Genomic DNA, 41,588 nt, shown 5'->3' on the forward strand with positions numbered 1-41,588 from the left:
GGTAGTTAGCCAACTGTTCCTCTTCTGGGTCCTCATGCCAAAAAAGCTGAAAACCAGTCACTTCTAGCAACTCGGTTTTCAACTTTTGGTTCATGATCGGTTGGATATTGAGCTCTCGACGCTCGGCCATTAACTGCAATATGGTCAAGACCAGCTCTGGCACGCCTTTCTGCTTCTTAGCAGAGCGAAGGGCCCGACTATACTGGTAGGTCTGAAGATCGTAGAGCCATTCATCATGAAGGTATTCTGTCATTAGTCTACGATCAAGGTTTCAAGACCAACTTTCATCATATCAGTGAAAGTATTTTGACGTTCTTCTGCAGTCGTATCCTCATCTGGATTAACCAAGCTATCAGAAATGGTCATGATGGCAAGGGCATCCACATGGTATTGAGCTGCCAAATAGTAAAGAGCCGCTGCTTCCATTTCCACAGCTTTTACGCCCCATTTACCAAGCTCCAAGTTCTTTTCAAAGTAGTTTGAATAGAAGACATCAGAAGACAAGACATTACCAACGTGAGTGGTCATACCAAGGTCTTTGGCAATGTGGTAGGCCTTATCTAGCAAATCAAAGCTTGCGATTTGTGGGAAATCGTATTGAGGCCAGTCGTTACGGATGATGTTTGAGTTGGTTGCGGCAGCTTGCGCCAAGACCAATTCACGGACGTGGACATCGCCATTCAAAGAACCAGCTGTACCCACACGGATCAATTTCTTCACGCCGTAGTCCACGATCAACTCACGCGCATAGATAGAGATGGATGGCATCCCCATTCCAGTCCCCATGACAGACACGCGATGACCCTTGTAAGTACCCGTGTAACCAAACATGTTCCGAACTTCGTTGAAGCAAACAGCGTCTTCTAAAAAGTTCTCAGCTATAAATTTCGCACGAAGAGGATCTCCAGGAAGGAGAATTTTATCAGCAATTTCACCTTGCTTAGCAGCAATATGGATAGACATAATTAAGATACCAAGGGCGTTAAAGAGGCAAAGTAAAAATAGGAAATCCGACAAAGATGCTACGCATCTAGAAGGATTTATCTTTTTTACACAGCCTCTAGCCCGGGTTCAATTCAAACCCGAACTACCCTTCCTTTCATTTTTTGTTTTGAAAAGCTTTCCGCTCGTGTTCAAATCAGAACACATGCTCTACCTTTCTGTGTGTATTTTTTAGAAAGCTTTCTGCTCATGTTCAAATCGCAACACAAACTCTAGCTTTCCGGATTCATCATAGAGGTCCGGCATCAAAAGTGAGGTTTATTCCAGCCCCAACAAGCCTGGTTCCTTTATATGCTTACTTAAATTATACCATAAGAAGATAGGTTTCACCTAGCTTGTAGGGTAAATCCCCTACATAAAAACTACTGAATCTTATCTAGCTGAAGACTCCTTGATTTTTTTCCCCATGAGATGATCCAATCCTTTGGAGAAACCAACAGTTAGAAAAGCTGTCAGCAAGAGATAGGGTAGAACTGTTAACCCTTGTCCCGTAAACCCAAGGACCAAGCCAGTTGCAGATAAGGGGGCCTTTAGAGTCACTGTCAAAAAGCAAACCGAACCTAGGAGAAAGAAAGCTGGAGTATTTCCAACACCAAGTACCAAAGAGATGAGGGCTGCTCCTGCCATTCCCAGTGCAAAGGAAGGCGTCAGAGTCCCTCCATAGGAACCTGCCCAAAAGGTAACCAGAACGACTAGAGCTTTTAGGGTTAATAGAAGAAAGATTGTCTGCCATGTGGCCCCATTGAGGATTTCCTGAGCCATCATCCGCCCATTTCCAAGCAGGTGGGGCTGGAAGCTCGCTAGACCAGCTAGGAAAACAAATGCTAATGGCAAAGTGATAAGAATTCGTTTGTCCTTAATTCGATGATTGGAGGCCTTCTTTGTGAAACGGGCAAAGAGCCAGGCGACTGGAGTCAGGAAGGTAATGAAGATAACCATCTGCCATAAGACTGTAGGTGACCAAGTTATTTCGGGCACTTGATAGAGGGCTCTGTCTGAAATGACCAAACCTGCCGTATAAGCAGCCACATAAGTGGTAATCCCGGCCAAGACAAAGCGTTTCATCGAAAAAGCCAGCCCCAAGGTTTCAAAGATAAAAAAGACACTGGTTAGTGGTACTTGGTAGACTGCTGCCAAGCCTGCACCAGCCCCACAAGCAATCAGAAAGATGCGGTCCTGAAACGATAAGTCTAGTGCTCGTCCAAGCGGAGTCGCCAACAAGGCCCCAATCTCCCGGGGTGCTCCTTCTTTTCCTACTGGTGCACCAGCTCCTACGGCAATGATTTGCCAGGTGGAATGGAGCATCTGCTCCCAGAAATGAAGACGAGGACGTGAAGGCTCCTCCTTCATCTGGCCCTTGATAGAAAGAATGTTTCCCTTTCGCTGGAGGAGATACCAGACCAAGGCTGAGCTGGCACCAACAAGAAACAGACTGAGCCAAATCCGTGAAGGCGCCACTCCATCCGTCAAGAAGCCAGACTGGTGCTCTGAACGACCAACAGCCAATCCTTCCACTAATTCTAATAGGTAATGAAGAAAGATACCCGCTAAACCCGAAATGAGCCCTAGCAGACAAGCTGCTAGGACTAGTCTTCGTTTATAGGGAATTGTTTGAAGAGATCTCACAATTCTTTCCAAGGTTCTTACAATTCAGCAAGAATCGCTTTTAGCAATCCTTTAAAGTCGCCTTTGACGCGCTCTGTCACTTCCACTACTTCTTCGTGGTTGAGCTCTTCTTGGAAACCAGCCGCAAAGTTAGTAATGCATGAAATACCAAGAACTTTCAAACCAGAGTGAGCAGCAACGATAACTTCTGGAACAGTTGACATACCGACAGCATCTGCTCCAAGAGTCTTATATGCACGGATTTCAGCTGGAGTTTCGTATGTAGGACCTGTCACACCGATATAAACGCCATCATCCAACTTAATGCCCAATTTGTCTGCTACTTGATGAGCAGTCTCGCGGTATTCTGGAGTGTAAGCTTTCGACATATCAGGGAAACGTGGACCAAAGTCTTCCAAGTTTTCACCGATCAATGGGTTTTGACCTGTCATGTTGATGTGGTCAGTGATAGCCATCAAGGTACCTGGTCCATATCCAATACCACCAGCAGCGTTGGTGACAAGAACCCCTTCACATCCCAAAACTTTCATGACACGAACTGGGAAAGTCACCACTTCCAATGGGTTTCCTTCGTAGAAGTGGAAACGACCTTGAAGAGCCAAGACTTTACGTCCAGCAAGATCACCATAAACCAATTTACCAGCGTGTCCGACTACTGTAGATTGACCCCAGTTTGGAATGTCAGAGTAGTCTACTACGACGGCATTTTCAATTTCTTCAGCCAATTCTCCAAGACCTGAACCAAGGATCAAACCGAACTCAGGAGCTTCGATTCCTTTGCCCTTCAAAAATGCTGCTGTTTCATTGATTTTTGCTAATAATGTCATTGTGTTCCTCCTATTATTTCTTAAGTAATGTACCGATTTTGTCAAAGGTGTTGGCATTGCGAATAGTCATCTGACGATAGAAAGGCATCTTCATCAGATGTTTGTGGTAGGCCGTTTTAGCATAGCTTGCTTCTGATAATTTCCCCCAGAAAATCGCTAGCTTGCCAAAGTGGAGCACTTCTTCTCCTAAATCTAAAGCAAGCAACTTCTCTTCTACGGATTTCCTATCCAAGCCCTCGGTGTAAAAGAGGACATCCTTACGAGCCATCTCTTCTGTCCACCAGTCCGGTAAGTTCACACATTCCGCTTCATAGTCTTCTCGACACAGGAGAGAAAAGCGCTGTATGAAAGGATAGTAGGTTTCAAAGAAGGTCGACAGCTCCTCCACTAACTGAGTCCGAGGAAGATCCGTCGTAAAGAAGATATTGCCACTATTGATGTAGGTTTCAACCTTTTCCAGCCCCAACTCTGTCAGTTCTTGACGAAGTTGCGCCATGACAACTTTATTTTTCCCACCGACATTAATGCCCCTTACCAGTAAAGCATAGCTCATCATCTTATACCAATTTATCTAAGAAACTTTCCCCAATCATGGCAGTTTCCACACCAAAGTTATCGGCAACAGTCGCCGAGATATCTGCAAAATGTCCAACTGGAATGACACCATTTCCTTTAAAAGCAGGGCTATAAGCCAAGAATGGGATGTATTCACGCGTATGGTCTGTACCAGCGTATGTAGGGTCATTTCCGTGGTCAGCCGTGATCATCAAGAGATCATCTTCTTTCATGGCAGCGATGATTTCTGGCAAGCGCTCGTCAAACTCATGCAAGCAATCGCGGTAACCGTGTGGATCACGACGGTGTCCATAAAGGGCATCGAAGTCTACCAAGTTAGTGAATGAGAAGCCATGTTTAAAGTCTTCTGATTTCATAGCCTTGATCAAGTTGTCAATACCGTGGCTGTTTGATTTGTTGTGGCCCATATCGTGGTTGATACCAGCACCATTGAAAATATCGCTGATCTTACCGACTGAGTAAGTATCGATACCAGCTTCGTTCAATTTGTCCAAAACAGTTGGAGCAAATGGTGAAACAGCCAAGTCACGACGGTTGGCCGTACGTGTGAAGTTTCCTGGCTCCCCTACATAAGGGCGAGCAATGATACGTCCAAGAAGAGCCGGACGTTCCAACGTAATAGAACGAGCGTATTCACAGATACGGTAGAGTTCATCCAAAGGAATGATGTCTTCGTGAGCTGCGATTTGAAGAACTGGGTCAGCTGATGTATAGATGATCAACTCGCCAGTTTCCATTTGGCGTGGTCCGAAGTCATCGATGACCGCTGTACCAGAATAAGGTTTGTTAGCTTCGCGGATGACCTTACGACCTGAGAATTCTTCAATCTTAGTAATAATTTCTTCTGGGAATCCACTCCAGAAAGTATCAAAGGGTTCTGTAATATTAAGGCCCATGATTTCCCAGTGACCTGTCATGGTATCTTTTCCAAGAGAGACTTCTTCTAACTTCGTAGCGTAACCAGTTGGATTGCTCTCAGCCGGAACAGTCTTCAAGGCTTGTTCACGAGGAATATTTCCAAGACCAAGCTTTGCCATGTTTGGTACATTCAAACCAACTGCTTTTGAGATGTGTCCAAGTGTGTCAGATGCGCCATCAGGTACACCGGCATTGACAAAGTTATTAGCATCTGGAGCTGCTCCGATCCCTACTGAATCCAATACAACTAAATGCATACGATTAAATTTTGGCATTTTGAATGTCTCCTTTATAATTTAAACTGAATACAGTATAACACAAATTTTTGAAAATGTAACGCTTTCATATAAAATTTTATAAATAAGTTTCGTATCCTCAGAAAAAAGGACAAAATGCCCTTTTTAAAGTGATTTGCTAATGATTTTTGGACCTTCTGGTGTCCCAACGATGACTTTGGAAACCATTCCTAAGAAAAGACCATGGTCGACAACACCGACAGTCCGGTCCAACTCTTCTGCCAAGGCTTCAGCATCTGGGATCACTTTCAAATCCAAATCAATGATAAAGTTGCCTTGGTCGGTCACAAAGCGCTGGCCATCCTTTTCACGGTAAGCTGGTGAATAGCCCTTCTTCTCAAAATGACGGAAAAGATTCTCTGCTCCGTATTGAACCACTTCTACTGGTAGTTTAAAGGCACCAAGCGTCTCCACTTGTTTAGACTCATCGACAATCCAGATGCAGTCTTTTGAGTTGGTCGCAACGATTTTCTCCATCAAGAGGGCACCGCCCCCACCTTTAATCCCGTTCAAAGCTGGGTCTACTTCATCCGCACCATCTACGGTCAAGTCTACTACTTCTACATCGTCAATGGCTTTGAGAGGAATTCCCAAACCTTCCGCCTGCTCATAAGTCACGCTTGAGGTCGTTACAGCAGTAATCTTCAAGCCTTCTTCCTTGATGCGACGTCCCAATTCAGCCACAAAATAATAAGCAGTTGACCCTGTACCAAGACCGACAATCATGCCGTCAGTAACAAACTCAGCCGCCTTAATGCCTACCTGTTCTTTTAGGTTTACCATCATAGACCTCCATTTCTATTCATATTTAGTATAGCATATTGGCCGACAGATTTCACTACTTAACTGAAAACCTTTTCAACTTCTCCTTCCAAAAGCAATATCTTGCCCCTCTTGCTAGTTTACGATAGAATAGAAGAGAATACACAGGAAAAGAGAAGATACATGATTACTAGAGAATTTGATACTATCGCTGCGATCTCGACTCCGCTCGGTGAAGGGGCTATTGGGATTGTCCGCTTGAGTGGAACAGACAGCTTTAAAATCGCACAAAAGATTTTTAAAGGAAAAGACTTGAATAGCGTGGCTAGCCATACCCTCAACTACGGCCATATCGTAGATCCAGATAAGGATGAGATCCTCGACGAAGTCATGGTCGGAGCCATGCGCTCTCCTAAGACCTTCACTCGAGAAGATATTATCGAGATCAATACCCACGGTGGGATTGCGGTGACCAATGAAATCCTACAATTAGTGATCCGCGAAGGCGCTCGATTAGCTGAACCTGGTGAATTTACCAAGCGGGCCTTCCTCAATGGTCGGGTCGATTTGACCCAGGCTGAGGCGGTCATGGACATTATCCGCGCCAAGACTGACAAGGCTATGAACATCGCTGTCAAACAGTTGGACGGATCCCTCTCTGATCTCATCAACAACACGCGCCAAGAGATCCTCAATACCCTGGCTCAGGTCGAAGTCAACATCGACTATCCTGAGTACGACGATGTAGAGGAAGCAACGACTGAGATCATCCGTGAGAAGACCACTGAGTTTGAAGCCCTCTTGACCAATCTCCTCAAGACAGCTCGTCGTGGTAAGATCCTCCGCGAAGGGATCTCTACTGCTATCATCGGCCGGCCAAACGTCGGTAAGTCTAGCCTTCTCAACAACCTCCTGCGCGAGGAAAAAGCCATCGTTACTGATATTGAAGGGACCACCCGTGACGTCATCGAGGAATACGTCAACATCAACGGGGTGCCTCTCAAGCTGGTCGATACGGCTGGGATCCGCGAGACCGAGGACATCGTCGAACGCATCGGTGTGGAGCGCTCTCGCAAAGCCCTTAAAGAAGCCGACCTGGTCCTTCTGGTCCTCAATGCCAGTGAACCCTTGACCGATCAGGATCGCCAGTTGCTGGAAATTTCTCAAGACAGCAACCGCATCATCCTCCTCAACAAGGTCGATCTCCCGCAGCAAATCGAGTTGGACGAGATTCCTGCCGATCATATCAAAATTTCCGTCCTGAAAAACCAAAATATCAACCAGATCGAAGACCGGATCAATGCCCTCTTCTTCGAAAATGCTGGACTGGTCGAGCAAGATGCTACTTACCTCTCCAATGCCCGCCACATCTCTCTCATTGAGAAAGCCGTTGAAAGCCTCCAAGCAGTCAACGAAGGCCTGGCTATGGGCATGCCAGTAGATCTACTCCAAGTCGACCTGACCCGCACTTGGGAAATCCTTGGAGAGATCACAGGAGACGCTGCTCCAGACGAGCTCATCACCCAACTCTTCAGCCAGTTCTGTCTTGGAAAATAAGATTCAAAAAAATCGTATGTTGCAAACATACGATTTTTCTATTCTTAATTTCCTTGGTCCAGACTTTGGACAGTGAGGTAGGCTTGGTAGATCAAGAAGAGTCCTACTGCTGTCAAGAATGGAATAGCGAGAGGGAGTTCTGTCTCGATTTGGCCAAATGGTGAATTACCAACAAAGTGAAGGCCAAAACCAGATACAAAATAGAACCAACCCGTCAGCATCAACTCCTTGCGACCTTTTGTCGCTTGAAGGATCAAGTAGAGACCCACCATGAAGAGGGCTGTGTAGACCCAGTGTGATACGACCCCATTCATAATCCGACCTAGAATGCCAGATACTGCGTAAGAGAAACCTTCTGGCATGTCTTGACGGATATAGGCAAAGTCCTCCACAATCTGGAAACCAAGACCAGATGCAATCGCTAAAAGGAAGATGGATTTGATCCGACGTACATTGAACAAGTAGAGGACAAAGAAGATCGGAATCAACTTGAAGGGTTCCTCAAAGAGAGGGCCTGCGATGGCACTCTCATACTGGTTCCAAAAGTCGCTATTAGGCGCTACCGCTTGAATCATCTCGTGGAAATAGGTATTGGCAAAACTAGACAACCAACCTGCGATAAATCCCCCACCTAGAAGAGAAAAAAGAACCGGAATCCAAGACAACTTCCACTTCTTGGCGAAATGAAAGAGAGCCCAAACAGCAGGAATCGCATAAACTAGGAGCAAGAGGACAGAGATACCAATGATTCCATACTGGCTGCCTGTCATCCAACCAGCTGTGATAGACTGCGTCTCATAGGCCAGACCAATCGAGAGCAAAAATAAAAATAGAAACAAAATCGATTTGCGTTTCATAAAAAACCTTTCTTTAAAACAATTAAAAAGGCTGGAAGACCAGTCTTTTTGTCTATATGGATATTGTAACAATAAAAGCTTAAAAAAACAATAAATGGCTACGGGTAATAGAGACTGCTAGTGACTGCAAATTATTGAAGGCATTTTGGGACCATTCGAAACAACACAGCTTTAAAACGGTGATGTTTGGATGGATTGGATGTGTATTGTTTTGGGACCATTCGAAACAACACAGCTCTAAAACTCACTCAACCTCCTCAACTTCCATTCCCTCGCATTCAGTTGTACAGTTACTTAAATCTTGAGAGTACAAAAACTCTTAGCCATTATTCCGCTACCACTGCAGGGTTGTACAGTTACTTAAATCTTGAGAGTACAAAAACCTCAAATTCGTCAATTTTGGTTTTTGTAGCTCAAAACCATTATAAAGTCTTAGACATAACTCGTCAATACTATTCTTCTAAATACTTCAATAACATTGGGTTGACTGGTTCAATATGGAATTTTATTTTCATTTCATACTGGTACAAATTGTTTAATATTCTCAATGCTACTTGATCCTCAATTGATAAACTCATATGAAGAATGTCAGAACTAAATAAATAAGGTCCAATCTTCCTTAAAGATGATAAAAACTCTTGTTTATTAGGTATTTGATTTATTGGATATTGATTAGTAAAACGATCATACATAAATTCTAAAGAATAAAAATGTTTTAGCTGTTTTCGCATACTCGACAATTATCTTCTTTTGTTCCTCACTCAATTTCTTGGTTTCTGTTGGAACTGTTAAATTATTTAAATCATTTAGTAAGTTAAACTCTTGAGCAGTATAGGAAGCTTTTGAAGCACGATATTCATCAGGATAAAATGTACATTTACCAATTAAAATACCAAAAATATTATCTAGGGTAGTTCCATCTGTTCTATAACGTCCATAATCGGTTCGTGATTTTTCATTCCCTGGACCATGGTAGTATTTTCATTTTCCCGTTAGTATTGTTAAATAGTCTTCTATAAACTCATCTGTAATCTTATTATTGAATTCTTGCTGTTTTCTAAGAATTCTTTCTGCTTCTTTTCTATAAGCAGATATTGAAAAAACATTGATCAATCGGCGTTTTCACCATTTTCTACTACAGTGAAATCCCCTCTAAGCTGACCATATTTTTCGAAACGATCTAGTTGAATTTGACCAGGTGTTTTTTCAGCAAGTAATTTTCTATTTTCTTCAACTGCTTTACCGTAATCAGACGATACTGTACCGCCATCCTCAGAAGCATCATCCAAATAGCTAATACCACGTCTCTTAACAATATTCTTTAAAGCGATAAACAACTCTTCATTAGTTAATTGATCATCCAACCCTTGTACACGAAGTTGATAAGGATTTAGATTAATTGACACCTTAGAGAAATCAGTTAACAAACCAAAGTCTTCAAATAAATCATGAAGACGAACACTACGATGTTTTTTCCGACGATTTAATCGTCTAGCCTGTCTACTAGTCCTTCTCTCAACATTATTGTCAGCTGTTGCAGCTGGGAAAAGACGAGAATTTGCATGAATAATTTCACCAGTATCTTTCTTTAGAATACCTACACCAACTGAAGCAACACCTATGTCTAAGCCCAAAACTAAACCATTCACAATCAAACCTCCTATTGATTATTATATTAATACAATTTTACCCCTTCCCTCCTAAAAAATCAATTCATTATATGGAGGTATTCAATTTTTTTGACTTTAAATTTAAACACAAAAAGGAACTCGCATGCACGAGTTCCTTTAAAAGGTGGATAAACTATTTTTATATAAATTTTTCTGTAAGGAAAGTCTCGAAAAAAAGAATCTCTATTCAAATAGAAAATCCCTCATCGTCATAAATTTATGTCCCCTGCCGGAATCGAACCAGCAACTACTCCTTAGGAGGGAGTTGTTATATCCATTGAACTAAGGGGACCTATAAAAAAGAAGCGAGATCACTCCCGCCTCCTTGTTCGTCTTAACGACGGATTTCTTTAATACGAGCTGCTTTACCTTGCAATGCACGAAGGTAGTACAATTTCGCACGACGTACTTTACCGTAACGTACAACTTCAATCTTTTCTACACGTGGAGTGTGTACTGGGAATGTACGTTCAACACCGACACCGTTAGAGATTTTACGAACAGTGTACATTTCAGTGTGTCCTTGACCTTTACGAGCGATAACAACGCCTTCAAAGATCTGGATACGTTCACGAGATCCTTCGACAACTTTCGCGTGTACACGAACAGTGTCACCAGGACGGAATGCAGGGATATCAGTACGAAGTTGACCTTCAGTCAAGCTTTGGATTAATGGATTCATTTTATTCTCCTATCTTCGTCAATCTTGAGGGCTACTCCCCCAGCGGATAAACTGTATTTTTGTGCTTCCATTACGCACAAAGTTTATAATACCAAAAGAATGTCCGTTTGTAAAGGATTATTGCAACTTTTTCGCAACTTTTTGCCCACCATAGATAGACAATGATGGTAAGAGATGCGTAGCGACCAGACAGCCTAGGAGAAAAGCCGGCCAATGCTGGAAGCCAAAGACCTCACACCCGATCAAGATGGGGCCAATCGTCGTCGAGGTTGCCCCTGCAAAGACTGCAGCATAGCCCAAGGCCGCTACTAGATAAACCGGAAGTCCAAAGAAAGGAGCTAGCCAGACACCTAGACTTGCCCCAATAGAAAAGAGCGGGGTCACTTCTCCTCCCTTATAGCCTGCCGCTATGGTCGTCACCGTAAAGAGGAGCTTAAGGATCCAGTCTGCTCCAGTGATCAAGCTCTTCCCATCAGCTCCCGCAAAACTTTGGGAGATCAAATTGGTCCCCAGTCCTGTATAGCGACCTGTCCCTATCAGATACAAGAGGACACTCAGTCCTAGACCGACCACTCCAATCCGCATATAGGGATTGGCAAAGGTCTTGGCAAAGCTAATTTTTAACTGCCCCAAAAGATAGGCAAAGAGCTTACCTGTCAGACCAAAGATGACTCCTAAGACCAGCAACTTCAAGATCACTTGAGGCGATAAGGAAAGCTTGTCTGAAATGACCTGGGTGAACTTCTCTAGCCCCAAGGTATGAGAGGTCCAATTAGCGACAAAGGCTGCAATGGTCGCAGGATAGAGAGCCCGCCACTCCAGTCTTCCAACCACTAAGACCTCCATAGCAAAGAAAATGGCGGCTAGAGGCGTCTGAAAGAGCCCACCAAAACCAGCAGCCATCCCAGTGACCAAATAGATCCGTGAAGCATCTGGGCCAAGTCCATCTCTTCGTAGAGCATGGGCCACTGTCCCACCGAGCTGGACCGCCACTCCTTCGCGACCAGCGGATCCACCAAAGAGATGCGTCATCCAAGTGGAGAGGATGGTCAAGGGGATCAAGCGCTTGGGAATGTTTTTCTCCCTTCCCTCACCCACTTCAAAGAGAAGTTCCATCCCTTTTTGACTCTTGCCACCATAGGTGCGATTGAGATAGGTGATCAAGATACCTGCTAGAGCCAGAAAGGGCAAGAGATATAGGAGATAGTCTGTACGAACTTCTCCAATCCCGATCAAGACACGGCCAAAAAGGGTATCAATCACCCCAACGATCGCTCCGATCATGAGGGCATCTAGGGTATACACTAAGGTTCTTTTACTCATCGTCATCTCAGCACCTAGTCCGCATCTAATTGATCGGCTTGGTAGCCTCTGGAGCGCTTCATCAAATCCCGATAAGTGGAAAGGATGGTCTCTTCATAGCGTTTTTCTTGTACCAAGCTGGCTACATTGGCTAAGACCTCATCTTCTCTAGCCCGGTCCAAGACTGGGTTTTGATGGGTTTCTTTGTAGCGAATGACACCTTCCACACAGTGCATCCGGCGTTCTAACAGACGGACCAATTCTTTATCAATGCTATCAATCTCTTGGCGAATCTTCTCTAGTTCCATACACTGGCCTCCTTACTTTTTGCTACCCATTTTATCAAATATCGGGCAATCTTACTAGCCCTATTCAGCTATTGAAGGATTTCAACCATAAAAAAGTGCCTGCAACATGCAAACACCTTTCTTAGCTATGGATTAGCCCACTTTTGCTACGACTTCTTCTGCAAAAGCTTCTAATTTTTCAATATCTTCATCTTCAGCTGACAAGTCTACCTTGACGCACTCAGAACCTTTGACCGCACCAGTCGCTGCAAAGACACGATCAAAGTCATCGACTGCCTTACAGAACTCGTCGTAGAAGGTATCACCGGATCCAACAACACCGTAGATCTTACCATTCAAGTCAAGACCCGCTAAGTCTTCATAAAAGTCTACGATTTCATCAGGAAGCTCACCATCACCGTAGGTATAGGTCGCTACGACTGCAATATCAGCTTCAAGAAAGTCCTCTGCGTCTACTGTTGTACATTCGTCGACTTCTACCTCGACACCAAGATCACGAAACTTATCTGCTACGATATCAGCAATCTCTTCGGTATTTCCTGTCATACTTGCAAAAACAATCTTTGCTAATGTCATAATTCCCTCCAAATAATAATCTTATGACATTATACCACTTTCGCGCGCATTTTGCATGGGGAAGTACTGGGAGTCTAGCATTGTTCGGAAATTGTCCACCTGAGGCTAGACAACCTTTTTCTTTTCCAAATGACCTCCTTATGCTAAAATTGAAAGAGAATTAAATGAGGTACTATATGCAGATCACACAGGACATTTTAGAGAAAATCAACCACTACGATACCATTATCCTTCACCGTCATATGAATCCCGATCCGGATGCGATTGGAAGCCAGGTCGGTCTGAAAGAAATCATCCAGACCAACTTTCCAGATAAAAGAGTCCTAGCTACCGGATATAACGAGCCGTCACTTGCTTGGATGGCTAGCATGGATACTGTAACAGATGAGGACTATGCAGGTGCCCTAGTCATTGTCTGCGATACTGCCAACACCCCTCGCATCGATGATAAACGCTACACGAGCAGCGATTTTCTGATCAAAATCGACCACCATCCAAACGACGATGCCTACGGAGATCTCCTCTGGGTAGACACAGATTCAAGCTCTACGAGTGAGCTTATCACCCTCTTTGCTCTTGAACAACAGCTTGAGATCAGTCCAGAAGCAGCCCGTCTCCTCTATGCTGGTATTGTCGGAGACACTGGACGCTTCCTCTATCCTTCGACGACCAGCCGGACTTTCGAGATGGTTGCCCACCTTCGTAGCTTTGACTTTGACTTTGCAGGTCTTTCTCGTCAGATGGACAGCATGAGCTCCAAGATCGCCAAGCTTCAAGGCTATGTCTATGACCATCTCGAAATCGATGAAAATGGAGCTAGTCGCGTAACCCTGACCCAAGAGCTCCTCAAACACTACCAAATCACAGATGCCGAGACCGCTGCGATCGTCTCAGCACCTGGTCGGATCGAAGACGTCAGCGTCTGGGCTATCTTTGTCGAGCAAGCTGATGGTCACTACCGCGTCCGTATGAGAAGTAAGGCTCTGGTGATCAATGAGATTGCAAAACGCCACGATGGTGGAGGCCACCCCCTCGCCAGTGGAGCCAATTCTTATTCCTTAGAAGAGAACGAGCAAATCTATCGGGAACTACAGGAAGTTGCCAAGGCAAAATAGATAGTGAAAATCAAGCAAGCAGGTCAGTTGTTTCTAGTGGAGACGACTGACTTTTTTCATTTTGAACAAAAAACGAATGAATCTTAATAAAATTTAGAAAAATGTGAACAATTTCTTAAAACTCCATTCCAGTTTGAGCTTATTTATGTTATAATAATCACAAAAAAAGGAGACCTATTATGCATAAGCATCGTATTTTTATCATCGTCGCAGCAGCTCTTGCTATTATTTCTAGCTTCTTGCCATGGGGTTCATTTAATGCTGGAGCCTTCGGAAGTTACAGTGTCAGTGGAACACATGGTGGAGATGGATGGTTCATCATCGTCCTATCTATTGGGGCCATCGTCCTAGCTTGCCTTTCAAATATTACTTCACCTATGAACAAAAATTTTTCCATCGGTGTTATCGTTATCGGTGTACTCGAATCCATCTTAACTCTCGTTAATATGATTAATGTCGGAAAATATGCTATTAACTTTGGTGACTATGGTGTTTCTATTGGTTTTGGTTTGATTCTTGCTGTTCTTGCAAGTATCGCTACTGTTATCGCAGGACTCCTTGCCATGTCTGGTGGTAAAATCACTAAAGGAACATTCCAAGAACTTGCATCAACAGGTAAAGGTTTTGTTCAGTCTGTTGCATCATCTGTCCAATCACCTCAACAACCAGGTCAACCTGGACAACAACAATGGCAACAACCACAACAAGGGTTTGGACATCCTGCTCCAGGACAAGGGTTCCAACAAGCGCCTCAACAACCTCAACAGCCGCAACAACCACAACCAGGGTTCCAACAAGCGCCTCAACAACCGCAACAAGGATTCCAACAAGCACCTCAACAACCTCAACAAGGGTTCCAACAAGCACCTCAACAACCGCAACAAGGGTTCCAACAAGCGCCGCAACAGCCGCAACAGGGGTTCCAACAAGCGCCTCGACAGCCGCAACAAGGATTCCAACAAGCACCGCAACAACCTTGGCAACCACAACAACCTTGGCAACCACAACAACCTTGGCAACCACAACAACCAGAACAGCCAACTACTGAACCTGGTCAAGAATAAACAGATTTCTATTGATCTTACATGTCTAATATTTCCTTTCTAGGACTGTTAGACAGAGTGGGAAAAGCTTACCTAATTGGATAAGCTTCTCTCACTTTTTTCTTTATAAAATGCGAAAAATTTGGTAAAAATCCTTGCCAAACTCTTTTGTTTTTGATAAACTAGCTTAGTAACAATCTATGGCTCGGAAAGAGACCATGGCAGAAAGGAATTATTGCAAAATGAAAAAAGATATCCATCCAGAATATCGCCCTGTTGTCTTCATGGACACTACTACTGGTTATAAGTTCCTTAGTGGTTCAACTAAGTACTCTAACGAGACTGTTGAATTCGAAGGTGAAACTTACCCATTGATCCGTGTTGAAATTTCATCAGACTCACACCCATTCTACACTGGACGTCAAAAGTTCACTCAAGCAGATGGACGTGTGGATCGTTTCAACAAAAAATACGGTCTCAAATAAGAAACGTATCAAAACCACTTCCACTTGGCAGTGGTTTTTTCTTGTCCTTCTCAGCACTAAAATACCGCCCCTTCAGGCTTTCTGAAAGAGCGGTATTCTTATTATTCGTAATCGCCACCGGTAAAGTTGAAGTATTCTTCTAGGCTTTTTCCTGAAGCTGCGACATCTTTTGCATCTTCTCCGATATAGCGAAGGTGCCAGCTTTCAGGCATGTAACCTGTGCTCGCTTCTTTTCCTTCTTGATAACGGACGATAAAGCCATACTTAGCAGCATTCTTGAGCAACCATTTACTTGCGCCTGCTTCTTGGACCAGATTGCCACTAGTATCGATGAGGTCAAATGCTAGACCTGTCTGGTGCTCACTATAGCCAGGACGAGCTGAGTAGCGATCTGCTGCAGCTGCACCGTCTTGATTGACATAGCTTTGGTAGAGATCAACCTGGGTTTCATAACTGCGGAAACCACTGTACTGATCGCTAATAGCATAGCCTTCAGCCTGCATGGCAGCAATCAACTCGTGCAAGGCCGCAACAGCTGTTGGATCCTCACCTGGATTGTAGTCTGCAGCTAAGGGATAGTGCTTGTTGGCGATGACGATATCTCCAGACTTCCCTTGGACACTGTAATAAGAACCATTGAAGGAAACACCTTTGTCTACTGTGACTTCACCAGCCTTCTTCGTTGACTTTTCGTTATCATCAGACGAACTTGCTTCAGATGATCTTCTTTCTTTTCTAGTGGATGACTGATCGACTTGCTTACTGGAAGCAGGCTCATTTTGTACCGAGTTCTTTGAATCGTTCTGTTGGCCACAAGCTCCCAGACTCAATATGAGAAGACCTGCAAGCGTCAATTTTTTCATGCTTAATTTCATCATTAATCTCCTAATTGCCAGCTGTGACCGTAATAGCCGTAATCACGTAGGTATCCCCTACTGGTTTTAGAGTATAGGTCTTGTCCTTGCTACTCTGGCTATCTTTTCGGCTGGTCACATAGTGTACAGTATATTCTTCATGGGTTTTCACGATAATGGATCCGTTCTCTTCAGTAACACTAAGAACATTAAAAACACCTGGTGTATAGTAGTCAATTTCAGCCTTCTTGACTCCTCCACCTGTTGTCCACTCCACCATTTCCTTGTAGGCGTCACTTGAAGTGTCATAGTACTTGGAGTAGTTGTTGGATCTACTTGAGACAGATGAGAAGACATCTGTGCGGTAGTCTTGAAGGAAGGAGGTTACAGAGGCCTTTTTCTCTTCAGCCTTCTTAGCTTCTTCTTCCTTAGCTTTACGTGCAGTCTCAGCATCCTTCAATCGTTTAATAACATCTTTAGAAAGTTTCAAAGTGATGACTTCATCATCATCTGAAGTTTCTCCAATAGTGACTTTTGCCTTTTCAGTTGTATAGCTCTCACCATTCAAGTTAAAAACAGCGTGAACTTCTATTTCTTGATGGGCCACTACATCAACTTCAAATAAGGTGCTTGTGCCGACTTCCTTACCATTAACTGCAACCTTAATGTCAGTTGGATTGCTGACTTCTTCCGGGAATTCAACCTCAAGAAGACGTTTCTCCGAATTAAAAGTCAAGTCCAGCTTATTTTTAGAGGCCTGAGCCGGATCTAACTTCACACCACTAGAGATCTTTCCAACTTCGGTCTTCCCATCTAGTTGCATGTCACGTGAAGCAAAGTGAACCTTTCCAAGCTTGGTCGTTTGGTTCTTCTTGAGCACTGTCGACTCTTTTTCGCTGGTCTTAAGCTTGGCATCATCTAGATTCGTGATCGCTGCGACTTCAAGTGGATAAGTCGTAATGCGGTATTCTTGAAAAATACCAAATTTCTTATTCGCTTTCTCAATTCCAATCAGCAGATTCTGTTTTTTATCCTTGACAATCCCTGTTTTTGAAGACTGGGCGATATGATCTAATTCGTAAATGACATCGATCTTCTGAGAAGTCATATAGTCTAGTAAGCTTTGAGCTTCTTCCTTGGTCCACTTATCCTTGTCACTAGAAAGAATGCTAGCTACTTCTCGATAATCCTTATGTTCAATAGCCGTAACCAATTTATCTACTGTAACCTGTGGGCCGGTTGTTGACGAGAAGTAATAACCTAGACCAGACAAAATCAAGACCAATAAAGCAAGTAGACTAAAGAGAAAGACTTTCTTTTTCTTACCCTTTTTCTTGCCTTTCTTAACAGAGTCCTCTTGTTCGAGCGCATTTGCTGTCACCATTGTTTCAACTGGCTGGGGCAGGATTTCTGGTGCCTCTGATGAGCTTGTCACTGGGGCCAAGACATGTGTTGTTTGATTGTCCTCTTCCAACTCAACTGAAGAAGCAGGTACTTCAACGATTTCAAAATTCTGACTTCGTGCAGCTTCAATCTCTTCAGAAACTGGTGATCGTCCATAAAGAGTAACGAAGCGCTCTTCCCAAGCCTGTTGGAGAGGATTTACAACCTCTTCTACCGGTTCCTGGTTTCCTAGTCCTGTAGGTTCCGTTGGTACCTGATCAATCGCCACTCCTGCAATCGATTTGATTGCCTTAAAATCAAAGCCAGTCTCTCTTCCTGCAATAAATTCTTCAGCAGTCGGTTTACGACCGATTACTTTTTCAAATAATTCTACCCATTTCTTTTGCATGAATCTTTTCTCCCTCACTATAAAATAGGGAAAGTGGATCTCCCACCTTCCATTTCATGGTATATCTAGAATCTAAAGTTTGAGAAACTTGGAGTATTTGGAATAAAACCTGCAGCTACTTGTTCTAAAATACGAGCATTCACATAAAGGACAAAGATTGCAATGAGAAACACGATTATAGATGATGCCATCAAAAGCAAAAATCTGTCAGCTTTTAAGCTTGATTTGTTCAAACCTAGGTGAACTACATAGCAAGTCCCAACAAAGAATAATAAGAAAATGAGGTAGTTTACTAATCCATAAAATTCATAAACTTTAATAAGTCCTGTTAAGAAAGCAAGCAGAGCAAGTGGTAAATTGTAGACGGATAAGCGTCCAAACTCTTCAAATGAGCGACCATAACTATATTCCTTGTCTTGAAGAACCACGCGACGGACAAAGAATCCTGTTACTTGGAAAGCATAAATAGTAAAGAACATTGAAATCAATGTTAACATAAAGGCACGGAAGTCCATTCCATATCCGCCTGTAAAACCACTAGCTGTGAAAAAAGTTGCCAAGGTCAAGACAAAAGCTGTCAAGACATATTGCAAAATTCCATTGAGAGCTTTTGTATTATACTCTGCCGACGGACGTTTCAAGGCTGAAAGGAACCAATTCCAATAACCACCAACAGCTATTCCAAATTGACTTGGTTGTGCATAATAGGCTTGACCTGGTTGAGGTTGACCTGGATAAGGTGCTTGTTGGAATCCTTGACCTGGAGCTTGACCTGGAGCTGGTTGACCAAATCCTGGTTGTGGCTGTTGTTGAGGCGCTTGTTGGAAGCTATTTGGTTGAGCACCAAAGGCTGGCGCTTCTGGAGCAGCAGTGAAATGTGGTGCTTCTTGTACTGGTGCTTCTGGGGCAACATTAAACTGTGGCGCTTCTTGTACTGGTGCTTCTGGAGCAGCAGTGTATTGTGGTGCCTCTTGCACTGGTGCTTCTGGTTCAGCAGCGAATTGTGGCGCTTCTTGCACAGGTGCTTCTGGCGCTGCAGCAAATTGTGGCGCTTCTTGCACTGGCGCTTCTGGGGCAGCAGCAAATTGTGGTGCTTCTTGCACTGGTGCTTCTGGGGCAGCAGCGAATTGTGGTGCTGCTGGAGCTGGTGCTGCTGGGGCTGCAACGTACTGTGAAGTCACTTCTTCTGGTGCAGCTGGAGCAGCAACAAAGCCAGCGTTTGTTTGCTCTGGAGCCACTGGAGCACCTACAAATTGTGAAGTTTCTTGGGCTACCTGTTCTTCTTGGAACTCACCTGCAGCCAATGCTTGAGCAATCTCTGCTTCAGTTGCTGAACGACCGTTCACAGCTTCAAAGTAATCAAGCCAATCCTGTTTGATCATAAAATAATCTCCTTATAAAACAAAATACAGATATATTATATAAAAATTTCCACTAGAATTCAATGTTCTACCGGAATCCACAAGCTGCGATCTCGCAACTAGTCAAATGCATCCATGCCACCTTGGACGTTGGTCACGTCATAACCCGCTTCTGCCAAAAATTGGCAGGCGCGAGCCGAGCGTCGACCAGACTTGCAGATGACATAATAGGCTTGCTCCTTGTCTAGTTCTGCGTACCGTTCTGCCAACACTGATAAGGGAAGCAAGGTCACTCCGTCCAGATGGAGGGCATCATATTCCTCCTGCTCACGGACATCGAGGACTTGGATTTCTCCTGCCTGGTACTTTGCTAAAAAGTCATTAAATGGAATTTCTTTCATGATTTCTCCTTTTTGATGCCACTATGGCAAGGTTAGTATTTCATAGTTAAAGTCAATGGACTCTAAAAAGCGGAATAGGTCTTGGGTTTTGATAAAGATGGTCTTTTCATTGGTGTTCGGATGGAAGGTCATGATCTCCTCTGACACAATGTCCTGATCGAAATAGACGAGAATATCTTTTTCTTCATTGTTTAACAAGCCAAATGGAGATACCGTCCCTGCTGGTAATTGCATTTTTTCAGCTAGCGATTCAGCTGAAGCCATTCGGATCCGATTGGCTCCAACTTGCTCTTTGAAATCATCCATGTCCAAGGGTTTCTGGTCATCCATGATGAGCAGATAGTACTGAGTTTTCTTTTTGTTGGTCAAAAACATGGACTTTGTTCGGACACCTTCTAAACCTTCAATATAGGAATCGGCTTGCTCAGTCGTGAAGGCAGGTGGATGCTCCACCACATCAAATTCAATCCCGAGTTCGTCCAATTTGTCTTTGACTTTTTGATATGCATCCATGGCAATACCTCCTATTGTGGTTATCACTCATTATTCTTTTTGAACTCTCTTAAAATCTGCTGAACCCGAGCCTGGAGATCGGGTACTACTTCTGCATCAAACCAGGGGTTCTTGGCCATCCAGATCTGATTGCGAGGAGAAGGATGGACCAGAGGGAAATAATCTGGCAGATAGTCCTTATACCGACGTACCCGCTCTGTCACCTTGCCACTGACCTTCTCATGGAGGTAGTAGGCTTGGGCATACTGGCCAATCAAGAGTGTCAACTCTATATCCGGACACTCCTTGAGGAGTTGAGGGTGCCACTTTTCCGCAAAGCCCTTGCGAGGTGGCAGGTCCCCTGACTTACCATGCCCTGGAAAATAAAAGTCCATGGGAATGACCGCAAATAGACCCGAATGATAGAAGGTTACTTCATCGACTCCTAACCACTCCCTTAGACGGTCTCCACTCTTGTCCTTCCAATAGAGGCCTGCTTCTTGGGTCTTGAGACCAGGAGCCTGACCAATAATATTGATCCGAGCTGTTTTTGGCGCCGCAAATAAGGGCTCGATCCCTTTATCCGTATAGTCTTTGTTTTGTGGATCAGCCATAATGGCCTCTTTGATCCGCTCTAGTTGCTCCATTTCTCCTCCTCTAAGCAAAAACTCAGCCAGCAAGTGCCGACTGAGTAGCGTCTTATTTGATGAGTTCGTAGATGGCTTCTGCGTAGATTGCAGCTGCACGGTAGAGATCTTCTACATCCGCAAATTCATTGGCTTGGTGCATGGTGTTCACATAGTCTGGGAACATGGCACCGAAGGCAACCCCACGTTTCAATAGACGACCAAAGGTTCCGCCACCGATTACTTGCTCATGACCTTTCAGTCCGGTTTGTTTTTCATAGACACGCAAAAGCGTTGAGACCAATTCATCTTCCATTGGAACATAGTGAGGGGTGTGGCCGTGAGCAGACAAGCTGACGGACGCCACTCCTTCTACTTTTTCAAGTCCAGCTTTGATGGTTTCTGGATCTGTTCCTTTAGGGTAACGAATGTTCAAGGCGATGGTGTTATCTGAGCTGTTTTCGTCGAAGTTGAAGACACCCGCATTCATGCTGAGAGCCCCCATCTTCTCATCTGTATGGGCAATGCCGAGCTTCTCACCAGCAAAGTCTTCATGAAGAAGAGATGCTGACACTTTCAAGTATGCTTTGGCATCTCCACCGAAGTCAAACTGGTTCAAGAAGAGAGCCAAATAAGTTGCTCCATTGATTCCAGCTTCTGGAGTAGAGCCATGGGCAGATTTCCCGATAATGGTAACTTTAAATTTACCGTCATCCTCTGTTGCCACTTCATAACGAAGTTGGTGTTCATTGGCAAAGGCCTCCAAGAGACTAGCTAGATCTGGTAATTGGCCAGAAACGACTGCTGTCGCTGACTCTGGTACCATGTTTTCACGAAGGCCACCGGTGAAGCTATGAAGATGCGCTTGACCTGTGTTTTGACCACCGAAGTGAAGGTACTCGGTAATGTTTCCTTTTTCTCCGTTGATGATTGGGAATTCTGCATCTGGAGAGAAGCCAAAGTCTGGATCAGGAAGACCGACATGTTTGAAATAGTAGTCCATATCGCCCCAACCAGATTCTTCATCTGTACCGACCACAAAGCGCACGCGCTTAGATACTGGCAATCCCAGAACCTTGATGATCTTCAAACCGTAGTAACAAGCTACTGTAGGCCCCTTGTCATCTGATGAGCCACGCGCATAGAGCTTGCCATCGATAATCTCAGGTTTGTAAGGGTCTGTATTCCAGCCACTACCTGCAGGTACCACGTCCATGTGAGCAAAGATTCCGAGCTCTTCTTCCCCTTGTCCGAAGGTGAAGTGACCAGCATAGTTGTCCACGTTGGTTGTTTCGTAGCCATCACGCTTAGCAATTTCCAAGAATTTCTCAAGAGCTTTGACGGGTCCAGGTCCGTAAGGGTGAGTCGCATCTGCCTGGCTGTCATCCCGTTCTGAGTTGATTTCCAAGAGGCTGAAAAGGTCAGCCATCATTTCTTCGCGACGTTTTTCTACTTCTGCTTCAAAGTCAATTGTTGTCATGCATTCCTCCGTTATTTCGATTTAAATTGAACACCCCAAAATCCCATCAGCGACTATCTACCAGCCTGCCAAAGGATTCTAGAAAACCGGACTTGTATTGTACGAGACGAGGACCATCCGGTTCTTTCTGTTGTTATTAGCGTTTTTCGATGATTTCGTCTACTGGCAAGCGGTAGCTAGGTTCTACCTTCTCTGCTGCGTAACCAACCGTGATCAAGAGTTCTGGACGGAAACGCTCTTCGATTTCCAAGACTTCGTTGATTTTTGATTTGTCAAAGCCAAGGATGATGTTTGAGCCGATCCCTTGGTCCGTCAAGGCCAATACCAGGTTCATTGCGACCAATCCAGCATTCAATGCCAAGTAATCGCTGATCTGTTGTTCATTGTAGCGAGCATATTCTGCAGGTAGGTTTTGCATGAAGTATTGCAACTGCTCATCTGAGAAGTTCTTGACCCCACCAACACGCGCAATCTTCCGAGCTCGACGTTGCAAATCGGTATCCGTAAAGAGAGCGATGGTCACAGGTGCTTCCATGACTTGGTCATAGTTTCCCCCATAGGCTAGTTTAGCCAATTCCGCATTTTTCTGACGAACGACCACGAATTTCCATGGTTGGCTATTGTGCGCACTTGGTGCCAAGGTCGCAATTTCAATAGCTGTCCGCACATCCTTTGGATCGACCGGTTGGTCTGTGAAATGCTTGATCGCATGACGTTTTTTGTTGAGTTCTAGGAATTTCATAGTCAACTTCCTTTTCTAATTCTATTACCTCTATTTTAACACAAAATGAAAGAGCTTGCAGAGTTTTTTCATTGAGGACCCTGTTTCCTTTTCCACTAGGCTACCCGCCCTTCTATGGACTGAGATTATTCCGACGCGGGACTTTCTTTTTCAAAGAAGTGGCCACTAGAGTCTTGGATTTTGTTGATGATATCATCGTAGTGAGAATTTCTTTCTTCCTCATTGGTATTGTTGATTTCTTGATAGTTCAACGGATTTTCAACCTTTGGTTCTGGCTTGCGACTGAGGAAATCAAGAGTCCCCAGAAGAAACAAAATCAGGATCACTAGAGAGGTCCAGCCAGTTTCCTTCTTAGGTAGCCGAACTCCCTTGGTCGAAAGAGATTTCCAACTAGGGTTTTGATGTAAGAGCTCATAGACTCTCTTTTGAGTCGGGAAGAGGGTCAACAATGCATACAAGGTCAGAAAGAGAAATGAGAAACTATGGACAGAAACCCAACTATACCTAATTTTTACCTTAAAGGCCTTATAACCAGCTCCCCCCATATACACTTCTAGGGCGAAGACGGCTATCATCAAAAGACAGAAAATCAGGAACTGGACTTTCCATAGTTTTCTTAATCCTAAATACTCTTTTTTGAGCAATTCTTCTTTGTCCTTGGCTTGGTCTACTTCTACCAGAGCTGGGGTGCTTGGTTTTACTTCACTATTGCTTTTAGTTGACCCTACTTTCGCTTCAACTGGTTCTACCTGTCTTGCAAAATAGGCTTCCGCTTCTCTGATCGCTTTGCTAAGATTTTCTTCCGTCAGCAGATAAGGAAAGCCATTGATTATCCAATTGTCTTTCTTATCTGCCTTATCCGGCTCCACCACATTAAGGCAAAAGTATCGCCCAATCAAGCTAATTGAAAATATCGCATCATAATATTCAGATAGAACTGAAAAATCAACCCCATAAAAACTATTAGACTTGACCAGTTTGTTCGCTTCCATAAAAGAAATATCCTTTGTAAACGTCGATCGGATTATCTCTTGTACTTGGGAAACTTTCGCTTCAACTGTAGCAGGATCAAGGGGGAGCCTTAAACAAGAAAGCGTGACGGTAGAAGAATTCTTTTTTAGCTTCCCTTCTAGACTATCTTTAAACCAATCCAAGAAAGAAGTCATATTGGATACGGTTAGATCAATAGAATGATGGATTGGAAATGCTTGGCTTTCTATGCTAGAAGCCATTGGGTCTATCTCTAAGAAGACAAACTGCTGCCCCGCTATTTCAAAGCTAAAAAAAGCTGGATAATGAGGCAACAAACAAGTAAAGACACCCCTAAAGGGTTCATTCTTTTCGAAGGGTCTTCTCCAGAAGTCTATTATTGCTATTCCCTCAAAGGTCGATTCTATCATTCTTTCAAGGGCTTTCACCTTTAGATAGATGTTTTGAAGAGTTACAGGTTCATTGAAAATTAGTTCTGGTTGGTCTAGGTAAGCTTTGATTCGTCGTAAACCTGCGTTAAGGTGTTCGCAATCATACTTATATCCAAGCCCATACCTTTCTTCACCCCAGTATAGTTTTAAATCTCTACCATCAATTAAAATATCTATTTTTTTCTTGTAATCTTTAAGATCAATCTCGAAATTAAAGGTCGGACAGTAAGCATTGAACACAATATTCTGTATATCTACAATTTCGAAATGCTCACCAAAAACATGTTGAAGGGCTTGTCGGATATCATTTACCACAAGCTCTCTATGCTGATCAACAGTTAATCCCATTTCTTTATTACTTACCTCTTATGCGTTTTTATAGACTCAAGGAAAGCATTAGCCTCCTTTAGATAGTCGTGTTGTTCAATCAAGGAAGTTAGCAACTCGTTGTTATGACCCCGATAGTTATCCTTGCGTCTCAATTCTTCGTACATCTCAATAAAAGGAAGGCCCTTGTCCTTGGCATCTTGGAGCTCGACTTCATAGTCATAGGCCACCTTACGAAATTGCAGGTTGGTCACTCCATCTTCTTCGACATCGATCAGTGCATACTGAGCTCTGTGGTTTTGAATTGGTACCCAGTCGAAATAAGGCATGCCAATAGTCCCCGGATTAAGAATCTGTTGGCCCTGGCTGCCATAGCGAAGCAACTGCTTGTGGACATGCCCGTAGATCGCCATATCTGTCTGGTCATCCAGCAATTGGTCAAAATTCTCCGTCGCATTATCTGGACGCAAGTCCCCACCGTAATTCTTTTCTGGCAAGTTGTAGGTCAGTGAAAAACGAATACCATTGACCTCCTTCTTCTCTACCAAGGGAAGGGAACGAAGCCAATCTATCCGCTTAGGATCTAGTCCTTCCATGAGGTACTGAGTGAGACGAAGAAGCTGGATCTCCTGCGGATCCTCAAGTCCGTACTCGCCATCCAATGCCTCTAGGACACAATCGTCCCAATTTCCACGAACAGCAACTGTAATCGGAATCGCATCCAGCAACTCAAAAAGGTCCTCTCGTCCAGGCCCCGGTAGCAAAATGTCCCCTAAAAGCCAGTATTCCGTCGCGCCTAGAGCACGCGCATCCGCAATCACTGCCTCCAGGGCTGTCGTATCTCCGTGAATATCAGATAAAATGGCGATTCGATGATTCATTATAAACTCCTTATGATTGGTATGGTTCAGAATCCTCCGCTACTTCCATCAAGGGACTTGCTTCTTCCTGCTTTCCTTGTTGGAGCTTGGCTTGCACTGCCTCTGCGACTGCTCGTGGGATGCCGACTGTGACGATCTCATCTACAGTAGCTTCTTTGATCTTGGTCAGTGACTTGAAGTGCTTCATCAGCAACTGCTTGCGTTTTGGTCCCAAGCCTTCGATGCCGTCCAGCTGAGAGGAGAAGGAATTCTTAGACCGGAGCTGGCGGTGGAAGGCGATGGCGAAACGGTGGACTTCATCCTGGATCCGTTGCAGGAGGAAAAATTCCTGTGAGGTGCGCGAAAGTTCAATGACTTGGAGAGGATCGCCGAAGAGTAATTCATGGGTTTGGTGCTTGTCATTCTTTTGTAGGCCCGCAATAGGAATATCCAGCCCTAACTCCTCTTGAATGACTTGCTTAGCGATATTGACCTGGCCCTGCCCCCCATCGATGACGATCAGATCTGGTGGCGTCAGGCCGTCCCGCATGACCCGGCTGTAACGTCTGCGAATGACCTCCCTCATGCTGGCATAGTCATCTGGTCCGACGACAGTCTTGATCTTGTACTTGCGGTAATCTTTTTTACTTGGCTTCCCATTGACAAAGACCACCATGGCTGAAACCGGACTGGTCCCCATGATGTTGGAGTTGTCAAAGGACTCAATGCGCACAGGGGTTGGGATTTGCAGGAGTTTTCCAAGATTTTCAATAGCACCTTGGGTCTTCTCCATGGACTTTTCAAGGAGATTAAACTTCTGCTCCAGACTGACACGCGCATTCTTGATGGCCAGATTGACCAACTGCTTCTTCTCCCCACGCTGGGGCTTGAGGACCTTGGTATCCACTAGGACCTTGACCGCTTTCTCATCGATATCCTGAGGGATCAGGATTTCATTGGGGATCAGGTGAGATTTCTCCTGGTAAAACTGCCCCACATAGGTCAAGAAATCCTCGTCTGGATCATTGTAGTAAGGGAAGAGATTGACGTCGCGCTCGATCAGCTTGCCCTGACGGACAAAGAAGACCTGCACACACATCCAGCCCTTGTCCACGTAGTAGCCAAAAACATCCCGATTCTGCAAATCCTTGGCCATGACCCGCTGTTTGGTCCGCAGGGTCCCGATGGCCTGGATCAGATCGCGGTACTCGGCCGCCCTCTCGAATTCCATGTTTTGCGCAGCGGTAGTCATCTTGAGATTGAGCTCGTCGATAATCTTATCATCCTGCCCCTTGAGGAAATCAGATACCTCCTGGGCCATGCTCTTGAAATAGGCCTCGTCCTTGTGGCAGACTGTGTGAGCCATACACTGCCCTAAATGGTAGTAAAAGCAGACCTTGGAAGGCGGATTGGTACACTTGCGAAATGGGAAAATCCGATCCAAAAGCCGTTTGATCTCATTGGCCGCTCCCACATCTGGATAGGGACCGAAATAGAGACCACCATCCTTTTTGACCTGGCGCGTGATGATGAGGCGCGGATAGCGCTCATTGGTAATCTTGATGAAGGGATAGGACTTATCGTCCTTGAGCATGATATTGTACTTGGGCTTGTTCTCCTTAATCAGGTTGATCTCAAGAAGCAAGGCCTCAATATTGGACTCGGTGACGATAAACTCAAAATCCACAATCTCAGATACCAGAGCTTCTGTCTTGGTATCGTGGCTCCCTCTGAAATAGGACCGCACCCGATTGCGAAGATTTTTGGCCTTTCCCACATAGATAATGATACCGTTCTTGTCTTTGTGAATGTAACAGCCCGGACTCGTTGGCAAAAGCTCGAGCTTGGATTTAATCAAGTTATTCATACTCTCTATTATAGCAAAAAGAGGGATATAAAATAATCCTTTCATGAATGGAAACAAACTATTATTTTACATAAGACAGTTAGATGTTTATAAAAAAATTGAATCTTTTATTCATTTAAGAGGATCAAAAACTTTCTGCTGTGAGAAAAATGCCTGAAACATAATTGTTTCAGGCATCGGAATTATTGAGACCTTAGGCTCAATAATTAGTCATGGAACTTCTTCGAAGTTCGCTGACGTCCGTACTCACCTAAGGAAAGTTTTTCAGAAGATTTTATCTTCAATTTGAGAGAGAGCTAAAACGATCCCTCTTGATATTAATAGCCTCTTAGGTAAGGAAGTAAGGACATAAGGGTTGTCCCAAGGACCAAGACCCAGAACCAGAAGGAATACATGCTTCTTTGGAAGACGCCTGGTGCTGGTCGGTTTTCTTGAATGTAGTGAAAAATAGCTTTTCTCTTTAAAATCAAGACGATGGTAAAGGCGATGGTTCCACCTAAAAAGACTAGAATTTGAACCCACTCGGCCACATTCATATTGACATGCGTGCCGAGGTAATGAAGCCCTTGAGAGAGGACCAGGTTGTTAAAAATATGGTAGAAAATAGCCCACCAGATCGAATACTCAAAGGTCAAGTAGCCAAAGCCAAAGCCGATAATTGTCGCAAAGAACAACTGATCAAAATTAGCATGGAACATTCCAAAAGCCAAGGCTGTCATGACGATCGCAAAGACTTTTCCATACTTTTCTAAAGCTCTCAGCCCAGCGGCCCGGAAAACCAATTCCTCAGTGATGGGACCGATCAGGGTCGCATAGAGCAAGAGGCTCCAAGACTGACTGAGTTGCTCAGACATGTCCTCTTGAGGCTTGAAAAAGCCTAAGGTTTCCATCATGTGGTCTAAGAGCTGAGATAAGGCACTAGAAGCCAATTGGGCAAACCCCAAGAAGGCAATGAACACTAAGAAAGTCTGCCAGGTCATCTTGCGTCCCTTTTGTCTCACATCTCCTTTAAAGAGTGATCCTTGCCGATAAAGGGCAAATAGGAGGACACCTATACTGACAGATATCAAGTAGCTAATCCCATTTCCATTGATGATTTTTTCTACATACTCCTGCTTCTCTGCCATCTCCAATCCATACCGTCCAAACATAAAGAGGGTAACGGCAAAGGTCGAAATGATGCTGACAAAGACCATGACCAAGAGATAGAGGCAAACCATCCCTGAAAAGCTTCCCAAATCCTTTTTGGGGTCTATAAATCGATTGAACTGTTTCATCCATTCACTCCACTAATCTACTGTTTTTCTTTTACGACTCCATCCGTAGCACCATCCAAAAGCCCCTTCATACAAAACAAAGAAAATCAGAAAGGCATGTAGGAAATAGTCCTCCGGTAAAGCTAGAATAATCGGATCCCGATAAGGATCAAAGAGCCAGGTAGCATCTCCGACAAAGAGGACTTGGTGAAAGAGGGTAAAGAATTGATCAAAACCAATAAAGAGGGTCACTCCTCCTATGATAATCGGTAAGAGAACCATCCCACCAAATAAAGGGCGATAGAGGCCTGCGTAGTCCTTACACATCACTGTTCGAATAAATCGTATAGCTACTGGTAACAAGACCAAGAATAAGGCTTGGGTCAGGTGAAAGAGGTATTTGACTGCCTGGAAATGATGCAGGCCATCTGAAGAGGATGGAAAATCCGGCATCTCCAGCTTCCAGGTAAAAGGACTGGTCAAATACTGCATAAGGATCTGAAAATTCTTCTGGATGACTGCAGGAGACAAACCAGTCCTATTCTGGATTCGTAACCAGCTAATCTCCATGGGATAGATCAACCAAGCTACGAGAATGGTCCCCAAAATCACCGTTGCTAAGAGCCAGAGGATAAAGCCCGTTACTTTCAACCTCTCACGCATCGAAATCCCACTCCGCTAAACTCGATAGGACGTGAGTTGGTGGCAAGGGCAGGTCTGGTACTTCTTCTGGCTTGGTAAAGCCAGTGGTCACCAGCAAAGTAGGGATGCCATTGTCAATCCCTGCTCGGATGTCGGTCAGGTAATTGTCACCCACCATGACCACTTCTTCGCGCTCTAGTCCCAGGTGAGCGATGGCCTTATCCATGATGATGGCATTGGGCTTCCCGATAAAGGTTGGCTTCACGCGCGTTGCCGCTTCGATCAGGGCATTTAGAGCACCAGCCCCTGGCATCATTCCCCGCTCTGTCGGGATATTGAGGTCTGGATTTGTCCCGATAAAATGGGCTCCCTTTTGAATAGCCAAGGTCGCGATGGAGAATTTCTCATAGTCCACTTCCCAATCAAGACCCACCACGACATAGGCTGGATTTACCGTATCTTCAACAAAGCCTGCCTCAGCAATGGCCCGTTTCAAGCCCACATCTCCAATGACATAGGCAGTTTTCCCCAAATTCATGTCCACCATATAATCAATGGTTGCTAGTGTCGCTGTATAGATGGTATCCAGTGGCGTTTCGATATTGAACTGGCCTGCCAGCATCTCTTGAACCATTTCCGGTGTCCGAGTAGTATTGTTGGTCACAAAGAGATAGGGGATCTGACGCTCTTGCAATTCGTGGACAAAGGCTTCCCCAGCTGGGATCCGCTCTTTGCCCTTGTAGATGGTTCCGTCTAAGTCAATTAAATAACCCTTATAAGTCATGGGATTCTTGATCTCCTTTTTCACTTGCTTCCTCTGCTACTTTCTCCTGATCTTGAAACTGGCCTCCTGCTCCATACAGAAGCAAACAAGCCCCATATAAGGCAAATTGAAGGACCAAACCGAAGAAATTGATACTTGCTTTTCCAGCCTGAGTAAAGAGAAAGGATGAAATCATCAAGATGACGATGGTCACCATCAAGCCACCAATCTTAGCCTGATCAATGGTGATGGTATAGATTCCAGTCTCTTTTTCCTCATTGCTTTCTTTCCCTGCCTGGATAGGTTTCATAGTCTCGATGAAATCTGTCATTAAGGTCGCTGCAAGGCTGACAGTCGTACTGAAGAGGACACCTTGGGAGAGCTTATCAAAGAAGTTACTCCAGAAGCTACCCGATTGGCTGGTGATACTTAAGGAAAAGACAACGACAGGTAGGATAAAGGCTAAAATCAAATGAATCCAGACACGATACCAGCGTACATCTTCCTTGAGAAAACGAAGAAAGGCTTCAAAACTCAACCGATAGCGGACAAAACGAACCGCTTCTTCAATAAAGATATAAAAGGCTGCGACTAAGGTCAAGAAACCATCTCCCAGCACATAGAGGGGATTTTTCTTACGACGAGCATAAGCAACAACCCGCCGTTGAACCTCCATCAAGTCTTCTTTTTTCTGTTTTAATCTTCGCTTTTCCATAATGTTTCCTTATCTATTTCTTCCCAAGTGATGAGGGCTTGGGCGTGGATTTGGCCTTCTGATGAGATGACATGATTGCTGAACATCCCTTCCCGCTCGACGCTAGTGGTGATCATCCCTCCAGGCAGGACTTCCTTGACATACTTGAGATGGACCCGTTTGGGGATATGCTGGGTTAGGAATTCCGCTCCCATGACTTCAAAGACCCAGTCCAAGTACTTGCTGTTGTTGACATGGCCGTTCATATCAAGATCATAGAAACGCACATGGTAGTCTTGCTCCATGGCTCCATTGAGCTCTGGATAGCGTGGACCACGGCGGATCTTCTTCTCAAATGGTGACTCATATGGCTCTGTGATCTCCTCCGGTACAGATTGGACTTTTCGGCTGTCCCGATCCATCAAGACGAAGGTCGCCACCATCTCGACGATGGCTTCCCCCTTCTGGTCTCTAACGACAAAGGAACGGTAGCAAAAGAGACGATTGTGGGCGAGTGCTTGAGTCTCAATGGTAATCAGTTCATCAAAGACCGGTAGGCGATGAACCGTGATGTCATAGTCGGTGATGATCCAGACCAGATTGCGCTGCTCGAGCAGGTCCCTGTCACTGACACCCAGCTCCATGGACTGCATGCCTGAGACCTGCAAGGACAGGAGGATGAGCTGGGGCATCTTGATAAAGCCATTCACATCGCTCATATCAAAAGGAACTTTCATGTCATACTGATAAATTTTAGCCATCGTTTACTCCAATATAAATTTCTCTGCTACGGTATCACCAAGGAACAAACCTCTCTTGGTCATCCGAACTTGCTTGTCATCTGGAACCAAAAGTCCCTGCTCCGTCAAATTGGCCACCACTTGTCCATAGCGTTGGTCAAAGGAGACACCGAATTTTTCTTCAAAACGTGCTTTGGACACGCCGGTTTTTTTCCGTAGACCGAGGAACAACTCCTCTTCCATCTTCTCTTCCAGTGTCAGGTGTTCCTCTGTGATTCGAGCCTTACCTGCTTCAACAGCCTCTAGATAATGCCGGATAGGTCCATGATTTTTGTAGCGAATCCCGTCCACATAGCCAGAAGCTCCTGCTCCTAGACCATAGTATTCTGCATTATCCCAGTAGACCAGATTGTGGCGACTTTCAAAGCCAGGCTTGGAGAAATTGGAAATCTCATAATGCTCAAAGCCTGCTTTTTCCAACTCTTCAATGATGTACTCAAACATCTCTGCTTCCAACTCTTCTTTCGGTAGAGGAAGCTTGCCCCGTCTCATGCGATTCATAAAGACCGTGTGGTTCTCTAAAATCAAGCTATAGAGACTCATGTGGGGAATGTCCAGGTCGATGGCCTTAGCGACATTTTCCTTGACCTGGTCCATGGTCTGACCGGGCAGAGCATAGATTAAGTCGATCGAAATATTGTCAAAGCCAGCCTGCTTGAGATGGCGGATATTGTCATAAATATGCTGCTCCTGGTGGCTCCGCCCAATCTTCTTCAACATCTTATTATCAAAGGTTTGAACCCCCAGAGAGACCCGATTGACCTGAGAGTCCTTGAGGACTGCGATCTTATCCGGATCCAAATCTCCAGGATTGGCCTCGATAGTAAACTCCTCTACCTCCGATAGGTCCATGACCTTGGGCAATTCTGTCAAGAGATAGGCCAGTTGCTGGGCAGATAGAGCTGTCGGGGTCCCTCCACCGATGTAGAGGGTCCGGAGTTTGCCAATCTCATAAGACCGCGTCTCCTGGATCAGGTGTTCCAGATAGGCATCGACCGGCTGATTCTTGATAAAAACCTTCGAAAAGTCACAATAATAACAAATCTGGGTACAAAATGGAATATGCACATAGGCAGAGGACGGTTTAGCTTGCATAACCTTTATTATACCACATTTCGCACCAAAGCCCGAGTAGAAAAGAGAGAGTAAAGCAAGGATTTCCTTGACAAGAAAGAATGAAAGGAATAGAATAAAGCTAATCACATTCGGAGGTAAGGAGATATGAACAACTAAGTTTCGTTAAATAAGATACTTTATTTAGTGGACTGCTTGTTCTATCTCTTTTTGTGTACCCTCTTGCCTATTCTCCAACTTCTTGTTGGCTATATTAGGTCTTTTTCTGCTTGGGTTCCACTTGAATACAGCTCTACTAAATAGGTAGAGCTGTTTTTTTGTCCCAGTAGAAAGGAATCTTATGCTAAAACTATCCCACCTCACCATCCGCCATACAAAAGATTTACGAGATTTGGTTCGCGATCTGTCCCTAACCATTCATGAAGGAGAAAAAGTTGCTATTATTGGCGAAGAAGGAAATGGAAAATCTTCCTTGCTTCATGTCCTTATGTCCCCAAAATCCCTCCCAAATTATCTGACCATAGAAGGCCAAATCACCACTTCTTTTCACTCCTATGCCTATATTCCCCAGACTTTGCCGGAAGCCTTGAAGGGAAAAAGCTTGGAAGAATATTTTTTTGGAGAGGACGAGCTAGACTATGCCACCCTCTACAGACTGGCTGATCAATTGCAATTTGATAGCGACCGCTTTGCGAGCGACCAAGCTATTGGAAGTCTATCTGGAGGAGAAGCCCTCAAAGTCCAACTGCTTCACGAACTTTGCCGTCCTCATGAATTGCTATTTTTAGATGAACCTTCAAACGATCTGGATTTGGAAACCCTGGACTGGCTCAAGCAGATGATTCAAACAAGCCCCCAAACCATCCTATTTATTTCCCATCATGAGGATTTTTTGACGCAGACGGCGGATACGATCATCCATCTAAGACAGATCAAACACCGCAAGGAGGCTGAAACCATTGTAGAGCACCTAGGCTATCAAGACTACAGAAGCCAGAGGGAGCAACAATTCGAGCAACAGACTCAGCAAGCTGCCAATGATCAACGAACCTACAAGAAAACAATGGAGAAGCATCGCCGCGTCCGTCAGCAAGTCGAAACTTCCTTACGAAACACTAAGGATAGCACTGCTGGACGTCTCCTGGCAAAGAAAATGAAGTCCCTCCTCTCACAAGAAAAGCGCTACGAGCGAGAATTCCAATCCATGACTTCCCAACCCTATGATGAGGAAGTCATCAATCTACATTTTCCTCCCCTCACTCCCTTGTCTCCTCAAAAACGAGTCCTTCTCTTAGATCAGGAAGAGCTCGCAATTGGTGATCGGGTCCTGGTCAAGAACCTCTCCCTTACTCTTCATGGGCAGGATAAAATAGGGATTATCGGTTCTAATGGTGTGGGGAAATCCACTTTCCTAAAAATGATATGGGAAAGCCTACAGAAGAATGAAAGTATCCGCACTGCCTATATGCCACAGGATTACACTGAACTTCTCCCTTTGACTCAGACACCCGTTCAATTCTTACAGTATTCAGGCGATCGCGAAGAAATCAATACCATTCAATTGCATTTAGCCTCCCTCAACTTTACCTATTCTGAAATGCACCATCCGATCTCTGAACTTTCTGGTGGCCAGCAAGGAAAACTCTTTCTCCTACAACTAGTGCTCACAAGTCCCCAGTTTCTGCTCTTGGACGAGCCTACCCGCAATTTTTCCCCCACTTCCCAACCAGAAATTCGACGCCTTTTCGCAGACTACCCAGGCGGACTGGTTACAGTCTCCCACGACCGGACCTTCCTCAAAGAAGTCTGCCAAAAAATCTATCGTCTGACGGAAAATGGTTTGGTAGAAATAGAGGCTCTCTAACGTAAAAAAGATTGGCCAAAAAACCAATCTTGTAGAACGAAGAAAAAATGTTCTATTATACAAATCTAACAAATCCAGAGTTATCCAAGCCTCTATTGAAACTTTTCCGCCGTGAGAAAAGTGCCTGAAATGTAATAGTTTCAGGCACTCGGAATTATTGAGAGTAAAACAGTTTGGGAAACTGTTTTGGCCTGAGCCCGGAAATTAAAGAGCGAAGGGGCTCAAAATGAATTGAACACGGGCTGCGGATTGTGTCAAAAGTGCAAATGCATTAGTACTAAATCCAAGACACAGTAGCTGATTGAATTCTTCTCTCACCTTTCAGCTCGGAAGAATCCTAATCAGCCTTGTGGGGGCAGGACAACGAAGCAATCCCATACAACAGTGCTTCTGTCCTGCTCCCTATTTTGACTTTATCCGCAGACGCCCTTTGTATCTTAATTTAGTCATGGAACTTCGAGGAAGTTCGCTGACGTCCGATCTCACCTAAGGAAAGTTTCTAAGAGGACTTTATTTTCAATTTGAAAGATTGGCCAAAACCAATCTTTTTTTCTATTTCTTCGCTGCCTCTTGTCCCATTTCCTGGGTACGTTTGTAGGCTGCTTCCACTCCTGCAATAATGTCGCCCCGTAAGCCGACTTGTTCTAAGCGATTGACTCCTGCGATGGTAGAGCCACCTGGGCTACAAACTGCATCTCGCAAGCGGGCTGGGTGCTCGCCTGTCTCTAGGACCATTTGACTAGCTCCTTGGAAGGTCTGGGCCGCCATTTGCAAGGCTTGCTCTCGAGTAAGCCCTAAGCTTACTCCTGCATCTGACATAGCTTCAATCATCTGATAGACAAAGGCTGGACCACAGCCTGCAACAGCCGTTGCAGCATCCATTAATGTTTCCTCGATTTCGTAGAGAGCCCCTGCTCCTGCTAAGAGCTGGTTGACTTGGGCTACTTGCTGGTCTGTCACTGCTTGAGAGCGAGCCAGACTGATAACCCCTTGACCAATGGCTACGGGCGTATTGGGCATGATGCGGATGAGACCCACCTGGTCATTCTGGATCACATCAGCCATTTTTTCTAGCTCCAGGCCTGCAGCCATGGACACCAGTAAGAGATTGGAGCGTTGAGACAGGACAGTTTGGTACTCTTCTAAAAGAGGACAAATCTGGTAGGGTTTGACTCCTAGGAAGATGACCTCCGCTTCTTTAAAAGCCTCTTCAAGATCAGACGCTGTTCCCCCATACTGGCCGATAAACTCTTGCACTTTTTGAGGGGAGCGGTTGACCAAAAGCAGATCTGTAGCTGCTACTTCTTTTGCGACCGCTTTGGCCAGACTGGCTCCCATATTTCCAAGTCCGATAAATGCTACTTTCATGACTTACCTCACTTGACCATTTCCAGTGACCAGATATTTATAGCTGGTCAGCTCACGCAAGCCCATGGGACCACGCGCATGCAACTTCTGGGTCGAGATGCCCATCTCACAGCCTAGGCCAAACTCTCCGCCATCTGTGAAGCGGGTCGAAGCATTGACATAAACGGCCGCCGAGTCTACCTGGTTACTGAAGAGTTCAATGGCTGTCGCATCTTCAGAGACAATGGCATCTGAATGGTGGGTACTGTGGGCTTCGATATGAGCAATGGCTTCTTCTACAGAAGGCACGACCTTCACGGCCATGACATAATCTAAGAATTCCGTATCAAAGTCAGTCTCAGAAGCTGGTGTCCCAGAAATGATTTGCTGGGCTTGAGCATCCAAGCGCATCTCCACTGGTACTGGAGCCTCGTCTACCAAGACTTTCTTCACTAGTGGCAGAAAGTCACCAGCAATAGCTTCATGCACCAAGAGGACTTCCATAGCATTGCAGACGGATGGTCGGCTTGTCTTGGCATTCTGAATGATACTGAGAGCCTTGTCTAAATCTGACGCTTGATCGACATAGACGTGAACAATCCCAGTCCCTGTCTCAATCACAGGGACAATTGCTTGCTCTACAACTGCTTGGATCAAGCCATCTCCCCCACGTGGAATAAGAAGGTCTAGATCCCCCTTGGCCTTCATCATGACCAGACTACTCTCCCGGCTGGTATCTTCGACCAACTGTATGACAGCCGGATCAATGGTGGTTGCTTGCAAGCCTGTTTTTAAGGCGCTAACGATGGCATGGGCTGTCTGATAGGCATCCTTACCACTGCGCAGGACAACGGCACTTCCGCTTTTCAGGGCCAAGGCTGCTGCATCAGAGGTCACGTTGGGACGACTTTCATAGATAATCCCAATGACCCCCATGGCCACTCTTTTCTTCTGAATGACCAAACCGTTCTCCAGAGTTCGCTCCTCCAAGAGTTCTCCCACTGGATCGGGTAGGGCAGCCACTTGGAGAATCCCATCAGCCATGGCTTGAATCCGCTCTTCTGTCAAAAGCAGGCGATCCAGCATTGCCTCCGAAATCCGGCCCCGAGCTGCTTCCATATCCAATTGATTAGCAGCCAAAATGTCAGCTGTGGCGTCAACCAAGGCGTCGGCCATCGCTCTTAAGCCTTTATTTTTCTCATCACTTGTTGCAGTATTAATACTTTTTTTGGCCTGTTTAGCCAGGCGAATCTGATCGATCGTCTCCATCTAATCCCTCCTTTAAAATTCTGTAAATAAGAGTTCTACCTCAGGTGTGATGGTAATCCAATCATCCCGGTGAATGACGATGCCCTTTGGCTTTTGACCATGGAGCAAATCCTTAATGGCTGCAGCCCCTAAGCGGGTACGACCTTTCCCAATGACCTGTCCAGTCTCAGCATCATGAACCGTGATAATATCGGAGTAAGAGAAGGCTCCTTCAACCTTTACCACACCAGACACAAGGATACTCTTACCCTCTTCTTTGACCGCTTTAACCGCCCCTTGGTCCAGCCATACAGACCCTTGACTAGGCGCATAGAAGGCCAGCCATTGTTTCTGATTGCGCAAAAACTTGTCCTGAGCTGTAAAATAACTACCATCCTGAGTCTTCTCTGCCGCTTCTAGAAGGGCGTCTTCTTTCAAAGATGAACAGATATAGACAGGAACTCCTGACTCGGTGGCGATGGTGGCTGCTTTAATTTTTGTCAGCATGCCTCCTGTCCCATTACTTGAGCCTGCTCCACCGGCCATCTCGATAATGTCCTTGCTGATTGAGTCAATCCGCTCCAAGCGTTTGGCAGTAGGATCCTTTTGAGGATGCCCTGTATAGAGTCCATCCACATCCGTTAGCAAGACCAAGAGATCCGCCTGGACCATGGCCGCCACTTGGGCACTCAGGGTATCGTTATCCCCGACCTTTAGTTCTTCAATCGAAACTGTATCGTTCTCATTGATAATCGGAATGGCCCCTCTTTGCAAGAGGACAGAGAGAGCCTGGTGGGCATTTTTATAGCGGCGTTGGTCGACAAAGTCATCCTGGGTCAAGAGGACCTGGGCAGATACGATGTCGTGTACCAGTAGATTAGAGGTATATTCTTCTAACAGAAGACCTTGGCCAACTGCTGCAGAAGCCTGCTTATCCGCAATCTTGGTCGGGCGTTTTTTAAAGCCCAGTGCACCAAATCCAGCTGCGATCGCACCCGAAGATACCAAAATCAATTCATGCCCTTGCTCATGCAAGAGAGCCAGTTGCTGGGTGATGGCCTTGACCTTGCTCCGAGACAAGCTCCCATCTTGATTGGTCAGGGAAGAGGTCCCTACCTTAAACACAATTCGCTTATTCTTCATCCATTCATTCTCCAGAGTATTCGATTGTAACATTATACCATGAAAGCCTTAAAAATTACTAAGAGCAGACCAGGAGCGCCGTTTCCCCACAAAAAAACGAGTTTGAACCATAAGAGGTAAACTCGTTTTGATGATTGAATGCTTATCCTTGACGAAGCTGCTCCAAGGTTTTTTGAAAAATCTCCGGAACCTCTACTGAAAACTCCATGACCTCTCCCGTCCGAGGATGGGTAAAGCCCAGTGTCTTAGCATGGAGGAACTGGCCATGGCCTTTCAAAGTCTTGCGAGGGCCATAGACTTCATCACCAGCGACTGGATGGCCAATGTAGGCCATGTGAACCCGAATCTGGTGGGTCCGGCCTGTCTCCAATTGCAACTCGACCAAGCTATAATCCCCGAAACGCTCCAAGACATGGAAACGGGTCAGAGCTGGTTTTCCTTTGGCTGTCACAGCCTGCTTCTTGCGGTCCTTGTCACTCCGTCCAATCGGCGCCTCAATGACACCCCGATCATTAGGGAGATTACCGTGGACAATGGCCCAATACTTGCGCAGGGACTTCTTAGCCTTGAGCTCATCTGCCAAGGCTACATGAGCCGCATCATTCTTAGCCACCATGAGAAGGCCAGAGGTGTCCTTGTCAATCCGATGGACGATCCCCGGACGAAGCTCCCCATTGATCCCTGACAAGTCCTTGATGTGATACATGAGGGCATTGACCAGGGTCCCACTAGTATGCCCGGCACTAGGATGGACCACCATGCCCTGGGGTTTATTGACCACTGCGACATCCGCGTCTTGATAGACAATCTCTAAGGGGATATCTTCTGCCTCATAAGTCACTTCTTCCACTTGAGGGACTTCGTAGCTGATAACATCCCCTTCTTTTACGGTATATTTGGCCTTTTTGACTTGACCGTTGACGAGGATTTTTCCTTCCTTGATCTGCTCATTAGCCAAGCCACGTGAGAGTTCAGTCAACTCTGAGACGGCCTTATCCAGTCGCGCTCCAGCGACTTCTACTCTAACTTCCATGGCTCTCCTCTCTCAATAGATAAATCAGTAGCAGTCCCACCCCGATGGTTAAATAGATATCCGCTACATTGAAGATGGCAAAATTCATAAAATCCAAGTGGAACATATCGACGACAAAGCCCTGACGTAGCCGGTCAATAAAGTTGCCGATCCCCCCTGAAATAATCAAGGTCAATCCCAACAAGAGCCAAATGGAGCCTTTGATATGGCGATAGAGATAGACAAAGGCTGCCCCCATCGCAATCAAAGTAATGATGGTAAAGAACCACTGTTGGTTTTCTAGCATGGAGAAGGCCGCTCCAGAGTTCTTGAGGTAGGTCAGACTGACCACTTTGGGAATGAAGTGACGCATACCTCCTAGCGGGATCTCCTTGACGACATACCCCTTCACCGCTTGATCTAGGAGAATCAAAAGGAGGATACTAATAAAAATACTTACTTTTCTCTTCATTACCTACCTCTTCTCATCAAAGTAGGCTTCCATGACTTGGACAAACTTCTCAGCCACTGGTGAGAGATCCACCTCTTCCCGCTTGACATAGACCATTTTATTATTGAGATCATCGATCAAGGGGATAACGGTAATGCCATTCACCGACTGGCTATCCAAGAAGCCAGACCCGGTCGCATAGGCATCGGTCCGCTCTAAGATTCCATTCAGGGTTGCGCGGTCCGTCACATTGAAGAGCTGGGAACTGCTACTCGTATCGACAAAGTTCTCCGAATAGTAGAGATACTCATCCTTTTCCTGGGTAAAGCGAACAGTCGGTAGGTGTGCCAAGTCCTCCATCACTAAGAATTCTTTCTTAGCTAATGGATGGCCCTTGCGCAAATAGATATGGGTTTGGAAAGGAATCAGGTCAACGACTTCCAAGCCCAGTTTATCCACCCGTTGCATAATCCCTTTGGTATTTTGCTTATTGAGGTAGATAATCCCCAATTCACTATGACCCTGAGCCACTTCATCCAGAATTTGAACCGTGGTCGACTCAAAGATCCGGAAGTCTTTGTTCTCCGGATAAAGAACTGAGAATTGAGTAATCAAAGGGGGAAGGAAATCATAGTGCTGACTCGAGATTGAGAATTCCTTCTTTTCTTCCTCAGGATTGGCATACTGGTTTTGAAAAATATCAAATCCCTTGACCAATTCTTGGGCCTTCTCATAAAATTCCATCCCGCGGCGGGTCAAGAAAGTCCCTGAACTAGTCCGACGGAAAATCTTAAAGCCCAGTTCCTTCTCCAAGTCTCTCACAGAGATGGACAGACTCGGCTGGCTGACGTACATTTTTTCGGCTGCTTCACGAAAAGTACCACTATTGGCAATCGCGACAACATAGCGTAATTGTTGAATATTCATGTCTTCTTCCTTCTAACAATATCACTCCATTATACCATAATCTAGAAGATGAAAAAAGATTGGGGATCAATCGAGAGAGATCAAAAAAACTCCCTGATGTCAACTGCACCTCAAAAGTTAGACAGAATAATTTAACTTTTCGGAGTGTTTTTATTGTTAAATTAACGTACAATAATAAGCATAAAATTTATGAACTCAGAAAGAAAAGGCAAAGCTTCAAACAACTTTCAAATCGATTTGATGTGGATATTTCTAGACAATATTATCCCCCCTCGATCTTTTTGCTACTCATTTTTGAGAAGCAAAAAATTTTGATTATCTGTATAATCTTAGTCAATCATTTGATCGAACCTATCGGCATATTGGGTTTTCACTTCAAGCTCCTTTCAGTTGTCTACCCGACACCGCTGACTCCTAACTATCATTCTAGGTTACATTAATAAGTTCGTTCATAGTATTCCTTCCTAAATTTGGTATAATAAAAATAAAACGAGGTGATAGTTATGAGACTAAATCCCGATTGTATTCGAGATATTCTTTTT

The 41,588-nt window shown here is 44.9% G+C and carries 40 protein-coding genes, 1 tRNA gene and 2 pseudogenes; 5 read left to right on the forward strand and 38 right to left on the reverse strand.

The window, feature by feature from the left end; translation table 11 throughout:
- The 7 genes and pseudogenes from QZ158_RS03010 to rpiA all read right to left on the reverse strand — a co-directional run.
- Window positions 1-253: pseudogene (locus QZ158_RS03010) on the reverse strand (hypothetical protein); the annotation flags it as partial.
- On the reverse strand, window positions 253-963 hold the full coding sequence (gene deoD / locus QZ158_RS03015; protein ID WP_293874659.1) for a purine-nucleoside phosphorylase: 711 nt from the start codon (window positions 961-963) through the stop codon (window positions 253-255). The gene deoD and the pseudogene QZ158_RS03010, both read right to left, overlap by 1 nt.
- Window positions 964-1,374: 411 nt before the next feature.
- Entirely contained in the window at window positions 1,375-2,628 is a 1,254-nt protein-coding gene (locus QZ158_RS03020) for a chloride channel protein (RefSeq protein ID WP_293874661.1), read from the reverse strand.
- A gap of 17 nt (window positions 2,629-2,645) precedes the next feature.
- Window positions 2,646-3,455, reverse strand: coding sequence for a purine-nucleoside phosphorylase (locus QZ158_RS03025; protein ID WP_293874663.1), 810 nt, complete (start codon window positions 3,453-3,455; stop codon window positions 2,646-2,648).
- Window positions 3,456-3,468: 13 nt separating this feature from the next.
- Window positions 3,469-4,011: a DUF1697 domain-containing protein gene (locus QZ158_RS03030; protein WP_293874665.1), complete on the reverse strand. Its 543-nt coding sequence runs from the start codon at window positions 4,009-4,011 to the stop codon at window positions 3,469-3,471.
- Between the two features lies 1 nt (window position 4,012).
- On the reverse strand, window positions 4,013-5,224 hold the full coding sequence (locus QZ158_RS03035; protein WP_293874667.1) for a phosphopentomutase: 1,212 nt from the start codon (window positions 5,222-5,224) through the stop codon (window positions 4,013-4,015).
- A gap of 126 nt (window positions 5,225-5,350) precedes the next feature.
- Complete coding sequence (gene rpiA / locus QZ158_RS03040; RefSeq protein WP_040803071.1) at window positions 5,351-6,028, reverse strand: ribose-5-phosphate isomerase RpiA; 678 nt, start codon at window positions 6,026-6,028, stop codon at window positions 5,351-5,353.
- Window positions 6,029-6,190: 162 nt separating this feature from the next.
- Here rpiA and mnmE point away from each other — a divergent pair, with 162 nt between their 5' ends.
- Window positions 6,191-7,564 carry a tRNA uridine-5-carboxymethylaminomethyl(34) synthesis GTPase MnmE gene (gene mnmE, locus QZ158_RS03045; RefSeq protein WP_293874669.1) on the forward strand — a complete coding sequence of 458 codons (1,374 nt, stop codon included), beginning with the start codon at window positions 6,191-6,193 and terminating at the stop codon, window positions 7,562-7,564.
- A 44-nt stretch (window positions 7,565-7,608) separates the two neighbouring features.
- Here mnmE and QZ158_RS03050 read toward each other — a convergent pair whose 3' ends face one another.
- The 8 genes and pseudogenes from QZ158_RS03050 to QZ158_RS03085 form a co-directional block, all read right to left on the reverse strand.
- On the reverse strand, window positions 7,609-8,421 hold the full coding sequence (locus QZ158_RS03050; RefSeq protein ID WP_293874671.1) for a PrsW family glutamic-type intramembrane protease: 813 nt from the start codon (window positions 8,419-8,421) through the stop codon (window positions 7,609-7,611).
- Window positions 8,422-8,873: 452 nt separating this feature from the next.
- Window positions 8,874-9,152 carry a CRISPR-associated protein Csn2-St gene (gene csn2-St / locus QZ158_RS03055; RefSeq protein WP_366928175.1) on the reverse strand — a complete coding sequence of 93 codons (279 nt, stop codon included), beginning with the start codon at window positions 9,150-9,152 and terminating at the stop codon, window positions 8,874-8,876.
- Window positions 9,133-10,070: pseudogene (cas9, locus tag QZ158_RS03060) on the reverse strand (type II CRISPR RNA-guided endonuclease Cas9); the annotation flags it as partial. The pseudogene cas9 and the gene csn2-St, both read right to left, overlap by 20 nt.
- Before the next feature lie 241 nt (window positions 10,071-10,311).
- A tRNA-Arg gene (locus tag QZ158_RS03065) sits at window positions 10,312-10,383 on the reverse strand.
- Between the two features lie 42 nt (window positions 10,384-10,425).
- A complete protein-coding gene (gene rplS / locus QZ158_RS03070; protein ID WP_003003254.1) occupies window positions 10,426-10,773 on the reverse strand; it encodes a 50S ribosomal protein L19 in 348 nt (115 codons plus the stop codon).
- Window positions 10,774-10,890: 117 nt separating this feature from the next.
- Window positions 10,891-12,102, reverse strand: coding sequence for a chloride channel protein (locus QZ158_RS03075; protein WP_293874675.1), 1,212 nt, complete (start codon window positions 12,100-12,102; stop codon window positions 10,891-10,893).
- An 8-nt stretch (window positions 12,103-12,110) separates the two neighbouring features.
- Complete coding sequence (locus tag QZ158_RS03080) at window positions 12,111-12,383, reverse strand: chorismate mutase (RefSeq protein ID WP_293874677.1); 273 nt, start codon at window positions 12,381-12,383, stop codon at window positions 12,111-12,113.
- A 132-nt stretch (window positions 12,384-12,515) separates the two neighbouring features.
- On the reverse strand, window positions 12,516-12,959 hold the full coding sequence (locus QZ158_RS03085) for a flavodoxin (RefSeq protein WP_023026746.1): 444 nt from the start codon (window positions 12,957-12,959) through the stop codon (window positions 12,516-12,518).
- Between the two features lie 176 nt (window positions 12,960-13,135).
- Between QZ158_RS03085 and QZ158_RS03090 the strand changes: the two genes are divergently transcribed.
- The 3 genes from QZ158_RS03090 (at window position 13,136) to QZ158_RS03100 (ending at window position 15,602) form a co-directional block, all read left to right on the forward strand.
- Window positions 13,136-14,074 (forward strand): bifunctional oligoribonuclease/PAP phosphatase NrnA, encoded by a 939-nt coding sequence (locus QZ158_RS03090; protein ID WP_293874722.1) that lies wholly within the window; start codon window positions 13,136-13,138, stop codon window positions 14,072-14,074.
- Window positions 14,075-14,253: 179 nt separating this feature from the next.
- Window positions 14,254-15,138 (forward strand): hypothetical protein, encoded by an 885-nt coding sequence (locus QZ158_RS03095; protein ID WP_293874680.1) that lies wholly within the window; start codon window positions 14,254-14,256, stop codon window positions 15,136-15,138.
- A 221-nt stretch (window positions 15,139-15,359) separates the two neighbouring features.
- Window positions 15,360-15,602: a type B 50S ribosomal protein L31 gene (locus tag QZ158_RS03100; protein ID WP_023023047.1), complete on the forward strand. Its 243-nt coding sequence runs from the start codon at window positions 15,360-15,362 to the stop codon at window positions 15,600-15,602.
- 101 nt (window positions 15,603-15,703) lie between these two features.
- Here QZ158_RS03100 and ldcB read toward each other — a convergent pair whose 3' ends face one another.
- From ldcB to hemW, 17 genes are all read right to left on the reverse strand, one after another.
- The gene (ldcB, locus tag QZ158_RS03105; RefSeq protein WP_293874686.1) at window positions 15,704-16,477 is read right to left on the reverse strand and encodes an LD-carboxypeptidase LdcB/DacB; all 774 of its coding nucleotides are present in this window, start codon (window positions 16,475-16,477) and stop codon (window positions 15,704-15,706) included.
- A gap of 10 nt (window positions 16,478-16,487) precedes the next feature.
- Window positions 16,488-18,248, reverse strand: coding sequence for a hypothetical protein (locus QZ158_RS03110; protein WP_293874688.1), 1,761 nt, complete (start codon window positions 18,246-18,248; stop codon window positions 16,488-16,490).
- 65 nt (window positions 18,249-18,313) lie between these two features.
- Window positions 18,314-19,630, reverse strand: coding sequence for a DUF6574 domain-containing protein (locus tag QZ158_RS03115; protein WP_293874690.1), 1,317 nt, complete (start codon window positions 19,628-19,630; stop codon window positions 18,314-18,316).
- Between the two features lie 98 nt (window positions 19,631-19,728).
- Complete coding sequence (locus tag QZ158_RS03120) at window positions 19,729-20,010, reverse strand: rhodanese-like domain-containing protein (protein ID WP_293874692.1); 282 nt, start codon at window positions 20,008-20,010, stop codon at window positions 19,729-19,731.
- Between the two features lie 21 nt (window positions 20,011-20,031).
- Window positions 20,032-20,523 carry a prolyl-tRNA synthetase associated domain-containing protein gene (locus tag QZ158_RS03125; RefSeq protein WP_272078626.1) on the reverse strand — a complete coding sequence of 164 codons (492 nt, stop codon included), beginning with the start codon at window positions 20,521-20,523 and terminating at the stop codon, window positions 20,032-20,034.
- Between the two features lie 23 nt (window positions 20,524-20,546).
- Window positions 20,547-21,149, reverse strand: a complete 603-nt coding sequence (locus tag QZ158_RS03130; protein WP_293874695.1) for a uracil-DNA glycosylase family protein — start codon at window positions 21,147-21,149, stop codon at window positions 20,547-20,549.
- Window positions 21,150-21,201: 52 nt separating this feature from the next.
- Window positions 21,202-22,608 carry a dipeptidase PepV gene (gene pepV, locus QZ158_RS03135; protein ID WP_293874697.1) on the reverse strand — a complete coding sequence of 469 codons (1,407 nt, stop codon included), beginning with the start codon at window positions 22,606-22,608 and terminating at the stop codon, window positions 21,202-21,204.
- A gap of 136 nt (window positions 22,609-22,744) precedes the next feature.
- On the reverse strand, window positions 22,745-23,350 hold the full coding sequence (locus QZ158_RS03140; protein ID WP_293874699.1) for a nitroreductase family protein: 606 nt from the start codon (window positions 23,348-23,350) through the stop codon (window positions 22,745-22,747).
- 125 nt (window positions 23,351-23,475) lie between these two features.
- Complete coding sequence (locus QZ158_RS03145; protein WP_293874701.1) at window positions 23,476-25,119, reverse strand: hypothetical protein; 1,644 nt, start codon at window positions 25,117-25,119, stop codon at window positions 23,476-23,478.
- 11 nt (window positions 25,120-25,130) lie between these two features.
- Window positions 25,131-25,979: a metallophosphoesterase family protein gene (locus QZ158_RS03150; protein ID WP_293874703.1), complete on the reverse strand. Its 849-nt coding sequence runs from the start codon at window positions 25,977-25,979 to the stop codon at window positions 25,131-25,133.
- A gap of 10 nt (window positions 25,980-25,989) precedes the next feature.
- Window positions 25,990-27,825: an excinuclease ABC subunit UvrC gene (gene uvrC, locus QZ158_RS03155; protein ID WP_293874704.1), complete on the reverse strand. Its 1,836-nt coding sequence runs from the start codon at window positions 27,823-27,825 to the stop codon at window positions 25,990-25,992.
- Window positions 27,826-28,142: 317 nt separating this feature from the next.
- A complete protein-coding gene (locus QZ158_RS03160; protein ID WP_061563883.1) occupies window positions 28,143-29,102 on the reverse strand; it encodes a type II CAAX endopeptidase family protein in 960 nt (319 codons plus the stop codon).
- Between the two features lie 12 nt (window positions 29,103-29,114).
- Window positions 29,115-29,744, reverse strand: coding sequence for a TIGR01906 family membrane protein (locus tag QZ158_RS03165; RefSeq protein ID WP_293874705.1), 630 nt, complete (start codon window positions 29,742-29,744; stop codon window positions 29,115-29,117).
- Complete coding sequence (locus QZ158_RS03170) at window positions 29,737-30,507, reverse strand: TIGR01457 family HAD-type hydrolase (protein WP_293874706.1); 771 nt, start codon at window positions 30,505-30,507, stop codon at window positions 29,737-29,739. The genes QZ158_RS03165 and QZ158_RS03170 overlap by 8 nt, the downstream gene beginning before the upstream one ends.
- Window positions 30,497-31,201 (reverse strand): hypothetical protein, encoded by a 705-nt coding sequence (locus tag QZ158_RS03175; protein ID WP_293874707.1) that lies wholly within the window; start codon window positions 31,199-31,201, stop codon window positions 30,497-30,499. Before QZ158_RS03175 ends, QZ158_RS03170 begins: the two co-directional genes overlap by 11 nt.
- A complete protein-coding gene (locus tag QZ158_RS03180) occupies window positions 31,183-31,941 on the reverse strand; it encodes an acyl-ACP thioesterase domain-containing protein (RefSeq protein ID WP_293874708.1) in 759 nt (252 codons plus the stop codon). Before QZ158_RS03180 ends, QZ158_RS03175 begins: the two co-directional genes overlap by 19 nt.
- Window positions 31,942-31,944: 3 nt before the next feature.
- The gene (hemW, locus tag QZ158_RS03185) at window positions 31,945-33,075 is read right to left on the reverse strand and encodes a radical SAM family heme chaperone HemW (RefSeq protein ID WP_293874709.1); all 1,131 of its coding nucleotides are present in this window, start codon (window positions 33,073-33,075) and stop codon (window positions 31,945-31,947) included.
- Between the two features lie 319 nt (window positions 33,076-33,394).
- Between hemW and QZ158_RS03190 the strand changes: the two genes are divergently transcribed.
- Entirely contained in the window at window positions 33,395-34,918 is a 1,524-nt protein-coding gene (locus QZ158_RS03190; protein WP_293874710.1) for an ATP-binding cassette domain-containing protein, read from the forward strand.
- Between the two features lie 552 nt (window positions 34,919-35,470).
- On the opposite strand, the gene proC is transcribed toward QZ158_RS03190, so the two are convergent.
- The 6 genes from proC to QZ158_RS03220 all read right to left on the reverse strand — a co-directional run bounded on the left by proC (window position 35,471) and on the right by QZ158_RS03220 (window position 41,046).
- Window positions 35,471-36,286, reverse strand: coding sequence for a pyrroline-5-carboxylate reductase (gene proC / locus QZ158_RS03195; RefSeq protein ID WP_293874711.1), 816 nt, complete (start codon window positions 36,284-36,286; stop codon window positions 35,471-35,473).
- A gap of 3 nt (window positions 36,287-36,289) precedes the next feature.
- Complete coding sequence (locus tag QZ158_RS03200) at window positions 36,290-37,534, reverse strand: glutamate-5-semialdehyde dehydrogenase (RefSeq protein ID WP_293874712.1); 1,245 nt, start codon at window positions 37,532-37,534, stop codon at window positions 36,290-36,292.
- A 12-nt stretch (window positions 37,535-37,546) separates the two neighbouring features.
- Window positions 37,547-38,656 (reverse strand): glutamate 5-kinase, encoded by a 1,110-nt coding sequence (proB, locus tag QZ158_RS03205; RefSeq protein WP_293874713.1) that lies wholly within the window; start codon window positions 38,654-38,656, stop codon window positions 37,547-37,549.
- Between the two features lie 142 nt (window positions 38,657-38,798).
- Window positions 38,799-39,689, reverse strand: coding sequence for an RluA family pseudouridine synthase (locus QZ158_RS03210; protein ID WP_272078641.1), 891 nt, complete (start codon window positions 39,687-39,689; stop codon window positions 38,799-38,801).
- Window positions 39,679-40,140 carry a signal peptidase II gene (lspA, locus tag QZ158_RS03215; protein ID WP_293874714.1) on the reverse strand — a complete coding sequence of 154 codons (462 nt, stop codon included), beginning with the start codon at window positions 40,138-40,140 and terminating at the stop codon, window positions 39,679-39,681. The genes QZ158_RS03210 and lspA overlap by 11 nt, the downstream gene beginning before the upstream one ends.
- A 3-nt stretch (window positions 40,141-40,143) precedes the next feature.
- Window positions 40,144-41,046 carry a LysR family transcriptional regulator gene (locus tag QZ158_RS03220; protein WP_293874716.1) on the reverse strand — a complete coding sequence of 301 codons (903 nt, stop codon included), beginning with the start codon at window positions 41,044-41,046 and terminating at the stop codon, window positions 40,144-40,146.
- Between the last annotated feature and the right edge of the window lie 542 nt (window positions 41,047-41,588).

The organism is Streptococcus sp. A12 (assembly GCF_905372335.1).
GTDB lineage: Bacteria > Bacillota > Bacilli > Lactobacillales > Streptococcaceae > Streptococcus.

Coding starts and splice junctions, on each gene's coding strand:
- QZ158_RS03100 (WP_023023047.1), top strand. CDS start 15,360: ATGAAAAAAGATATCCATCCAGAATATCGCCCTGTTGTCTTCATGGAC.
- QZ158_RS03075 (WP_293874675.1), bottom strand. CDS start 12,102: ATGACGATGAGTAAAAGAACCTTAGTGTATACCCTAGATGCCCTCATG.
- QZ158_RS03160 (WP_061563883.1), bottom strand. CDS start 29,102: ATGAAACAGTTCAATCGATTTATAGACCCCAAAAAGGATTTGGGAAGC.
- proC (WP_293874711.1), bottom strand. CDS start 36,286: ATGAAAGTAGCATTTATCGGACTTGGAAATATGGGAGCCAGTCTGGCC.
- uvrC (WP_293874704.1), bottom strand. CDS start 27,825: ATGAATAACTTGATTAAATCCAAGCTCGAGCTTTTGCCAACGAGTCCG.
- QZ158_RS03210 (WP_272078641.1), bottom strand. CDS start 39,689: ATGGAAGTTAGAGTAGAAGTCGCTGGAGCGCGACTGGATAAGGCCGTC.
- QZ158_RS03035 (WP_293874667.1), bottom strand. CDS start 5,224: ATGCCAAAATTTAATCGTATGCATTTAGTTGTATTGGATTCAGTAGGG.
- QZ158_RS03145 (WP_293874701.1), bottom strand. CDS start 25,119: ATGGGATTAACTGTTGATCAGCATAGAGAGCTTGTGGTAAATGATATC.
- mnmE (WP_293874669.1), top strand. CDS start 6,191: ATGATTACTAGAGAATTTGATACTATCGCTGCGATCTCGACTCCGCTC.
- QZ158_RS03190 (WP_293874710.1), top strand. CDS start 33,395: ATGCTAAAACTATCCCACCTCACCATCCGCCATACAAAAGATTTACGA.
- QZ158_RS03110 (WP_293874688.1), bottom strand. CDS start 18,248: ATGCAAAAGAAATGGGTAGAATTATTTGAAAAAGTAATCGGTCGTAAA.
- QZ158_RS03220 (WP_293874716.1), bottom strand. CDS start 41,046: ATGAATATTCAACAATTACGCTATGTTGTCGCGATTGCCAATAGTGGT.
- QZ158_RS03180 (WP_293874708.1), bottom strand. CDS start 31,941: ATGGCTAAAATTTATCAGTATGACATGAAAGTTCCTTTTGATATGAGC.
- QZ158_RS03090 (WP_293874722.1), top strand. CDS start 13,136: ATGCAGATCACACAGGACATTTTAGAGAAAATCAACCACTACGATACC.
- deoD (WP_293874659.1), bottom strand. CDS start 963: ATGTCTATCCATATTGCTGCTAAGCAAGGTGAAATTGCTGATAAAATT.
- QZ158_RS03030 (WP_293874665.1), bottom strand. CDS start 4,011: ATGATGAGCTATGCTTTACTGGTAAGGGGCATTAATGTCGGTGGGAAA.
- QZ158_RS03150 (WP_293874703.1), bottom strand. CDS start 25,979: ATGAATCATCGAATCGCCATTTTATCTGATATTCACGGAGATACGACA.
- QZ158_RS03120 (WP_293874692.1), bottom strand. CDS start 20,010: ATGAAAGAAATTCCATTTAATGACTTTTTAGCAAAGTACCAGGCAGGA.
- QZ158_RS03025 (WP_293874663.1), bottom strand. CDS start 3,455: ATGACATTATTAGCAAAAATCAATGAAACAGCAGCATTTTTGAAGGGC.
- pepV (WP_293874697.1), bottom strand. CDS start 22,608: ATGACAACAATTGACTTTGAAGCAGAAGTAGAAAAACGTCGCGAAGAA.
- QZ158_RS03080 (WP_293874677.1), bottom strand. CDS start 12,383: ATGGAACTAGAGAAGATTCGCCAAGAGATTGATAGCATTGATAAAGAA.
- QZ158_RS03140 (WP_293874699.1), bottom strand. CDS start 23,350: ATGAAATTCCTAGAACTCAACAAAAAACGTCATGCGATCAAGCATTTC.
- proB (WP_293874713.1), bottom strand. CDS start 38,656: ATGAAGAATAAGCGAATTGTGTTTAAGGTAGGGACCTCTTCCCTGACC.
- QZ158_RS03115 (WP_293874690.1), bottom strand. CDS start 19,630: ATGATCAAACAGGATTGGCTTGATTACTTTGAAGCTGTGAACGGTCGT.
- QZ158_RS03170 (WP_293874706.1), bottom strand. CDS start 30,507: ATGACTTATAAGGGTTATTTAATTGACTTAGACGGAACCATCTACAAG.
- rpiA (WP_040803071.1), bottom strand. CDS start 6,028: ATGGTAAACCTAAAAGAACAGGTAGGCATTAAGGCGGCTGAGTTTGTT.
- QZ158_RS03095 (WP_293874680.1), top strand. CDS start 14,254: ATGCATAAGCATCGTATTTTTATCATCGTCGCAGCAGCTCTTGCTATT.
- QZ158_RS03050 (WP_293874671.1), bottom strand. CDS start 8,421: ATGAAACGCAAATCGATTTTGTTTCTATTTTTATTTTTGCTCTCGATT.
- QZ158_RS03175 (WP_293874707.1), bottom strand. CDS start 31,201: ATGGAAAAGCGAAGATTAAAACAGAAAAAAGAAGACTTGATGGAGGTT.
- hemW (WP_293874709.1), bottom strand. CDS start 33,075: ATGCAAGCTAAACCGTCCTCTGCCTATGTGCATATTCCATTTTGTACC.
- QZ158_RS03200 (WP_293874712.1), bottom strand. CDS start 37,534: ATGGAGACGATCGATCAGATTCGCCTGGCTAAACAGGCCAAAAAAAGT.
- lspA (WP_293874714.1), bottom strand. CDS start 40,140: ATGAAGAGAAAAGTAAGTATTTTTATTAGTATCCTCCTTTTGATTCTC.
- QZ158_RS03130 (WP_293874695.1), bottom strand. CDS start 21,149: ATGGAGCAACTAGAGCGGATCAAAGAGGCCATTATGGCTGATCCACAA.
- QZ158_RS03165 (WP_293874705.1), bottom strand. CDS start 29,744: ATGCGTGAGAGGTTGAAAGTAACGGGCTTTATCCTCTGGCTCTTAGCA.
- rplS (WP_003003254.1), bottom strand. CDS start 10,773: ATGAATCCATTAATCCAAAGCTTGACTGAAGGTCAACTTCGTACTGAT.
- QZ158_RS03125 (WP_272078626.1), bottom strand. CDS start 20,523: ATGGATGCATATCAAAAAGTCAAAGACAAATTGGACGAACTCGGGATT.
- QZ158_RS03085 (WP_023026746.1), bottom strand. CDS start 12,959: ATGACATTAGCAAAGATTGTTTTTGCAAGTATGACAGGAAATACCGAA.
- ldcB (WP_293874686.1), bottom strand. CDS start 16,477: ATGAAATTAAGCATGAAAAAATTGACGCTTGCAGGTCTTCTCATATTG.
- csn2-St (WP_366928175.1), bottom strand. CDS start 9,152: ATGCGAAAACAGCTAAAACATTTTTATTCTTTAGAATTTATGTATGAT.